Source organism: Nonomuraea thailandensis (assembly GCF_024172165.1).
Classification (GTDB): Bacteria; Actinomycetota; Actinomycetes; order Streptosporangiales; family Streptosporangiaceae; genus Nonomuraea; species Nonomuraea thailandensis.
Genome location: NZ_JAMZEB010000002.1, coordinates 12,586,594 through 12,641,192, shown reverse-complemented (window position 1 = coordinate 12,641,192; position 54,599 = coordinate 12,586,594). Strand labels below are relative to the sequence as shown.

Genomic DNA, 54,599 nt, shown 5'->3' with positions numbered 1-54,599 from the left:
GTAGACGGTCAGGTAGAGGGTGATGAAGGCGCTGATGCCGATGGTCCACCAGATCAGCATCCGCCGGCAGTCACGCAGGCTTCTGGCGATCATCGTGCTCCTCCTCGTCGCTGTAGTAGGTCAGGAAGATCTCCTCCAGGTCCGGCTCGGCGCTGACCAGGTGGACGACCGTGAACTGCGCCGCCGCCTTGATCAGCGCGTCGGGGCGGCCGTCGATCGTGCAGCGCACGCCGGCCCCTTCGACGCGCAGGTCGCGTACGCCGGGCAGGTTCTCGAAGGCGGCGGGCGGCACGGGCGACTCGAAGTGCAGCTCGACCCTGCGCACCGCCTTCTCGCGCAGCGCGGCGACGTTCTCGACGGCGACGAGCCGCCCGGAGCGCACGATGCCGACCCGGTCGGAGACGCTCTCCACCTCGGCCAGCACGTGCGAGGACATCAGCACGGTGCGGCCGGACGTGCGCACCTCGCGCACCAGCGCCAGGAACTCCTGCTGCACCAGCGGGTCCAGCCCCATGGTCGGCTCGTCGAGTATCACGAACTCCGGCTCGTGCATGAACGCCTGGATGAGCCCGATCTTCTGCTTGTTGCCCTTGGAGAGCTTGCGCATGGGCACCGTCAGGTCGGCGTCGAACCGCTCGGCCAGCGCCTCGATCCGGGAGGCCGGCACACCGCCGCGCACCCGGCCCAGGAAGCGCAGGTAGTCGACGGCCCGGTCGCGGCCTTCCAGCACCAGCTCGCCCGGCAGGTAGCCGATCCTGGCGCGGGTGGCGGGCTCGCGCGGGGCCCCGCCGAGCACCCGTACGGTGCCGCTGGTGGGCCTGATCACGTCGAGCAGGAGCCGCAGGGTCGTGGTCTTGCCCGCGCCGTTGGGCCCCAGGTAACCGAAGATCTCCCCCGGCTGGATCTCCAGGGTGAGGTCCTCCAGGCCGCGCCGCCTGCCGTAGTACTTGGTCAGCCCTTCGGCCTGCACTACTGCTGTCATGCCCGCATCGTCCCGCTTGCCGGGCCTGGCGTCATTGAGTGAGTACGGCAGGTTGTGCCCGGGTTCGCTTCCGGAGCCCGGCAAACATCATTCGAGGCCCCGGGGGTAGGGGCAAGGATCGGAGTCCGAAGGAACGGGGAATTGGTCATGAGCCGCATCGGAGACTGGCTGAAGAAGGCGGAGAACCTTGCCAGAGGGCACTCCAAGCAGGCCGACCAGGTGCTTGACCGCGCCGAGCGGTATGTGAAGGAGCGCACCGGCCACAAGTACGACGACCAGATCAGCAAGGGCGCCGACGCCGTGCAACGCCGTTACGGCGGTGGTGGAACCGCCACCGGCGAGCAGCGTCCGCCGTACCCGCCCCAGCAGCCGCCGCAGTCGTACTCCCAGGAGGAGCGCGAACGGCGTACGCCGCCGCAGGGCTGAAAAGGAGGGGGCGTGGCCGCGCGCCACGCCCCCGGACACATCCGCGGATCAGCGGCCCGCGGCCTCCATCACCTTGCGCGCGTCCCGCTCGAACGAGGCCCGGGCGCCCAGCGTGAGCAGGCCGCCGACGGCCATGGGGATCACCAGCACGTACATGCCGGTCAGCAGGGAGCCGGACTCGTCCGACACGATGCCGACGACCAGCGAGCCGAACGCGCTGCCGGCCGTGAGCAGCAGTTGCAGGACGGCGAAGCCGAGGCCGCGCGAGGCGGCGGACACGACGTCGGCCAGGCAGGCCGTCATGTTGGGGATCGCGATCGACATCAGCGAGCACGCGACGAGCACCAGGATGGTCAGCCCGCCGAGTGAGTCCATGGACAGGGCCGCGGCCAGCACCAGCGAGCCGGCCGCGATGCCGCTGCCGCCGGCCAGAAGCCGGCCGCCCTTGCGGGTGCCGTGCCACTTCCTGCCCAGCCACGAGCCGACCAGGGTGCCGATGAGGGTGCCCGCGATGGTGATCAGGCCGCTGATCGAGCCCGCCGTGCCGACGCTCGCACCGAAGCCGCGCACCATGAGCGTGGGCAGCCAGAAGAAGATGCCGGCCAGGCCTAGGCTGAGCAGCGCCAGGCCGGCGCAGACGAAGAGCAGGGTCGGGATGGCCAGCACCTGGCGGAGCTGCGTCCAGAACGGCGGCTTCTCCTGCGCCTGCGGGGTCTCCGACGGCGCTGCCTCGCCGGTGGCGACGAGCCGGTCGAGCTCGCCGCGGCGCGGCTCGCGCAGGAACCACACGAGCAGCGCCGTGAGCACGCCGGGCACGACCATGATGAGGAACGCGGTGCGCCAGGAGAACGCGTCGGCCAGCACGCCGCCGAGCAGGGTGCCGACGCCGCCGAGGTAGGTGGTCACCCGGGTCAGCCCGTACGCCTTGGCCCGGCTGACCGGCGGGTAGTAGTCGGCGAGCAGGCTGCCGGCGGCCGGGTTGTCGATGTTCTCGGCGGCGGCCAGGAACACGCGCATGAGGTAGAACATCGCGAAGCCGGTCGCCATGCCGGAGCCCAGCGTGGCGATGGCCCAGCAGAAGACGACGATCGCGATGATGCGGGTGCGGCTGAAGCGGTCCGCCAGGTAGCCGGCGGGCAGCGACACCACGACCGCCGCCAGGGCGGCCGCCGTGGGGATGGAGCCGGCGGCGGTGTCGCTGAAGCCCCATTCCTTCTGAATGAGGGGGAGCACGCCTGACAGGAGGTTGTGCTCGATCCGGTCCACTAGTCCGACGATGAACAGCACCACGAGGGGTGCCCAGCCGAATGGCGCGCGGGACTGCGCGTCGATGGTGCCTGTACGCGGCGAACCGAACGTCCCGACCATGCCCACCCTTTCCGTAGGGAAATCTAGAATTGCGTTCTAGGGCAATGTTCTAGCCAGAGTGGCAGAAGTCACAGCGTTCGTAAATGGGGAATTACCGGGAATTTGCCTCCGTGTACCGTGATCCCATGGTCAAGGGGGCGGTGCTGGTCGCGGGCACCACATCGGACGCGGGCAAGAGCGTGGTGACGGCGGGCATCTGCCGCTGGCTGGCCCGGCAGGGCGTGCGCGTGGCGCCCTACAAGGCGCAGAACATGTCGCTGAACTCGTACGTCACCGCCGACGGCGCCGAGATCGGCCGGGCGCAGGCCATGCAGGCGCAGGCGTGCGGCCTGGAGCCCGTCGCCGACATGAACCCGATCCTCCTCAAGCCCGGCAGCGACCGCCGCAGCCAGGTCGTGCTGATGGGCAGCCCGGTGGCGGACGTGGACGCCATGGAGTACGGCGCGCTGAAGGACCTGCTGCGCACCACGGCCCTGGAGGCGCTCGACCGGCTGCGCGAGCAGTACGACGTGGTGGTCTGCGAGGGCGCGGGCAGCCCGGCCGAGATCAACCTGCGCCGCGGCGACATCGCCAACATGGGCCTGGCCAGGGCCGCGAACCTGCCGGTGCTCGTGGTCGGCGACATCGACAGGGGCGGGGTGTTCGCCGCCTTCTACGGCACGGTGGGCCTGCTGGACGCCGCCGACCAGTCACATGTCGCCGGCTTCGTGGTGAACAAGTTCAGGGGCGCGAAGGAGCTGCTGGAGCCGGGGCTCGACATGATCAGGGAGCTGACCGGGCGCCCGGTGTACGGGGTGCTGCCCTGGCTCGACGGGCTCTGGCTGGACGTGGAGGACTCGCTGGCCCTGGACAACCGCCATGTCGCCGTCCGCGCCCCGTACGGCAGGCAGACCCTCAGGGTGGCGGTCGTGCGGCTGCCCAGGATCTCCAACTTCACCGACGTGGACGCGCTGGCCGCCGAGCCGGGCGTGGTGGTGCGCTTCGCCACCGATCCGGCCGAGCTGGACGACGCCGACCTGGTCGTGCTGCCCGGCTCCCGGGCCACGGTCTCCGACCTGGCCTGGCTGCGCAGGACCGGCCTGGCGGCGGCCATCGGCGCCAGGAAGGGGCCGGTGCTGGGGATCTGCGGCGGGTTCCAGATGCTCGCCGAAGAGATCGTGGACGAGGTCGAGTCGGGGGCGGGGCGCGTCGCGGGGCTGGGGATCCTGCCGGTACGGGTGACGTTCGGGCGGGAGAAGCGGCTGGCCAGGCCCGAGGGGACGGCCTACGGGCAGCCGGTGCGGGCCTACGAGATCCACCACGGGGTGGCCACGGTCGAAGGGGGCGAGCCGTTCCTCGACGGCTGCCGGGTCGGCGACGTCTGGGGCACCACGTGGCACGGCGCCCTGGAGAACGACGGCTTCCGGCGCGCCTTCCTCGCCGACGTGGCGGCGCGGGCCGGGCGCGACTTCGTCCCCGACCCCGCCACCGACTTCGCCGGGCTGCGCGAGCAGCGGCTCGACGCGCTCGGCGACCTGGTCGAGCAGCACCTGGACACGGACGCGCTGCTCCGCCTCATCGAGCAGGGCCCGCCCGCGGGCCTGCCCACGCTGCCGCCCGGCACGGTGCGGTGAGAGAGCTACGGCTTGCGGCCGACGATCCCGTACTGGAACACCTCGCGATCGGTGAAGCTGGTGCCGGGCTCGGGCCGCCACTTCGGCAGCGACACCAGGCCGGGCTCCACGAGGTCCATGCCGTCGAAGAAGGCGAGCAGCTCCTCCTCCGTACGCAGGGTGAGCGGGGTCGCGCCGGAGGCGTTCCAGCGGGCGGCGGCCTCGTCCATCGGCGGGCACTTCAGGCTGTGGGCGATGGCCATGTAGCTGCCCGGCGGCAGCGCCTTGAGCAGCGTGCCCACCGAGGCGTGCGCCTGCTCGGCATCGGGGACGAACTCCAGCACGCCCATCAGCATCAACGCGACCGGGCGGGAGAAGTCGATCGTCCGCGCGGCCTGGCGCAGGATGGTGTCCGGCTCGCGCAGGTCGGCGTCGATGTAGTCGGTCTCCCCCTCCTCGGTGCCGACCAGCAGGGCCCGGGCGTGGACGAGCACGATGGGATCGTTGTCGACGTACACGATGCGGGCCGCGGGGTTGACCGCCTGCGCCACCCCGTGGGTGTTGCTCTCCGTCGGGATGCCCGTGCCGACGTCGAGGAACTGGTCGACGCCGAGCTCGCCGGCCAGGTGGCGGACGGCGCGGCCGATGAACTCCCGCTCGGCACGGGCGTTGACCGGCAGGTCCGGCATGATCTTGACGATCTCGTCGCCGACCTCGCGGTCGGGCGCGTAGTTGTCCTTGCCGCCCAGCCAGTAGTCCCACACGCGCGCAGGGTGCGGGACGGAGGTGTCGATGCGGGCCAGCTCCGCGGCCCTGTCGATCTTCTGGGGCTCCTCGCCCATCGGTGCCTCCCCGTAGGCATCCAGGTTCCTGGTGTCAGAGATCAACATAGACGCCCAAGGCCGGGCATGCGGGACGAATCGGCTCAGCCGTGCCTGGAGGCCATGCGCTGGGCCGTGATCCACTCGTCGATCCGCTCCCAGTGGTCGTACAGCCAGCGGATGCGCTCCTCGCGGTCGCGCGGGATGTCGGCGGCGGGCACCCGCCACCACTTCGCGGTGATGTGCGCGCGGATGGGCAGGTAGCGCCAGATGTCGTGCAGCGTGACCAGGTCGTCGAGGCCGGTGTGCGCGACGAAGACGACGTCCGCCGACGGGCACGCCTCGATGGCCGCGATGGCGCCGTTCGGGCGGGGCGGGAGCAGGTGGTCCATGCCGCGCGCCCGCTCCGCCTCGGCGAGCAGCCCCTTCTCCTCCAGGCGCGTGATCGCCTTCTGGCGGCGGCGCGGGGTGAAGTTGCCGCCCTCGGGGAAGATCACCAGGGCGTCCTGGCCGCTCATCGTGGCGGCCAGGCGGCGGATCTCCTCGATCACCAGGGTCTGACCGGACTTGCGGGGGACGAACGCGTTCGGCAGCCGGTTGATGACCACGTCGAGCGAGGGGTCGTACTGGAGCGCGGCCTTCATGACGATGCGCGGCCTGCGCTCGTAACGGTCCAGCAGGTGATGGATCAGCAGGAAGGAGTCGCCGGGGCCCGCGTGCCGGGACAGCACGATGATCGGCTTGGCCGACCGGCCCTCCCGCTCCCCGGGATCCGGTTCCTCGACGTCCACGCGGAGCTGGAAGATGTGCACAGCGGTCGTGTACACCTTCTCCAGGAACCACTTGATCAGCGCGTAGTGGTGCTCCTGCCGCCGGGCCCCGCCCGCCACCCACAACCACGCGCAGGCGACCAGCACGGCCGACTCCAGCGTCAGCCACACCGTGGCGAACCAGACGAACCGCGCGCTCCTGCGCTGCGGCGGCGGCAGCCGGAGCGCGGCTGCGGCGGCGACGACCAGCCAGAACGGCAGCGTCACCACCATGAACACGGTCAGCACGATGACCAGGGGCGCCAGCACGAGCCTGCGCAGGATGCGAGGTGGAAGCACCCGGGCCTCCTTCAGGGGTCTCTCTTCATCCTGCCCTGTTCCGCAAATAGCTGGAAGACGCCTCGTAGGCCCGGTCGATGCAGGCGGAGATCTGCGACACGTCGCGGTAGCGCAGCGGCGAGAGCGGCTCGGTCACCCCGGCCGGCAGCACGTGCACCTCCACGCCCGGCGGCAGCGTGGCCAGGTCCTCGGCGAACCGGTGCCGGCGGGCGATCTCGAACGCCACCATGCCCACCTCCCAGAACCGCCGGGGCGGCGCGAGCGGGCGCTCGATGCGGCCCACGTGCAGGACGAAGACCCGGCTCGCCCCGAGCGAGACGGCCCGCCCGATCGGGATGCTGTGCACCAGCCCGCCGTCGTAGAAGTGCTCGCCGCCGATCACGACGGGCGGCAGCAGCCCCGGAACGGCGCACGACGCCAGCACCGAATCGACCAGCGGCCCGCCGGTGAACCAGTGCGCCGCCGCCCGCTCGACCGAGGCCGCCACGCACTGGAACGGGACGGCCAGCTCCTCGATCCGCGAGACCCGCACCGTCCTGCTCAGCACCGCGCGTAACGGGCCGATCGGGTGCAGGTGGGTGCCCGTCCTGGCCAGCGTGGACAACCGGGACACCCAGGACCCGGCGAACGCCGTGCGGACGACGTCGGACTGCCACAGGCCCGTCAGCCTGGCGACCGCCTCGGCGGGGTCGGCGGCGATGACGGCGCCGTTCAGGGCACCGACGGACGTGCCCACGACGAGGTCGGGACGGATGCCCGCCTCGTCGAGCGCCCGCAGCATGCCCACCTCGTGCGCGCCGAGCACCCCGCCGCCACCGAGCACGAACGCGGTCCCGGCCATGCTGGAATTCTGCACCCTACGCGCTCACCTGGGACAGGTCCGCCCTTCGTAGCGCGACGCCACGGAGATGATCGAGTCGAGCCTTTCGCGGGTCTTGACCAGGTCGTCGATCCGCCCCTCGATGCGCTCCCGCTCGGCCCGCAGCCGGTCCAGCAGCTCGGGCGTCACCTCGCCCGACATCACGCACGGCATCAGCGGCTCGATCGACCGGCTCGGCAGCCCGGCCGCGTACAGGTGCTGGATCATCCACACCAGGTCCACGGCACTGTCCGGATATACCCGCTGCCCGCTGGGGCTGCGCTCCGAGGTGAGCAGCCGCTGTTCCTCGTAGTAACGCAGCGCGCGCACGCTCACCCCCGTCCGGGAGGCGAGCTCGCCGATCCGCATGGTGATCCCCCTCACACCATTTGCCTCTGACGTCAACGTCAGGTCTTAGCGTATCCGCACATCACCCAACTCAGGAGACAACCATGAACATTTCCGGATCTGTTGCGCTCGTCACCGGCGCCAACCGCGGCATCGGCAGCCACTTCGCGCGGCAACTGCTGGAGCGGGGCGCCAAGAAGGTGTACGCGACCGCGCGCGACCCCCAGCGCATCGACCTGCCCGGCGTGGAGGCCCTGCCCCTGGACATCACCGACCCGGCGTCGGTGGCCGCGGCGGCGCGGGCGGCCGGGGACGTCACCCTGCTGATCAACAACGCCGGCATCGCCACCTACTCGAACCTCGTCACGGGCGACCTGGACAAGATCCGCCTGGAGATGGACACCCACTTCTACGGCACGCTCGGCATGATCCGCGCCTTCGCCCCCGTCCTGGCCGCGGGCGGCGGCGGCGCGATCGTCAACGTGCTGTCCGCGCTGTCCTGGTTCGCCTACGACGGCGCCAACGCCTACGCCGCGGCCAAGGCCGCCGCCTGGAACCTGACGAACGGCGTCCGCCTGGAGCTGCGCGGCCAGGGAACGCTGGTCACCGGCGTGCACCTGGGCGCCGCCGCCACCGACATGATGGCCGGCTACGAGGGCGACCTGCTCGACCCCGCGGACGTCGCGCGGGCGGCGCTCGACGGCGTGGAGGCGGGCTCGTACGAGGTCGTGGTGGACGCGTGGTCCGCGCACGTCAAGGCGTCGCTGTCCGGCGACCCGCGCGCGTTCTACGACGCCGCTTGAGTCTCCACCGGGGGGAGACGCCAGAGTGAGCACATGGACGGGGACACGCTCTACTCGATCGGCGACCTGGCCCGGCGCACCGGGCTGACGGTCAAGACCGTCAGGTTCTACTCCGACGCGGGGATCGTGCCGCCCACCTGCCGCAGCCACGCCGGCTACCGCCTGTACGACCGCGCCGCCGCGGCCCGCCTCGACCTCGTGCGCACGCTGCGCGACCTCGGGCTCGACCTGCCCACGATCCGCAAGGTCGTGGACCGGGAGGCGTCGCTGCCCGAGGTCGCGGCGGCGCACGCCGAGGCCCTGGCGGCGCAGATCCGCACGCTGCGGCTGCGGCGCGCGGTGCTGACGGTGGTGGCCGGGCGCGGCTCGACCCCGGAGGAGATGGAGCTGATGCACGAACTCGCCCGACTGTCGGAGACCGAGCGGCACCGCCTGATCGGCGACTTCCTCGCCGACGCGTTCGCTGACCTGAAGGAGGATCCCGCGTACAGGGGGATCATGACCTCGCTGACCCCCGAGCTGCCCGACGATCCCGAGCCGGAGCAGGTGGCGGCCTGGGTGGAGCTGGCGGAGCTGTCCCGCGACCCGGCCTTCCGCGCGAGCATGCGCCGCATGTCCGAACTCCTGGCCGCCGACAGAGCCGCCGACAGAGCCGCCGACAGAGCCAGCGACAGGGCCGGCGACAGAGCCGGCGACAAGGCCGGAGGCCGCACCGGCGACAGGGCCGGGGGCCGGGCGGGAGGGCAGCCCGTGCTGCGGCCCGATCCCGCCGCGACGGCGCGCGACCTCGCCGCCCCCGCCCTGGCGGCCGGCGTCGACCCCGCGTCCCCCGAGGCCGAGCCGTACGTCGCCGCGCTCCTCACCGCCCACGGCGAGGACCGCGCCCGGCTGGCCGCCCGGCTGGAGGCGGCGGCCGACCCGCGCAGGGACCGCTACGTCCGCCTGCTGGCCGTGATCAACGGCTGGCCGCCACCGGACCCCCTGGCCCCGGCGCTCGCCTGGTTCCTCCAGGCGTTGCGCGCCCGCCGCCCGTAGTCGTACGGGCCGCCTACCATACGCGCATGACCACGCACGGATTCACGCTCACCGCCGAGGGCCCGTTCGACTTCGCCGACTCGCTGCGTTTCGTCGAGGACTGGCCCGCCACGAGCGCGCTGCCCTCCGACGGCCGGGCGCTGCGCTTCGCGTACTGCGCGGAGGCCGACTGGCGGCCGATCGGCGTGACCGTGACAGGTGCGCCCGGCGGGGTGGCGGTCACCACCACGCGCCCGGCCGGGCCGGGCATCCGCGCCGAGGTGGCGCGCATCCTCTCCCTCGACGTGGACGGCGCCGGCTTCGCCAAGCTGGGCGAGACCGACCCGGTGCTCGGCGACCTGCAGCGCCTGCGCCCCGGCCTGCGGCCCGTGTGCTTCTGGAGCCCGTGGGAGGCGGCGTGCTGGGCGGTGATCGTGCAGCGCTCCTCCATGCTCATCGCCTCCCGGATCAAGCAGCGCATCGCCGAGCGCTACGGCGCGCTGGTCGAGGTGGACGGGCAGCCGTGCACCGCCTTCCCGCCGCCCGTCTCGCTGCTGGACGCGGGCGGGCTCGGGCTCCCCGCCCAGAAGGAGGTGTGGGTGCGCGGGCTGGCCAGGGCGGCGCACGACGGCCTGCTCACCACCGAGCACCTGCGCTCGCTCGCCCCCGAGGAGGCCCTGGCCGAGCTCCGGGCCCTGCCCGGCGTGGGGCCGTTCTCCGCCGGTCTGATCCTGATCCGCGGCGCGGGCGCGCCCGACGCGTTCCCCGGCGACGAGCCGCGGCTGTTCGCGATCCTGCGCGAGGCGTACGGGCTGGCGCAGGACGCGCCCCCGTCGGCGTACAGGAAGCTGGCCGACTCGTGGCGGCCCTACCGCTCGTGGGCCTCGTTCCTGTTCAGGGCGACCGCGTACGGCGTCATGGACGATCGCGACTGAGCTCGTCCGGCTTGGGGGTGTCCGGCAGGTCGTGCTGGGTGAACATGTCGATCAGCAGGCTGATCGGCAGGCCGGCCTCGGTCGGGTAGCGGAAGTGCTGGTCCAGGTTGAGGCTGTAGCGGTTGCGCCGCCCCACCCTGTCGCGGCTGAGGTAGCCGCCCTCGTGCAGGTCGCGCACGATGTTCTGCACGGCCCGCTCGGTGATGCCGATGCCGGTGGCGATGTCGCGCAGCCGGATGTCGGGGTCCCGGGCGATCTCCACGAGCACCCGGGCGTGGTGGGTGAGGAACGTCCAGCTGGACGCCCGGTCGTCGGCTGCGCTCACGTCCGTCGCCTCTTCGCCCCGATCCTGGCCCTCAACGGGCGAGTGAAACACCTTTCATGAAGATCCTATGACGAAAAGTCTTTCGGGTATCTATCTACGGGCATAGAGTTTGCGACAACGACAGGCATACCGCGGTAACCGTTCACCCCCACCATCGGTCCGCCCCACCGCCAGGAGTGCCCGTGAACCTCACCTGTCGCCACCTTCCCGGCGCCACGCTGATCGCCGTGGCCGGGCAGGTCGACACCAGGACGTCCGCCCAGCTCGAGGACTACATCGACCAGGAGCGCGAGCGGCTGGACGAGCATCTCATCATCGACATGAGCGAGCTGTCCTTCCTGGACAGCTCGGGCCTGGCCGTGCTGCTGGCCGCCGCCACGCTCGCCCGCGCCCACGGCGTGGGCGTGCACCTGGCCGGGCTGCAGCCGATGCCGGCCCGGCTGCTGGAGATCACCGGAGCGCGGCGCGCCGTGACGGTGTACGACCACGTGGAGCAGGCCATCGCCGCGATCGAGGATCTCGGCCTGGTCAACCCCTCGGAGCTGGCGTAGGAGGGCTACGCGGGCCGGCGGTGCACCCCCACCAGGTGACCGTTGTGCCGCACCTGTGCCTCGTCGTAGGGGCACAGGGGGCGCGTCACGTACGCCTCGGCGATGCTGTCGGCGTGGCCGCGGTCCACGCCCCAGCCGATCGTGTGCCAGCGCGCCTCGCCGTCGCCGCCCGTGGTGTCCAGGACGGCGATCTCGAACAGCTCGGCCGCGGCGGGAGGCGTGCAGCGGACCCGGACGGGGCCGTGCCCGTCAACGGTGCCAACGTCACTGCCGCCGATGCCCCGCTGGTCCATGTGGATCTCCCTTTCGGTCCTGCAACCCTGGTGCGGGATCCATGCCCCGATCATCGACGGGTCAGTCATGCCGCAGCACGCGGGGCACCCCTCAGGGCTTCTTGCCCATCGCCTGACGGACCACGTCGCGGATCCGGTCCATCATCGCGACCGGGGTGCCGACGAGCACGTTCTTGGTGGCCGACTCGGTGCCGGGGTGCGGGTGGGTGGGCGCCATGGCCTCGGCGGCCTTGACGCCGACGGCCATGCTGCGGCGCTCGGCCTCGGTGGTGTGACCGCGGAGCTGGGTGAACTCGTAGCGCTCCTCGCTGCGGGCGTGCGCCTCCACGGCGGCGCGCAGCATCAGGAGGTTCTCCGTGAAGCCGGGCGCCTCGGGACCGGCCTCGTCCATGCGCATCAGCAGCTCCTTGGCCTCGCGCTCCTCCTCCAGCCGGTCGTCGACCACGCCGTCGCCGCCGTCGATCTTGCGGCGGGCGTAGGGGTGGACGATCTCCTCCTCGGCGGTCTCGTGCACGGCGAGCATCCGCACGAGCCGGGTGAACGCCTCCCCTCGCTGGTCGGCGGGCGCCTGCTCGACCTCGTCGAACAGGTCCCTGATCATCGCGTGCTGGGCCAGCAGCAGGTCGATGACATCCGTCTCGGACATGGTCTCTGGCGCGGTTCTCGTCATGGGATGCGTGCCTACCCGGCGCGACCCGGGTCACGCCGGGTACGCCGAGATCCTTACCGAGTGCGGGGGTTTCGCCGAGAGCGCCCAGAGATTGGACCGGGAAGCCTCGGGTAGGGCGGGCGGGCAGGTCGCACGCCGACGACTAGCGTGAAGGATCCCACGGACATGACCTTCAATCCACTGCGTGAGCGGGGCATCCCGCTGGACAAGCAACTGCGCAACTGGCGGGAGCTGAACGTCACGCCGATCGACCCGGACCACGCCGACCCGTACACGCGGTGCCGGATCATCACCATGAACGGGATCGAGGTGGAGGCCGTCCTGTTCAGCCACCAGCTCGCCCGCCACTGCCCCGACCTGGAGATCAAGCAGCACCTGGCCCGGGTGCGCTACATCGAGGCGCAGCAGCAGAAGGTGGTCAACTGGCTGCTGCCCGGCCTGGCCTCCGTGCTGGAGACCACGATCGCCTACGAGCAGGTGGCGGTGGACCTGACCGCGTGGGTGGCCCGGATGGAGCCGGACCCGTACCTGCAGCAGGCCTACCAGTTCGGGGTCCTGGAGGACTTCGACCACCTCTACCGGTACGCCAACCTGTACGAGATGATCGAGCACCGCAAGGCCGAGAAGATCGTCGACAACCTGACCGAGGTCATGCCGGGCCGCCCCACGTACCTGCACCACCGCGACCCGATGGACAACGTGCGCGAGCCCTACGACCGTGAGAACACCGCGCCGATCAGCAAACTGCACGCGCTGACGATCATGTCGGCCGAGCAGCAGACGATGAACTTCTACATGAACGTCGGCCCCACCTACATGGAGCCGATCGCCCGGCAGCTCTACCAGGAGATCGGCCTCATCGAGGAGGAGCACGTCACCCACTACGAGTCGCTGGTGGACCCCGGCGAGAGCTGGTGGGAGATGCTGCTCAACCACGAGTACAACGAGTGCTACCTGTACCACTCGTTCATGGAGACCGAGTCCGACCCCAAGGTGAAGAACATCTGGGAGCTGCACCTCAACATGGAGCTGGAGCACCTGCGGCTGGCCGCCGAGCTGTTCAAGAAGCACGACGGCCGCGACCCCGAGCAGGTGTGCGCGCCGGAGCTGCCGCAGCCGGTGACGTTCGAGCCGAACAAGGCCTACCTGCGCGAGCTGATCGCCACCCAGATCGACTACACCACGCTGGGCACCGGCTACGTCCAGGACGCGCACGAACGCTTCGAGAAGATGCAGGAGGCGCTGATGGGCGGCGAGAAGGCGCCTTCCGAGCGGATCATCGACGACAACCGCGCGAAGTCCGGCGAGGAGTACCGGCTGCAGACCGAGGGCGAGCACCCCGTGCACAGCCTGCAGATGCAACGCTGACCCGCGTCAGGCCTCCTGCACCGGCAGCCTGAGCACGAACCGGGCGCCGGTGTCGGAGTCCTCGATGGTCAGCGTGCCGAGGTGCGCGGTCGCGATCTCGCGGGCGATCGGCAGGCCGAGCCCGGTGCCGCCGGCGTCGCGGCTGCGCGAGGCGTCCAGGCGGGTGAAGCGCTCGAAGACCTTCTCGCGGTGCTCGCGCGCGATGCCCGTGCCGTCGTCCACCACTTCCAGCACCGCCTCGTCGCCCTGCCGCCGCACGGTCACGATGATCTGCGACTCGGCGTGCCGCTCGGCGTTGTCGAGGAGGTTCGTCAGCAGGCGGGCCAGCTGCAGCCGGTCGCCGTCCACGATCACGCCGGTCTGCAGCGTGGTGACGACCCGCTTGACGCGCGGCCTGGTGGTCTCGGCGGTCACCAGCTCGGCGAGGTCGAGGGGCTCGCGCTCGTCGGGGGCGCCCGCGTCCAGCCTGCTCAGCGTGAGCAGGTCCGCCACGATCGCCTGCAGCCGCTCCAGGCTGGTCAGCACCTCGCCGCCGGTCTCCGCCCAGTCGGTGTCCTCGGGGTGGAGCATGGCGTCCTCGATCTGGGCGCGCATCGCCGTGATGGGGCTGCGCAGGTCGTGGGAGGCGTCCGCGGCGAACTGGCGCTGCCGCTCCATCGCCAGCTGAAGCCGCTCCAGCGCCGACTCCAGCCGCTCCAGGGTGCGGTTGCTGGTCTCGGCCAGGGCCTTGATCTCGTCATCCGTCTCGGGCACGGGCACGCGCATCCCGCCGCCGCCCTCGCTGATCTCCGCCAGCCGCTTGGTGATGCTGCCGACCGGCCGCAGCGTCCTGTCCACGACGCGGGAGACCCCGAACCAGGCCAGCGCGACCAGCGTGGCCGTCACGGCGACCTGGAACAGGATCACCTGCGGGGCGACGTACCAGGGCACCGCCGGGTCGAAGGCGTAGATCAGCCACTCCCCGTCCGGCTGGAACGCGACCAGCACCACGACGACCTTGCACTCGCCGGAGAAGCGCGGCAGGTCGCAGAGCCGGGTGACCTCGTTGGCCTGGTTGCGGTGCGGGATCTCGCTCGTCAGGCGCGGCGCGCCGGCCAGGTTCGGCGTCCACGCGACGGGCCGGCCGCGCGGGTCCACCACCTGGATGCCGTCGAGCCCGTGTTGTGGCAGCACCTGGGGCAGCTTGTTCCGCTTGACCATGAGGAGCACGCGCACGGCCTTGCCTGCCACGTCCCGCGCCTTGATGTCGGCCACCTCGCTGCGGATCCCGAACAGCACGAAGGCGCTGACGATGACGTTGAGCAGCAGCATCGTGATGCTCGCCCACAGCGCCAGCCGTGTCCGCAACGAACGGCCCAACCGTCTGCTCACGCCCCTCCCCCGAGGATCAGCAGAACACAACGGGTGTGTTCGCCGCCAACCTCGGGAGATTCCCCGACAAATCCGCCTACCGGCGTCGCCGTCTGAGCACGGGGAGGAGCGCGGCGACGGGCACGAGCAGCGCCCCGAGCAGGAAGAGCCCGGTGGTCCCGCCGCTCTCCGCGCGCTCGCCGACCTTGAGCGTCGGGCTCTCGGCGACCAGGACCACAGTGCCGCGCTCGCCGCCGAGGTCGTAGCGGACGAGCGTCTCGGTGCTGTGCACGAACGTCTCGGCGTCGGGGAACAGCGCGCTGGAGATCGCGTGCGTGCCCCCGGGCTCGCCCTGGCAGGCGAAGGCGAAGCCGAGCACGGCGAAGCTCTTCTTCTCGCGCGGGCGCACGTCGGCGTCGCGGGTCAGGGTGGGGGCGCAGGGCCGGTCGTCGTAGGCGACGGCGAAGCGGTCCGTGACGTACCGAGCCACGGCGTCGCGGTTGAGCCGGAGCTGGCGGAGCTGCTCGGCCCGCTCCTTGGCGTCGTAGGCGGTGGCGTAGAGCCAGGCCGACTTCATCAGCAGGTCGTACTCGAGCTCCAGCACGACCCGCACGTTCACCCCGGCGCCCGTCACCTCGGCGCGGGCGGTCGTGGTCGCGTCGTGGGCCGCGGCGGAGGCGGGGAGCAGCAGGACGGCCGGCAACACGAAGGCGGGCAGCCAGCGCAGCATGTCAGGTCTCCAGGAGGGGATGCCGCCCCGGGCCCTGCGGCCCGGGGCGGCGGGTCGGACTAGCGGTTGAACCAGCGGTGCATGGGCGAGTCGGCGTCCCACCTGCCGGGGCGGCCGTGCTCGTCCTTGGTGACGAAGACACTCGGCTCGGAGGCGGTCACGCCGCCGCCGGCGGAGCGGGCCGTGACGAACCAGGCGTAGGCCGTGTCGTCCTTGAGCCTGTCCCACTTCACCGAGGCCACCTGGCCCGAGGCGACCCTGTCCCGCCCGATGACCCGGGTGGGCTTGTAGAGCGCCAGCGAGTCGGTCTGCAGGGTGGTCGTCCGCGAGGTGAGGTCGACCGGCAGCACCATGTTGTCCTCCAGGCCGTTGTAGCGGCGCAGCGGGTCGTACTCGGTGGCGCCGAACTCGTTGAGCAGCGGCGAGAAGGTGTCGACGATCAGCTCGGAGCGCTTGACGTCGAACTGCAGCATCCGCAGGAAGCTCGCGCCGAACTGGAGCTGGTCGGCCGGGTCGTACCCGCCGATCTCGGTGAGCCCGAGCCGGTCGGCGGAGACCGTGTAGAACTGGTAGTCCGCCAGCAGCTCGACGACTCCCTTGCCGACCTGGCCCACCTTCGGCTTGACGTTGGTGCCCACGCCGTGCTCGTGGCCGGCCAGGATGAGGAAGACGTTCGCGTTCTTCTCGACGACCGTCTTGTACAACATCGAGCCGTCCGGGGCGGAGAATCCGGCGCCGCGGCCGTCAGGGTTCGTGCTCGGCACGATGTAGTCGTGCGAGAGCAGGATGCCGTTGCGGTTGGGGTACTTCTTGAAGATCGAGCCGGCCCATTCCGCCTCGTCCCTGGTGACCCCGTACGACAGGCCGACCACCACGAAGTCCAGCCCGCCCGCGGAGAACAGGTCGTAGTGGTTCTGGTTGTCGCCCTCCTTCCACGGGCCGCCGTACTCCGCGTGCTGCCAGCCCTGCGAGGCGGTCTGGTAGCGCGAGGGGCCGTAGTACTGGTTGTACAGGGCCCCCGGGCCCTCCTCGGTGCCCGACTGGTTGTCGTGGTTGCCGGCGATCACGCCGTTGGGGATGCCGGCGTCGTCCAGCACGCGCTGCTGCTTCGAGGAGACCTCGAACTCGCCGGCGATCTGCCGCTGCATGGACTCGTCGGCGGGCTTGCGGATGTTGTTCTCGATGATGTCGCCGGTGTGCGCGACGTACGAGATCTTCCGCTGGTCCTTGTTGTCCTTGATCCAGTTCACGATGCCGGCGTAGGCGGACTCCCACACCGCGCGCTCCTCGGCCGTCTCCTGCTCCACCGCGCCCTCGCTGATGTACTGCGTGTCGGTGAAGTGCACGATCGAGAAGTCGTACGTCGAGGGGTCGGCGAAGCCGTTGGGGTCGCCCGGCTCGATGTCGTCGGCGAACGGGTCCTCACCCGTCACCATGACGTGCACCTTCTGCCGGTCGATGTACTTCGGGTCCACCACGGCCGTGAGGGCGGTGCTGCCCTCGGGGGCGCCGCGGGAGCTGGTCAGCAGGTCCCACGCCTTGTCCCCGGTGTTCCAGACCCGCAGCGACGCCAGCCGCTCGGGGTCGATCGAGCCCTCCCAGCGCAGGACGGGCGCGTCCGCGTGACCCTTCACCTGGACGTCGAAGCGCTGGTAGACGAGGTCCTGCCCGGCGGGCGCGTCGAGCGTCTGACCGTCGGCGGGGTCCAGCCCGCGGGTCCTGACCTTCTTCTCGCCGGGCACCTGGAGGGTGGTCGGCAGGGACGTGGCCGTGCCCTGGTACACCTCGTCCGGCGCCAGGATCTCGGCCTGCGAGAACGTCGCCGTGACCGGGCCACCGTCCGGCTCGGCCACCTTGGCCGAGAGGGTGGCGGGGTCCGACACGTCCACGGCGCCCAGCGCCGGGCTCAGCTCGGCGGGCACGTCGGGGATGCCCGCCGACTCGAAGACGATCTCCCTCGTCGCGGTGTTGCCGAGCCCGTCGGCGCCGGTCACGGAGAGGGTGTGCCGGCCGGCCTTCAGCCCCGGGCCCACCTGGGCGCCGGGCTGGATCGGCCGGCCGTCGAGCTTGACGTCGGGGCCGGAGACCACGCCGGAGGCGTCCTCCAGCCTGACGTCCAGCACGACCGTGGCCCTGATCTTCTCGCCCGCGGCCGGGACGCTCCTGGACACCTCGGGCGCGGAGTTGTCGGTGAGGAGCAGGCGGGTGGCCCTCTCGCCGGTGCTCGACTCGGCGGCCAGCGTGTGCTTGCCGTCCTTGACGGCCGTGGTGTCGAGGTCGGCGCGCAGGCCGCCGGCGGGGGCGTCCACCAGGAACTGCAGGTCGATCTCGGTCAGCGGGTTGACCGTGTCGCCGCAGTTGCCGTCGCCCATGCTGTACGAGCTCTTCAGCATCTGGCCGGTGGCCGTGCCCCGCGCCGGGGTCAGGACGAGGTTGGAGATCGCGTAGTCGTCGCGGTTGTCGCCGCAGGACGTCGGGAACGTGCCGGCCACGAAGTCGATCGTGTTCCAGCCGGGCACCAGGTACTCGTTCGGGATCGTCAGGTCGACGCGCCTGCTGACGAAGTCGCCGTCCACGATGATCTTCTGACCGTTGACGAGCAGGTAGCTCTGGTAGCGGGCCTCGATCGAGTTGCTGCCGACGTTGAAGCTGAGCTTCGCCTCGCCGGAGCCGAGCGTCTCGACGAGGTGCACGGCGGGGGCGTCGATCGCGTAGCGCAGCTCGGCCTCCCGCTTGGCCGCCTGGTCGCTGCCGCAGGTGCCGTCGCCCATCGTGTACGACGGCTCGACGCCCTGGCCGCCCACCGTGGCGCCGTCGAGCGTCAGGGCCAGGTTGGAGATCGTGAAGTCGTCGCGGTCGTTGCCGCAGGACTCCTTGTAGTCGCCGGTGACGACCTTGATGATGTTGTCGCCGGGCGTCAGGAAGCGGGCCGGGACGGCGACGGACGCGCGGCCGTTGACGTACGAGCCGCCGAGGTCGATGCGCTTGCCGTTGACGAGCAGGAAGTTGTTGTACTTGTCGTCCAGCGCGTCGGCGCCCACGTCGAAGGCGAGCGTCGCGGCCCCGTTGCCGAGGGTCGCCTTCGTGACGGGCTCCCCGCCGTCCACGGTGAGCTTCTCTACGCCGCCCGGGCTGCCCGCCGGTACGGTCGCGAAGACGGCCTTGGTGCCCGCGACCAGGGTGCCGTCGGTGGGCATCAGCCGCGGCGCGCCCGCCGGGGCGTTGTTGACGGTCACGGTGTTCCTGACCGTGACGCCCGCCGCGGTGGTGGCGCTGAGCACGTGCGTGCCGTTGGACAGCTTGGTGGTGTCCACGTCCGCGGTGAGGCCGGTGGTGCCCTGCGGGTCCGACTGGGTGAAGAACTTCAGGGTGGCGCGCTTGAGCAGCGAGGTGTTCGTGCCGCAGCTCCCGTCGCCGAACGAGAGAGTGTACGGGTTGTCCTCGCCGTCCGCGACCTCGCCGAGCAGCTGGAGGCCCACGTCCGACAGCACGAAGTCGTCGTAGTTGGTGCCGCAGGACGACGGGATGGCGCCGACGACGATCTCGACGGTGTTCTCGCCCTTGACGAGGTGCTCGTTCGGGATGTCCAGCGTCGCCCGCTGGCTGACGTAGTTGCCGATCTCGACCTTGTACGCCCCGTTGACCAGCACGTAGCTGTGGTACTGCGCCTCGGTGGAGTTCGAGCCGACGTCGAAGGCGAGCTTGGAGACGCCCACCGTACGGGTGGCGCCCTCGATCGCGGCGTCGTCCACGGCGAGCTTCGTGACGCTGTCGCCTGCCGTGGCCGGGACCGCCGCGGCCTTGACCGTGCCTTCCAGGTAGGAGCCGTCGGCGGGCGTGAGCGCCGGCGGCGTCTGGGAGGCGGTGGGGGTGGGCGTCGGGCCGGGGCGGCCGCGCTCCTGCTGCTCCGGGTCGGCGTGCGCCGCCGTCACCAGGGTGTTGACCAGCAGCGCGGTGAGCGCGGCGGCAATGGCCAGCCGCCCTCGCTTGCGTAATCTTCGTGATGCCGTTGGCTGCATCGGGTGCAGTCCCTCCTCAGACGTTCAGGGGCGCCGGTCAGGCGGCCCCCGGGCACCTTGGGGCGCTTGCGTGAACGCTGAGCGTGGAGTGACTGAAGAGAACAGGAAATGTCTACTCATTCTGGTCATTTGTCACGAAACAGTGACGGGACCCACCGATTCTCCCGGCACCAGCGTGCAGGGGATGAGCGTGTGCGGCGGCGCGTCGGGGACGCCTTCGAGCTGGTCGATGAGGGCCTCCACGGCCAGCCGGGCCAGCTCGGCGGCCGGCGCGGCCATGACGGTCAGCTCAGGCTCGATCATCTCGCCCAGCTCCCGCGTGGTCGAGGCCGAGATGATGGACAGGTCACCGGGGATGGCGCGGCCGGCGGCCCGGATGCCCTTGGCCAGCCCCGCCGAGGCCCCCTCGTTGACCAGGATGGCGGCGGTGCAGCCGGGGTGCTCCTCGCACAGCGTGCGCGCGGCCTCCCGCCCGCCCGCCGACGTGCCGGCGACCGCGATGATCACGGGCGGCCCGCCGAGCGGGGCGATCGCGTCGCGGTAGGCCGACTCCACCCGCATGATCCGGCCGGGGCCCGGCCCGCCCTTCGCGCGGTCGGTGATCAGCGCGATGCGCTCGTGGCCGTAGGAGCGCAGGTGGGCGACCGCCTCGCCGATCGTGGCGGCGAAGTCGATGTCGACGTACGGCAGGTCGTCGTTCTCGGTGCGGCCGATCAGCGCGAACGGGATCCCCGAGGCCACCAGCCGCTCGACCCGCGAGTCGCGGATCTGCACCTCCATGAGGAGCGCGCCGTCGACCAGCCCGCCCGCCAGCAGGTGCGACATCTGCTCGTCGTCGTTGACCGGCCACAGCACCAGGTCGTAGCCGCGCTCGCGGGCGCCGTGCGCGGCGCCCATGACGAACTGGATCACCGTGGCGTTGGCCCGCGACTCCAGGTCGGGGTGGAGCAGGGCGAGGATGCGGGTGCGCGAGCTGGCCAGGGCACGGGCCACGACGTTGCGCCGGTAGTTGAGCTCCTCGATGGCCGCCTCGATCCGGGCCCGGGTCTCCGGCGCGACCCTCTTGGTGCCGTTGAGCACGAAGGAGACCGTGGCGATGGAGACGTTCGCCCGCGCGGCGACGTCGCGCATCGTGACCATGGCTGCCGGCTCTTTCCGTGAGGAAGCACTGCGACTATATCTCCCGGCGACCTTCGGCAAAACGCTTAACTTGTTGTTGACATCGCAGACAGATCAGCGCAACATACACAACAAGCAAGCGTCGGTTAAGCGCTTTGATCGATCAGCGCCCCGCTGGCCTCTCACCCCTATCTCCCCTGCTCGCAAGCCCTCCACGGCCGATTTCCGCGACCCGCGTCAACGGGACAGGAGTCTTCACATGGAGACAGCACAGAAGCGTCCGGGAATGGCGCCCAAAGTAGCTGTCGCGGCGGCGGTGCTCGCCCCTCTCACGCTCACCGCGTGCGGCGGGGCGTGCGGCGGGGCGTCCGCCTCCGGCACGGAATCCCCCGACTTGCTGACCATTCAGGACTACTACGACGAGACCCAGGACCCGATCTACCACTCCTGCGCGCGCAACATCGGCGTCTCCATCGAGATCAGCCATGTCGCGGGCCCCGGCCTGATCCCCAAGGTGCTCCAGCAGAGCTCCTCCCGGACCCTGCCCGACGTGCTCATGCTCGACAACCCCGACGTGCAGCAGATCGCCGAGTCCGGCGCGCTCTCCCCGCTGTCCGACTACGGCGTGAACGGCGAGGGCATCCTGCCCGCCGTGGTGAAGGCGGGCACGTACGCGGGCACGCTGTACGGGCTCGCCCCCGCCGTGAACACGCTGAGCATCTTCTACGACAAGGACCTGTTCCGGCAGGCCGGCATCACGACTCCGCCGGCGACCTGGGACGAGTTGCGCGCGACCGCGAAGAGGCTGACCGGCCAGGGCCGCTACGGCTTCGCGATGAGCACCGTCAACACCTACGAGGGCACCTGGCAGTTCCTGCCGTTCATGTGGGGCAACGGCGGCACCGAGCAGGACATCACCACGCCGCCGACCGTGGAGGCGGTGCGGTTCCTCGTCGACCTGCAGAACGACGGGTCGATGTCGAAGAGCTCGATCATCTGGAGCCAGGACGACGTGATCGACCAGTTCATCGCCGGCAAGGCGGCGATGGTGGTCAACGGCCCGTGGCAGATCCCCGCCCTCCAGGAGCAGCAGGGCGTGAACTGGGGCGTGTTCACGATCCCCGAGCGGGACCCGTCGCAGACCACGGTCGCCCCGCTCGGCGGCGAGGTCTTCACGGTGCCGCGCACCGGGAACCAGGCCAGGATGGCCAAGGCGGGGCAGTTCGTGAAATGCCTGGTCTCCTCGGAGAAACAGCTCCAGACGGCGAAGATCAAGCAGATGGTGCCGTCGGACCCCGAGGTCGCCGAGCAGGCAGGCGAGGAGAACCCGGCGCTCGCCCCGTTCGTCACGACCGTGCGCACCGCGCGCTCGCGCACCGCGCTGCTCGGCCCCGACTGGCCGAAGGCGGCGACCAAGATCTACAACGCCGTGCAGATCGCGCTGACGGGCAAGGCCGCTCCCGCCGAGGCCCTGCGCCGGGCGCAGGGCGAGCAGTAAGGAGCCTCGCTGATGACCTCAGCCCATCTGAGCCTGCCGGTCGCGGCGGGCGAGCGGCGCGCGATCCTGCGGACCCGGCTGCTCCGGCGGGCCACGCCGTGGCTGTTCTGCCTGCCCGCGGTCGTGTTCGTGGCGATGTTCTTCGGCTATCCCGTCGTCCAGAACGTCGTCATGAGCTTCCAGGAGTACACGACCTCGACGTTCTACAGCGGGCAGGCGCCCTGGGTCGGCCTGGCCAACTACGTGACGATCCTGTCCAGCTACCTGTTCACGACGACGCTGGTGAACACCGCGCTGTTCACGATCGGGTCGATCACCTTCCAGTTCGTCATCGGGCTCGCGCTGGCGCTGTTCTTCCGGCGCAACTTCCCGCTCAGCGGGCTCCTGCGCGCGATGCTGCTGCTGCCGTGGCTGATCCCGCTGATCGCCTCCAGCGCGGTCTGGAAGTGGCTGCTCGACCAGGAGAGCGGCGCGCTCAACCAGTTCCTCGGCCTGTTCGGCGTCCCGGCCGTGCCGTGGCTGGTCGATCCCACGCTCGCGCTCGCCGGCGTGATCGCCGTGAACATCTGGCTGGGCATCCCGTTCAACGTCGCCATCCTCTACAGCGGCCTGCAGGCCGTGCCCAGGGAGCTGTACGAGGCGGGCTCGCTGGACGGCGCGACCGGCTGGAAGGCGTTCCGGCACATCACCTGGCCGAACCTGCGGCCCGTGGTGAGCGTCGTCATCGTGCTCGGCGTGGTCTACACGCTCAAGGTCGTCGACATCATCCTCGGCCTGACCGGCGGCGGGCCGGCCAACTCCACGCAGACGCTGGCCACGAACGCCTACAACAAGTCGTTCGTGGAGTTCAACTTCGGCGAGGGCGCCGCGATCAGCAACGTCCTCATCGTCGTCTCGCTCGTCTTCGCCGTGGTCCACCTGTACCTCTCGCGCCGGGAGCCGTCCGAATGAACCCGAACGTCCGCCGACTCCCGATGACCGCGCTGGGCGTGCTCTTCCTGGCCGTGATGCTCTTCCCGGTCTACTGGATGGTCAACAGCAGCCTGCAGTCCAGCTCCGGCGCCACCACCCGGGACTGGTTCCCCCTCGACGCGACGCTCTCCGGCTACGCCAGGGCCATCACCGAGCAGGGGCAGAACTTCGTCACCAGCCTGCTCATCGCGCTCGGCACCGTGGTGCTCACCCTGATCATCGCCACACCCGCCGCCTACGGCCTGTCGCGCATCCGGTCGCGGGGCGCGAACACGTTCGTGCTGGTGCTGCTGATCACGCAGATGATCCCCGCCATGGTCATCGCCAACGCGCTCTACCCGCTGTTCAACTCCCTCTTCCTGATCAACAACGTCTTCGGCCTGATCCTCGCCAACACCGCCGCGGGCATCCCGTTCGCGGTGCTGCTCATCCGGGCGTTCATGGGGTCCATCCCGCGGGCGCTCGTGGAGGCGGCGATGGTGGACGGGGCCGGTCAGCTCCGGGCGTTCGTCTCGGTCGTCGTTCCGATCAGCAAGAACGCGATCGTGACCGCCGCCCTGTTCACGTTCCTGTCGGCGTGGAGCGACTTCCTGTTCGCCCTCACCCTGACCAGCACGCCCGAGGTACGGCCCATCACCCTCGGCATCTACGACTACATCAGCGCGAACACGCAGGACTGGGACACGGTGATGGCCACGGCGGTGCTCGCGTCCGTCCCCGCCGCCCTGCTCCTGATCTTCGCGCAGCGTTACATCGCGGCAGGCGCCGTCGCCGGCGCCGTCAAGTAAGGAGATTCGCGAACATGACGATCCGTGTCCTGGTGTGGGGCGAGAACCGCCACGAGCAGGCCGAGCCCGAAGTCGCCGAGATCTATCCGGACGGCATGCACAACGCCATCCGGCGCGGCGTCGAGGCCCGGCTCGGCGAGCGGGCCACCGTACGGACCGCCACCCTCGACGACCCCGAGCACGGCCTGACGGAAGAGGCGCTGGCCGCCACCGACGTGCTCACCTGGTGGGGGCACGCCGCCCACGCGGAGGTCGCGAACGAGGTGGTGGAGCGGGTGCACCGGCACGTCCTGTCGGGCATGGGCCTGCTGGTGCTGCACTCCGGCCACTGGTCGAAGATCTTCACCAAGCTGATGGGCACCACGTGCACGCTGCGCTGGCGCAGCCAGAACGACCGCGAGCTGGTCTGGACGGTCAACCCGACGCATCCCATCGCCCGAGGCGTCCCGCATCCGATCGTGATCCCCGCCCAGGAGATGTACGGCGAGCAGTTCGACATCCCGACGCCCGACGAGCTGATCTTCATCAGCTCCTTCACCGGGGGCGAGGTGTTCCGCAGCGGGTGCACGTTCCGGCGCGGCAACGGGAAGATCTTCTATTTCAGCCCCGGCGATCAGGACTATCCCGTCTACCACCATCCGGACGTGCTGCAGGTCATCGCCAACGGCGTGGAGTGGGCGGCGGGGGATCCGGCGCGACGGGAGCTGCCCACGTTGCTGCGGTACGAGACGGGCGACTTCTTCAACGGGCACGGGTATCGGGGGGCGATGCACAACAAGGAGGGCTCGCAGTGAGCGGGCGTCCGCTTCGGGTGGTGCAGGTGGGGGCGGGGGCCATGGGGGTGGCCTGGCTGCGTACGCTGGCCGCGGCCGAGGACGTCGAGCTGGTGGGGGTGGCCGATCTCGACGTGGCGCGGGCGGAGGCGGCCGTGCGCACAGCCTGTGGCTCGGGCGGTGGCTCGGGCGGTGGCTCGGGCGGTGGCTCCGTTGTGATCGCCGGCTCACTCGGGGAGTTGCTCGCGGCGACCGAGCCCGACGCCGTCGTGAACGTCACCGTCCCCGCGGCGCACAGCACGGTGAACATCGAGGCGCTCTTCGCCGGGCTGCCCGTCCTGTGCGAGAAGCCGGCCGCACCGACCCTGGCGGAGGCGCTCGTCCAGGCGGCGGCGGCCGAGGCCACCGGGCGGCTGCTGATGATCAGCCAGTCGCGCCGCTACTTCGCCGCCCTGACCGCCTTCCGGGAGCGGATCGCCGAGCTCGGCACGCCCGGCCTGCTCACCACGGGCTTCTTCCGCGCCCCGCACTTCGGCGGGTTCCGCGACGAGATGCCGCAGCCGCTGCTGGTGGACATGGCCATCCACGCGTTCGACGCCGCCCGCCACCTGCTCGGGCAGGAGCCGGTCTCGGTCGTGTGCGAGAGCTGGAACCCCTCCTGGAGCTGGTACCAGGGCGACGCCTCCGCCACCGCCACCTTCCTGTTCTCCGGCGGCACCCGGTACGTGTTCACCGGGAGCTGGTGCGCGGAGGGGCGGGACACGTCCTGGAACGGCGAATGGCGGGCCGTCGGCGGGGGCGGCACCGCCACGTGGGACGGGGAGCGGTGCGTCACCTCCAGCGCCGGCGGGCGGGCCGAGGACGTGGCGCCGGCGGCGCACGAGCAGATCGCCGGGGCGCTCGCCGAGTTCGTGAGCGCCGTACGGACCGGCGCGGAGCCGGACGGGGCGATCAAGGGCAACCTGCGGAGCCTGGCGATGGTCGAGGCTGCCGTGCGGTCGGCCGGGACGGGGGAACGGGTGGGGATCGGGGCGTTGCTGGAGCGGGCGTACGAGGAGGCGCTGGCGTTGCCGGTGCGGGATGAGGTGCGGGAACGGCTGAAGTCCTGGGGGGCCGCGGCGACCGTCCTCTGAACGGCCGGCCGCGGTCGGCCGCAGTCGGCGGGCCGCGGCGACGACCGTCCGCCGAACGGACGGCGGCGCGGGTCACGGCTTCTGCCCGAATCCGTGATCCGCGCGCTCAGCCGGGCGGGCGAGCGCCTGACCGACATGCCGGCCTGGCGCTCGACTGACCGACGTGCCGGCCTGGCGCTCGACTGACCGACGTGCCGGTCAGCGGGTGTGACGATCCGGAAGCATCGGATCGTCAGGAAGGGACGGCGCCGCCTCCGGGGCTCGCCGGGCCGGCGACACGTCCGCCCAGCGCAGCAACGTGGCCGTCGCCGCCGCCCGTTCCTCCTCCGGCAACAACGCGATGGAGGCTCCGTGGTTGGCGCCCGGAGCCACGTACAGGTAGGAGTCATGCCTGCTCGGCGTGAACCGCTCGGCACTCCACGGATCGTTCTCGCCGTAGACGAACAGCATGCGCTCCGAGCGCGTACGCACCCAGTGGTCCACGTCCAGCATCGGCCACGGATCGTGCCGGGAGCGCAGCTCGGCGGGCAGCACCGAGTTCGGCTGGTAGAGCCCGCGGTGGCGGATCAGCCCGCGCAGGTGCCGGAAGGCCAGGTCGGGCCAGCCGAGCTGGGTGGCCGCCTGGTAGTAGTACGGCGCGTAGTACTCGATGCCCTGGTCGGTGTAGAAGGCGAAGGATGCGACGTTGTCGATCCAGGCGTACAGCTCCTCGTCCGTCGCGCTCGCGGACGGCACGGACGGGCAGTCGGCCACCGACAGGTACTGCCAGAACGCCCACGCCGTGTCGAGCACCGTCATCTCGAACGACCGGTCCGCGCTGCCGAGCGTCCTGGCGAAGGTGTAGCCGTTGCGCGCGGCGTCCGCCTCCAGCATCGCCACCATCCGCTCGCGCCGCTTGAGCGCCTCACGCTGCACGTTCTCCAGCGCGGTACGGCACTCCTCGGTGCCGACCCGGGCGAAGAACCGGTCGTAGGCGTGGTCCAGCGGGTTGATCGGATCGTTGGGCGCGACGTAGGCCACCACCCCGTCCACGTCGCCCGGGTAGAAGCGGCGGTGATAGACGGAGGTCATCCCGCCCTTGCTCCCCCCGGTCTGGATCCACTTCCCGGAGTAGATCGTCTTGAGCGCCCGCACGATCCGGTGCTCGTCGGTCGCCTCCTGCCAGATGGTCAGGTCGTCCCAGTCGGCCGGGGACGGGCGCGAGGAGCGGAAGAAGCGGTGCTCGACGGAGACCTGGTTGCCGTCGATCAGGCGGGTGGGCTCGGTACGCGAGGCGCCCGGGTTGACGGGCAGCCCGTACCCGCTGGTGGCGAGCACGACGGGCGCCTGTTCCGAGCGGTGGAGCAGGGTGAGGCGCTGCTGGAAGGTGCCCTTGCCGGGGTTCCGGTGGTCGGCGGGCTGCGTGTAGGACAGGACGAAGAACCGATAGCCGGACGGCTGGGTCTCCGACACGACGGTCAGTCCCGGGATGGCCTTGAGCCGTTCGAGCAGGTCGTCCTGGGCCGCGGCGGTGGCCGGCGGAGCGGGCAGGACGAGAGCCAGCAGGGCCGTCAGCGCGGCCAGAAACCGTGATCGCACGGTACGCGCCCCTTCGGAGGAGGAGGACCGGTATCGCCCGAACGTATACCGATCATGCCCCTCCGACCACCCCACCCTTCATGCCCCTCCGGCCGCCCCGCCCCTCACCCCATCACCCGGCCCGCAGCCGCCGGAGCCCCGCGAACTCGAGCCCTGCGTAGACAGCGACGACCAGCGCCCCGACCAGCAGGAACGCCACCCCCAACCCGGTCAGCGGCATCACCTCCGCGAACGCCAGGACCAGCAGCGCCACGCAAGACAGCGCGTTGCCCGCCACGACGAACGCCACATATCGCGCAGGAATCCGCGGATGGCCGGCGATGAGGCCGAGCGCCGCCGCCCCGCCCAGCATGGCCACGCCGAACGGGATGGACCAGGCGGTCGGCAGGCCGAGCGGGCCGCTGAGGGGCTGGGCGGCGGCGAGCATGATCACCCCGAACACGGCCGTGCTCCATCCGTCGATCCGCAAGATCGTGCGCAGCGGGCCCGCGGTGTCCGTCTCCGGGTGCCCGGTCGGCGTGCTCATCCGAGATCTCCTTCTCCTGAGTCGGTCGTCACCGGAGAAGACCATGTCACCGCGGTGGTTACGCGCTCAATAACCTCCGAGGTCATGGCGGCGCCCACCTGGGGGTGGCTTATCCTCCTCGGATGGACGTTGAACAGCCGTCTCGCGTGGGCGCCCTGCTGCGGGAGTGGCGGCAGCGCCGCAGGCTCAGCCAGCTCGATCTCGCCAACCTGGCCGAGACCTCGGCGCGGCACCTGTCGTACATGGAGACCGGCCGTGCCCGTCCGAGCCGCGCGATGCTGCTGCGCCTGTCCGCCGCGCTCGACGTGCCCCTGCGCGAGCGCAACACGCTGCTCCTGGCCGCCGACTACGCCCCCGCCTACCGGGAGAGCAGCCTGGACGACGCGTACATGGCCTCGATCCGGGCCGCGCTGGAGACCATGCTGACGGCGCACGAGCCGTACCCCGCCGTCGTGGTGGACCGGGTCTGGAACGTGTTGCAGGGCAACCACGCCATGGGCGTCCTGATGGACGGCATCCCGCCCCACCTGCTGGAGCCGCGGCCGAACGTGTTCCGGCTGGCTCTGCATCCCGACGGGCTGGCCGGGCGGCTGGCCAACCTGGAGGAGGTGAGAGAGCTCTTCCTCGAACGGCTGTCGCGCCAGGTCAACGCCACCGGCGACATCGAGCTCCGCCGTCTGCACGAGGAGGTGTCCCGCTACCCGATCCCGTCGAGCGGCGAGGAGGCTCCTCATCACGCAGCCTCGCGCCACCGGCCGAGCCCGATCCAGGTGCCCCTGAGGATCCGCACTCCGTTCGGTGAGCTGGCGATGTTCAGCACCATGGCCACGTTCGGCGCTCCGGCCGATGTGACGTTGTCCGAGCTGGCGATCGAGCTCTTCTACCCTCTCGACGACTTCACCGCCAACGCCCTGCGCGCCCTCTCAGCCAGCGGCCCCGCGCCGTCCGAACCCGTCCCCTTCCCACCGGCGACGCCCTGACGATCACCTCCCTGCCCCCCACCACGCCCTGACGATCACCCGTCCGCCCCGGCCCCGCCCCGAACAGCCGCCGTTGGACCCGGACCGCGCCCGGACGATCGCCTTTCCCACGACCCACGCCTGCCCATCGCCCTCCATCACGAGCGCACACTCTCAGCGCAGCGCCGCTGCAGGCGGCGAAGCGGAACAAACCGCAGGCCGCGAAGCGGGACAGACCTCAGGTCGGCGATCCGTGGCAGGCCTCGGGCGGTGCAGCACGACAGACCTCAGGCGGTGAACTGCGGACAGGCCCCCCGGGGGCGAACCGTGGACAGACCTCAGGCGGCGTCGCGGGGACAGACCTCAGGGCGTGAGCCGTGGACAGACCTCAGGCGGTGAAGCGGGACAGCAGGATGGCGAGCCTTCTGTCATGCCCCTGACTGGGCAGCCTCCCGGAGCGCATGAGCGTCGTCAGACCGTGCAACGCGGCCCAGAACGTCTCCACCACCAGCCCCAACTCCCCCTCCTCGTCCGCGAACGGCCGCACGGCCTCCTCCAACTCGCCGTACGCCGCCCACAGGGCCGCCGGCGCTTCCGGATCGGCGAACGGCAGGTCCACCTTCTGGTGGAACATCGCGTCGTAGAGCGCCGGCCGCCAGCCCGCGAAGGACGTGTACGCCTGCGCGACACCCGCCAGAGCCCCCGCCGCGTCCACCCCCTCCGTACGAGCAGCCCGCAACTCCTCGGCCATGACGGCGAACCCCTCCACCGCCACGGCCGCCACGATCGCGTCCTTGCCCTTGAAATGGCCATAGAGCACCGGCTGGCTGTACCCGACCCGCTCAGCCAGCCGCCGGGTCGTAACCGCCTCCCACCCCTCGGCCTCGGCCAGTTCCCTGGCCGCCGTGATGATCAGCTTCTCCCGCTCGGCACGCAGGCGTTCCATACGCGTCTGTTTTGACATGCTCTCAAATCTAGCACCGCTAGAACTTCTGCCACCGCTAGTGCTAGCGTTGCTCGCATTCCTAGCACCGCTAGATCCAAGGAGTCCGACATGCTCGCTTACCTTGCCTATGGCCTGGCGATCGCCCTGAACCTGATGGTGCTGTTCATCGGCGCCCGCTTCCTCCTCGTGCCGCGCCCCGCTGCCGCCGGCTACGGTGTCCCCGCCAAGGTGGACGGCGATCCGGCCTATCTCACGATCAAGGGACTGCGTGACGGCAGCTTCGGCCTGCTCGGCCTGGCGCTACTGGCCTTCGTCGGCCCTTCCGCCGGAGCGTGGTTCATGCTGGTCGTCGCCCTGGTGCCGCTGGGCGACACGGTGATCGTGCTGCGGCACGGCGGCACGAAGGCGGTGGCCTTCGGCATCCACTTCGCGACCGCGGTCGCCGTCCTGATCAGCGCCGCCTTGCTCTTCGCCGTGAGCTGACAGCGCCCGTCCAACCCCGCACGCAGCCCTCGTGCCACCACCCGGCCCCGACAGTTCGGAGCCGCACCTCACCCGCCACCACCCGCCCGACCACGACAGCGCGGAGCCGCCACCACCCGCCCGACCACGACAGCCGGGCGCCGCACCTCGCTCCCCACGATCCCTCCCGACCACGACGACACCGACCGCGACGACCGGGCAACGCGCCTCACTCCCCGTCGCCCCTCCGACCGCGGTGGCAGGCACCGGCCCCTCACTGCCCACCATCCCGCCAACCGCGACCACCCCGGTGCCGCGCTTCGCCCCTGCCTCCGCCCGACCACGACGGCCGGCGCCGCAATTCGCTCCCTCTCACCGCCGACCCGCGGCGGCCCGCCCCCGCACCGCCCCCGCACCGCCGCCCGGCAGCGTTCCCGTGGGCAGCGCGGCGTGCAGGTTCGGCGGAGGCGCGTTCAGTGGGCAGCGGCGGCGGCGCGGACGAGGCCGTCGAGCCAGTGCTGGTGCCCGTTGAGCATCGGGGTTGGGCCGCTGCCCGGCCAAGGCCGCAGCGGGCTCACCGAGCTGGGACTCCTGAGTCAGGACCCCGTACGCGCCCACCAGCCAGATCCTCCACCAGCCACGCATGCAACACATCGAGCCGCTCCGCGGGCGGCCCGTCCTGGCGCGCGGTCCAGGACAGGCGAGCGGCCTGACCCTCGACGGGCGGCACGTACTGGACGACCCGCGCCACCAGGGGCGGGAAGCCGAAGGTGGCGAAGCTGAAGTGCGGGCCGGGAGCCGGCACGAGGCCCTCGCCGTCCGGGAACGAGATGTGGGAGACGTTGCCGTAGTACGACTCCCACCGCGAGGTGTCGACCAGGTGCGGCCACACGTCCGCCGCCCGCGGCCCCTTGACCACGGCCTCGTTGGAGACGAAGTCGTCGGTGGTGCCCGGCAGGTAGCGCTCGGGCCAGCCGATCGCGCTCCGCACGCCCATCGCGCACGTCCCCTCGAACCTGCGCACCAGGTTACGGACGCGGCTCCGCAGGCTCGTGCCGACGCGCCGCCGGCACGTCCGCCCCCATGTCGACCGTCACCATGCGGCCCCAGGGAAGGCGCAGAACAACCACGTCAGCAGGCTCGATCTGCACGGCGGGAGCAGGCGGGTCCTGCTCCGTTCCGGCCAGCCAGACGAGGCTGACGTAGAGGGCGGTGCCGCCGGGGTGGGACGTCGCGAAGGCGTACGGGGTGGCGGAGTGGTGGCCGAAGGCGTTGGCGCCCGCGGCCGTGACCAGGCCCGTGCCGGTGAAACCGCTCAGCGCGCGCACGGCGCTGGTCAGCCCGTCCGGGCGGGCGGCGAGCGCCAGGCCGTCCTTCTGGCGGAGGGCAGGCGGGGCCGGGGCGGCGAGGGCGTGGCCGCCGTCCCGCACCTGGTGCCCGGCCGGCGCCGTGACGCGGTGGATCCTGATCTCGGCGGCGCCGTCCACGACGGAGGCGGTCACCACCCGTACGGGACCGTCCTGGTAGGCCGAGGCGGCGAAGCCGTCGCAGACGGCGAGCGGCTCGATGAAGCGGCGCAGCGAGGCGGTGCCGTCGGGCGCGATGACGGCCACGTGGTTGTCCACGCCCCGGGCCTGCTCCCCCACCTCGGGGCCCGTGTGGCTGGTGTAGGCGAGCTTGACGTAGTACGGGTCGGGGGCGCCGTCCGGGGGCTGGACGCGGTCGCGGTCGCTGCCGTGGTTGATCAGGCGTACGACGCCGTCGGCGCTGGTGGTGTGCAGCAGCCAGCCGGGGGCGGGCATGGCCAGCGAGCGGTCGGCCAGCTCGACGGGCGCGGGCTCCTCGGGCGCGGTCCAGACGGGGTGCTCGGGCGGGAGCAGCAGGCCGAGGAACGCCTTGCTCGCCCAGTACGGCGACGCCGGCCCCGAGTAGGACTGCGCGATGGGCGGGAACGGGTCGTACCAGCCGAGGGACAGCAGCCCGCGCTCGTCCGGCGCACCTCGCTCGGCGAAGTGGCGCAGCACCCGCCCGGCGATGCGCCGGGTCCGGCCGGGCGGCAGCGGCGAGGCGCCGGTGAGCGCGCCCAGCCACAGCGGCGCCGCCGTCGCGAACCGGTACGTCAGCGAGCGTCCCTGGTGCACGGGCCCGCCGTCGGCGGCGAAGAAGTGCTGGTACTGCTCCAGGAAGCGGCGCAACCGGCCGGCGTACAACTCCTGCCTGGCCGTGTCGCCGCTCATCCTGGCCCACAACGACGGGTACAGGTGCAGCGCCCAGCCGCAGTAGTAGTCGAAGTTCTTGCCCTTGCCGTCGGAGTACCAGCCGTCGCCCGCGTACCACTCCTCGACGCGCTCCAGCCCGCCGCTGATCTCGTCCGGTTCGTACGGCCCGCCCACCCCGGCCAGGAACTGCTCGACGATCACCCGGAACATCACCCAGTTGTTCTCCGGCGTGCGCCGCCCCACGAACCCGGCCAGCCAGCCCACCACCCGCTCCTGCTGCGCGGGCGAGAGCCGGTCGAACAGCCAGGGCCGCGTCTCGTGCAGCGCCAGCGCGATCGAGGCCGCCTCGACGAGCTGCTGCGACATGTCGGTCAGCGCGGGCCACGCGTACGGGTGCGCCGGGTCGGTGCCGGCGGTCAGGCCGCTCGCGTACCGCTCCAGCAGCCCCGGCGGCACGTCGCCGCCCGCCCCCGCGATCCTGAACGCGGCCAGCATGAACGTGCGCGCGTACCCTTCGAGACCGTCGCTCACCGGCCCCGACCTGCTGGCCCTGCCGGGCAGGCGGTACTGGGCGAGACCGTCGGTCGCGTACGGCAGCACGGCGGCCAGCAGGTGGTCCGCCATGGCCTCCCAGTGTTCACGAGGGTTCTCATCGGGGATCGGCATAAAGCGGATACTAGGCCAATATGCCGCGAAAATGGAGCCTAAGAACGGCTTCCAGCGGTAAGCGTTTCACTCTCCGTCTCGAATGTGACAGTGCACGGCGTGATTTGACAGCGTGACGGCCGGGCGGAAACATGCCATGTAAGCGGTTTACCCATATGTTTCACTGGGAGGTGGCATGGTCCGGCGTGCGGCGTCCGAGAGCGGCGAGCGGCGGCCGACGACGATCCGCGACGTGGCCGCGCACGCGGGCGTGTCCGTGGCCACGGTCTCCCGCATCCTGTCCGGCTCCTATCCCAGCGCCCCGGCCACCCGCAGCAAGGTCATGAAGGCGGTCCGCGAGCTCGACTACGTCGCCAACGCCAACGCCCGCAACCTCGCCGGGGCCAGCAGCCGCAGCGTCGCCATCATCGTCAACTCCGTCGTCTCCCCGCACTACGCCCACGTCGCCCAGGGGGTGCAGACGCAGGCCGCACTTGAGGGCAAGCTCTGCATCGTCGGCACCACGGGCGGCGATCCGGAGCGCGAGCTGGCCACCGTCCAGCTCATGCGGCAGGAGCACGCCGAGTGCGTGATCCTCGTCGGCAACGTCGTCAACAACGACGCCTACCGCGAGCGCATGGCCGACTACGCCCGCGCGCTGGCCGCGGCCGGCTCGCAGCTCGTCCTGTGCGGACGTCCCACGCTGGGCCCCGACGTGCCCGCCCTCGTCGTCGAGTACGACAACACCGGCGGCGCCTACGCCATCACCAGCCACCTGCTCTCGGCGGGGCATCGGCGCATCCTGTTCCTCGGCCGGCACGAGGGTTACACCACCTCCGACAGCCGCATCACCGGCTACCGCAACGCGCTCGCCGATCACCGCGTCCCCCACGACCCGGGCCTGGAGATCGACGGCACGATGGAGCGCAGCGAGGGCTACCGCATGATCCGGGAACGGCTCGCGGCCGGGCCTCCCGACTTCACCGCCGTCTTCGCCGGCAACGACCTCATCGCCGCCGGCGCCCGCCAGGCCCTGCGCGAGCACGGGCTGCGGGTGCCCGACGACATCTCCATGGTCGGGTTCGACGACCTGCCGCCGTCCGCCGACATCGACCTCACCACCGTGCACGTTCCGCACGAGGAGCTGGGCCGCACCGCCGTCCGCCTGGCGCTCGAACGCGGCCAGGACAAGGCGGCGCCGGCCCGGCACGTGCTGCTCGGCACGCACATCATCGTCCGCGACTCCGTGCGGCCGATCCGGCCCGACCTGGGGTGAGGAGCGGCGACGCCCCTGAGGCCGCCGCCGCTCACCCAACCCCGCCCGGGGCTCAGTCAGGCTCCACGTCGCCCAGCCAGACGTAGCCGTTGTCCACGTTCAGCCAGGCACTCTCCGAGGTGCTCGGGCCGAGCGCGTTCGCGACCTGCTGGACGACGTAGGCGGCCGGGTAGGTGGTGGTCGGTTGTGCGGGGACGGCGATGGAGGGGGCCAGGTCGTCGGCGGTCATCTCGCTGTACACGTCGTGCGCCGCGGAGTCGCCGGAGAGGCCGTTGTCGGTCGCCATCTCACCGGACGGCATGTCGCCGGTCGTCATCTGGCCGGTCGTCATCTGGCCGGCCGCCATCTCGGCAGCCGCGGCCTCGGAGGCCGTCAGCTGGGCCGCGTCTTGGGTCGCCGGCATGGCCGCGCCGGGTATGGCGTCGCCGACCAGCAGCTCGGCGATCTGGGCCGCCTCCTGCTCGGTCATCTCGACGTAGCCGGTCGTCTCGTCGTACTGGACTGGATCGCCGTAGTTCATGCGGTCCACGACCTCGTACGCGGGGCCGGGCCCCGCACGCACGGGTGCGCCCTCGGGGTCGGCCACGCGCAGGCCGTCGTCATCGTCGTCGTCCGGTATCGGCTGGGCGACCTGAGCCCGCACCTGCCCCGCAGCCGTGTCGGCCTGGGCCCGTACCTGCCCCACAGCCAGGCCGGCCGGAGCCTGCACCTGACCTGCGACCACGTCGGCCTGGGTCCGTACTTGCCCCGTGCCCACGTCGGCCTGCGCGGTCGCCGCCGCGCCGAGCAGGCCCGTCACACCTGTGGCGCCGGCGATGGCGAGCTTGGTGATGGTGGTCCGCATCGCGGGTACCCCCGATTCCTGCTTCTTCGCGACCGCTGCTCCCCACGGAGAGCCGTCGCCTTGCAGTCACCTGTCGGGCTGCCCCACGACCGGGAGGTCCCATCCCGCTCCGGCGTCAAAACCGGCCCAACTACCCCCGCGGCTCATCCGCAACTCCAGTCCCAGAGACCACCCTCCTCGCGCAGGGAGGCCAAGAGCTGACCGAGGAGGGCGTCGGGGCTCCCCTCAGGTGCGGGAAGTGGTTGTCACCCACGATCGCCAGGCGGACTGTCGGCGGCCAGAGGTGCGCAGGTAGCGGCGGACTTCCAGGGCCTCGCCGTCGGCGAAGGCGTACAGGCGCTCGACGCGGGCCTTCGTGGCGGCGTAGTCCGGATCGCGGGAGGTCGTCCAGGTCTTCATGCCGTGAGACGAGACTTCCTCCTCGCGGAGCAGTCCCCGCAGGCCCTCGTGGCTGATGTCGTCGACCACGCGACGCTAGCCGAGATTCAGGACCTCATCGTCCGCGTGCGTGCCGAACTCGGCGACGCGCACCTCCGCGATGTGCTCGTACCGGCTGATCCGGTCGGTCCACTCCGCTTCGACGCCGAACGCCACCTGCGCGAAGCCCACCCGCCTGATGGCCTCGGCCAGGCCCGGATCGCCAGGTCCCACCAGTCGCACCGGCGCGTCGAGCGCCACGGTGTGCGGCGGCACGAAGTACTCGTCCGGCAGGACGGTGCGCGCATGGACGAGCGCGCCGACAGCGACAACCGAGCCGGCCCCCAACCGTGCGCACTGCAGGACCGTCGCCGCGGTCGCCACATAGACGCACCTGCCGACCTCGCAGCCCAGCAGCGTGGCATGCGGCCCCACGAAGACGTGGTCGCCGACAAGCACCGGCTGATCGCCGGCGACCGCGGACCCGCGCAACACCGCGTTCTCGCAGATCACCGCCGCCTCCCCGACCTCGATCCGAGACCCCTCGGCATCGAGCACCGCACCGTACATCACCCGCGCCCTCGGCCCCACGCGGACATCGCCGACGAGCGTGGCCGTCGGGGCGACGTACGCGGTGGGATGGACCTGCGGTTCATGCCCGCTGTGCCGGATGCGGATTCCCTGCGCTTCAGCGATCACGAGCGGATTCTCGCCCGACCGACCGCGAGCATGCTGGCGGGTTTCAGACGTCGCGTTCGCCGAGACCTGTGCCACCCGCGATCTGAGGCACTACACACAGGGCGAACGCTGGCTGATACGGCACTAGCAGGGCGTCGAGGCGTTCGCCCTGACCAGGGGCGCCGAGATGCCACGGACCAGCAGCTCGTCGACGGAGCACCTCCGGTTGAACGAGAAGTGCCGCAACATGTCGTTCTGCGCCTCAGGGGCGAGGATCGGGATGTCGGGCGCGAGGCCGGGGATGGTGGCGTCGATCAGGACGAGGCGATCGACGGCGGGCCTGCGCGGCGGGGCTCCCGGACGCCGACCCGGCCCGAGCCGCGCTCGCCGTCGTCGCGCTCGCCCTCGTCGCGCTCGACGCCCGCTCGACGCTCGGAGGGCAGGTGGATGGTGCGATCAGCGGTGCGAGCAGGCCACGTGCGGAGGTCTCTTCGTGGACGCCGGCCGTGGCGGGCGGGCGGTGGTGTGGGCTGGTGGTGCTCGATGGCGACATGCGGCAACAGGATGAAGAAGGCCAACCTCAAGTCAAGCCCGGGCCCGAAGCTCGGAAGCTGCCTCGGTCGGAAGCTGCCCTGGTCGGAGGCAATGATGATCGAGCACGCATGGCCAGGCCCCACCACCACACCATCGTCGTAGCCTGCTGATCAGCGTGGGCGGCTGAGGGCGGCTTCGGCCAGGTCCGTCCACTTCCCGGCCGAGGAGTGGGGCACGACCACCCAGTCCTTCATCAGCCTGCCCTGCCCCGAGGGGTCGAACAGGGACGCCTCGGGCAGTTGGAGCGCGGCCGCGTGCTCGGGTGTATCCCTGACCAGCCGGAACACCATCGCGCCGTCACGCTGCAGGCTCGCGAACACCTTCCCGGCCTGATCTTTGAGCGCGGGACTCCCCATCATCCTGGAGATCCGTACACCCAGATCGGCCAGCTCGGCGCCGACCTGCTTGAAATCCTCTTCCGCGCTCATCTCCGGTCACCCCCGAACTCCATGGCGGCGTGATCGGGCAACTGGGCACGACCGGGGCTCATCCCGCGTGACACGATCGCCCGGCCCCGCCGTTCCGTCAGAACGGCGATCACGCTAGTCGTCCTGCCGGCACCGATCAAGGCCGGGTGCGGAGGGCGCCCTACCCAGCGACGAGAGCCCGCCATGGCGTTGTCACCTTCTCCCCGTGGACGATCTCGCGGGCACCGGCGAACGCGGCCATGCCGGTGATCGCCTCCGTGACGGCCTGGACGGTGCTCGGGTCGATGGTGGTGTTCGCTTCCGGGAACACGCCCTCGATCTCCAGCACCCCGCGCCGCCGGTCCATGCGCGGGACGAGCCGCCCGATCAGCCGTTCCTCGTGCAGGATCGGCATGATGTAGTGGCCGTACTGACGCTTGTGCTTGGGGACGTACATCTCCGTGCGGAACGCGAAGTCCCAGAGGCGCAGGGTGCGTTCGCGGTCGCAGATGAGGTTGTCGAACGGTGACAGCAGCGTGGTGTGCGGCTGCCAGGCGTCGCGTTCCAGGAGAGCGAGCGCGTCGACGTGCGCGTACCAGACCTCGTCGCCTCCCTCCACCGTCACCTGCACCACGCGACCCGCGCGGTGCAGGCCGGCGAGCGCGTCGGCCAGGCCCGGGTAGCGGGCGCGGGTGAAGTGGCGCTCGATGTCGGGGACGCGGGCCACGCCGAGGGCGCGCAGGGCGTGCTCGGTCGCTCGGCTCACCGCCTCCTCCTGGGAGAGCCGCTCGGACTGCGCCCAGTCGGGGAGCCAGCGCTCCGTCAGGTCCCAGTGCCGGGTGCGGCCCCTCCGGGCCGCCACCATGATGTGGCCCTGCGACCACAGGAAGTCCAGCATGCGCTCGACGTTGCGGCCGTTGGTCCAGCCCGTGGACTTCCACGGCACGGCCGCGAGGTCCTCGAACGCACCCGGCGGGAGCGGGCCCTCGTCGCGCAGGCGGTCGAGCACGTGGCGGCGTAAGGCGTCGTTGGCCTCGATCCAGCCGCGCACCATGCGGGCGTAGTCGGACTCGCCCGTGGCGTAGCGGCGCATCATGAGGTGATGGATCGGGTAGTCCTCGGCCAGCACGATCGAGGCGGCGTGGGCCCAGTATTCGAACAGCCAGCGCTCCCGCCACAGCAGCGCGTCGAGGTCGGCGGGGTCGTAGTGGCCTGCCCGGCTCCAGAGCACGAGCAGGTGACTGCGGGCCACCGCGTTGATCGGATCGAGCTGGAGGCAGCGCAGGCTGCGCAGGACGGCACGCAGGCCCTCCAGGTCGGCGGCGGGGCGTGGGCCTGCGAGGTGCTGGCACATCACGGCCAGCCGCCGGGCCGACTCCAGGGTGAGGGTTAGGGCCACGAGGCAGGAGCGTAATCGAAAAGACGTTCGACGGCAAAGCGGGGTTACGTCGTCGGCGCTGGGCGTCGGTGGCGGGACTTGGCGCCGGGGGTCGGTGGCAGGGTTTGGTGCTTGCGTCCGTGGCGGGCTTGGTGCTGGGCATGGCAGCACGGCGGGGCGCTGAGGCAGCGGGCTTGGATACTCGGTGACGCGGTGACGCGGTGACGCCGCGATGGGGTGGCGCGGTGACGCCGCGATGGGGTGGCGCGGTGACGGGGCGGGGTAACGGGGTGGCGGGTGACGAGTGGCGGGTGACGGAGTTGGATGACGGGGCGTGGTGCGGCGACGGCGTTCGCCCTGGTCGTGGCCCCGGCCCGGTCCAGAGCCGGGGGCCGGCGTCATCGGGCCTCGACGCCTTCGCCTGTCGCCCGGAGCGACGCCCTCACCTGCCACCCGGAGTGACGATCATGGCTTGGTGTCGGTGAGGTTCTCGCGGGCGTCGCCGGGGAGCAGGTAGCCGGCCTTGACGTTGCGGGCGTCCGCGCGGACGACCGCCGCCACATAGTGGCCGTGCGTCGGGTAGAGCCGGTCGAGCTGCGCCTGGTCGAAGGGGATGTGCGTGCCGAACAGCACGCAGAACGTCTCCCCCGAGTTGTCGCCGGTGTTCAGCGCGGTGGGCGCCGCCACCTGTGACAGGCGGATGCCGCCGCGTGCCAGCCCCAGCTCGTCGCGGGCCTTGGTGCCGTCCGCGGCGAACTCCAGCGGCGGCGCCGTGGGCGGTGCGGTGCCGCGCCGGGCCCAGCGGGTCAGGTGGTCGTAGGCGGCGGCCAGGACGTGGTGCAGCGGGACGCGGCTGAACGGCGGCCTGGCGCACGTGTACGTCGGCGGGGCGCCGAGGTCGCGGGCGAGCAGCGGCACGCGGGCGCTGTAGCCGTGCCAGCCGGAGTGCGCGCTGCCGGCCACCTCCCAGCGGCGGAACCGCTCGGTGTCCGGCGGACGCACGGGCGAGCGCACGTCCGTCTCCGACAGCACCTGGAAGACCGGCTCCGTGCCGGCGCGGGTGGGGGCGGGGCCGACGATCTGGCCGTACCCGTCGAAGACGCTCTCGATGTGCGGCAGGACGGCGTCGTAGTAGACGGTCAGCCGGCCGGCCGATTGCGAGGCGCCGATGGCCAGCACCGTGTCGGCCCGCAGGCGGCCGAGGAGGGCGGGGCGGGCCGATGCCCTGATGGCCTTGGCCGCCTGGGAGAACACGTCGTAGGAGAGCTGGTCGGTCATGTACAGGCCGGCGCCGGTGACGTCGAGGGTGCCGTAGCGGGCGGGGCTCCACTGGCGGAGCTGGTTCACGCCCACGCGCTGGGCGGAGACGCCGACCCACGCGTATCCGGCGCGGGTGAGCTGCTCGGTGCTCCAGAGGGCGTCCAGGTCGTATCCGGCGGTGACGTTCTGCCACTCCATCAGCACGGTGCCGTTGAACGCGGCCTGGCTCGCCGGGCGGCGGACGATCACCCTGGTCCGGTACGGGACGTCGGCGGCGAGCAGCTCACCCGTGGCGCTGTAGGCGTCGGCGTTGCCTGACAGGTGGAACTCCTGCTCGACGTAGCCGAGTGCGCGCAGGTCGGCGTCGGTGGCCAGCCACGGGTAGGTCTCCGGCAGCTCCGGCGAGGCGGGATCACCGGGCGGCGCTCCCGGCAACGGGCCCTCGACTTGAGGGACGTCGACCGCCGCGGCCGAAGCGCGTGAAGAGGCCCAGGGGGCTGAGGCTGAGGTGGTCGAAGCGGCCGAAGCATGCAAAAAGGCCCAGGGGGTCGAAGCCGAGGTTGCCGACGCGACCGAAGCGGGTGAAGCGGGTGAAGCGGGTGAAGCGGGCAGCAGGGTCGCGGTGAGCAGTGCCGCGCCCGCGACGCGTGCCGTCCTGACGAATGGCGCCATCGCGCGATCTCCTTCCGGATCCGGGGAGCCAGGCGCCAGGCCGTGCCAGGCATGGAGGAACCCCGGCCCCGCCCGATGCTCCCCCGCCCACCGGCTTCGCGCATCGGCACAATCACCGGCGCCCGGCTCAGGAAGGCGGCAGCGCGTCGATGCGGTAGAGCGAGTGGAACAGCGGCCAGGTCAGCGCGGCCATCTCGGCCGGGGACCGGGGGCAGCCGCCGCGCAGCCACTCGGCGGCCACGCCGATGAGCGCCCCCGCCGTGAACGCCGCCGGCACGTCCAGCGGCAGGTCCAGCACGGCCCTGGCCCGCTCGGGCACGCCGGCGCCGTCGATGGCCTCCCGCAACCGTTCCTGGATGGCCACCGTGCTGCGGTGGCGGATGTGGTCGGCCACGCGCGCGCTGCCCTGCGGCCCCAGCAGCGCGCGGTAGAGCCCGGCGTGCTCGGCGAGGCTGGCGAAGAACGCCTCCAGCGACTGGGTGGCCTCCTCGGCGGGGTCGGCCACGTTGAAGTCGCCGGGCAGCGCCTCGATCAGGTTGTCGATCATCGCCGTGCAGGCGGCCTCGGCCAGCTCGTGCACGTCGCGGTAGTGGTCGTAGAAGGTCGAGCGGCTCACCCCGGCGTGCTCGGCCACGTCGGCGACGGTGATCCGGGACAGGTCCTGCTCCTCGACGAGCTGGAGCAGCGCCCGAGCCAGGGCCGCCTGGGTGCGGCGCACGCGCCGGTCGCCCGAGGTGGGGGTGCTGCTTGCTCTGCTCGTTGCCACGTCTTCACCCTACCTTCTACCTACATGTGCAGGTTTTCCTACAGATGTAGGGTAATCTGTGGGCGACACGAGGGAAAGGACTACGTCACATGCGGATTCCTGCAGGTAGGGCCACCTCTCGCCGGAGCGGAGCGGCGTGACCCCGCCCGGCAGCGTCCTGATCGTCGGCGTCTCGGCCGCCGGCCTGAGCACGGCCGAGGCGCTGCGGCGCCAGGGTCACCAGGGGCGGCTCACGCTCCTCGACGCCGAGCCGCACCTGCCCTACGACCGGCCGCCGCTGTCGAAGCAGGTCCTGGCCGGCGACTGGGAGCCCGCCCGGGCCCAGCTCCGTACGCAGGCACAGCTCGAGGCGCTGGACGCGGAGTTCGTCAGGGGCGAGCGGGCCGTCTCGATCGACGCCGCAGCCCGCGAGGTGCGCACGGCCACCGGCCGGGCGCTGCGCGGCGACGCCGTGGTCATCGCGACGGGCCTGACCCCGTGCCGCCTCCCGGGGCAGCAGGGCCTGGCGGGGGTGCACGAGCTGCGGGGCCTGGACGACGCGCTCACCCTGCGCGCCCACCTGACCGCGGCCAGGCGGCTGGTGGTCGTGGGCGAGGGCGTGCTGGGCGGCGAGGTCGCCGCGACGGCCCGCAAGCTGGGCCTCGACGTCACGCTCGTCGGCCTCGGCCCGGCGATCCTCGCCGACCAGCTCGGCGGCCCGGCGTCCGAGCTGCTCACCCGCACGCACGCCGAACGCGGGGTCGTGCTGCGGCTCGGCGTCGCGGTCGAGGAGCTGACCTCGGCCGACGGCCGGGTCACCGGCGTACGGCTGGCCACCGGCGAGCTGCTGCCCGCCGACGCGGTCGTGGTGGCCATCGGCTGCCGCCCGGCGACCGGCTGGCTGGCGGGCAGCGGGCTGTCGCTCGGCGACGGCGTGGAGTGCGACTCGCGCTGCCGCGCCGCCGAAGGCGTCTACGCCGTCGGCGACGTGGCGTCCTGGCGGCACGAGGGGTTCGGCAGGCGGCTGCGCCTGGAGAACCGCACCAACGCCACCGAGCAGGCCCAGGTGGTGGCCGCCAACGTGCTCGGCGCCGACCGCCCGTACGAGCCGATCCCGTACTTCTGGACCGACCAGTACGAGATCAAGATCCAGGCCCACGGCCTGCCGTCGGCGGCGGCCGAGGTGAGCATCGCGGAAGGCGACCCGGAGCAGGGCCGCTTCGCCGCGCTCTACCGGGAGAACGGCCAGGTCACGGGCGTGCTCGGCTGGAACATGCCGAAGCAGGCCCGCGTACTGAGACAGCAGCACCTCGCCACCCGGCCCGTCACGACCGCGTGACAGGCCCTCATCAGCGATCCAGGCATGACACGAGGCCGCCCGGGGGCGGCCGAACGATCCGCGCACGAGGAGAATGCCGAATGAGTGTGAACGAGCAGGTCCTGAGCTACCCGATCCCCAACGACGCGGCGCTGGACCCGCCCGCGGAGTGGGCCGAGCTGCGCAGCGGTTGCCCGGTGGCCCACGTGAGGCTGCCCAGCGGCGACCCGGCCAAGCTGATCACCCGCTACGAGGACGTCAAGCAGGTGCTGGCCGACCCCCGATTCACCCGCCAGCTCACCGCCCCCGACGCGGCCCGGCTGACGGCCGACGGCACGGGGGTGTTCAACAGCGCCCTGGCCGAGATCATCCCGGACAGCGGCGACGGGCACCTGCACTGGCGGCGCCTGGTCGGCAAGTGGTTCACGGCCAAGCGCATGGCCGCCATGCGGCCGCAGATGGCGCAGATCGCCGAGGACCTCATCGACGACATGGTCAAGCGGGGCGCCCCCGATGACCTGCGGGCGGCGCTGGGCTTCCCGCTTCCGGTGTACGTGATCTGCGACATGCTCGGCGTGCCGGCCGAGGACCGGGACAGGTTCTCGTACTGGTCGGACACGCTGCTCAACCTGACCCGCTACGGCAAGGACGAGATCGACGCCGCCCAGGCCGAGTTCTTCCAGTACATGTCCGACCTCATCGCCGCCAAGCGCGCCGAGCCGGGCGAGGACCTGCTGAGCGAGCTGCTCGCGGCCGGTGGCCCGGACGACGGCGGGCTGGCCGACCTCCAGATCATCGTCACCGGCATGGCGCTGCTGGTCGCCGGGCACGAGACCACCGCGAACATGATCGGCAAGATGGTCTCCATGCTCCTGGCCGACCGCGCCCGCTGGGAGGCGCTGCTGGCCGACCCGTCGCTGATCCGCGGCGCCGTCGAGGAGACGCTGCGCATGGACGCCAACTCCGGCTTCGGCCTGCCCCGCTACCTGCCCGTGGAGGCGGAGATCGGCGGCGAGACCCTGCCCAAGGGCACGACGGTGATCTGCAGCATGGCCGCGGCCAACCGTGACGAGCGCGCCTTCGAGGGCGCGGCCGAGCTGGACCTGACCCGCAGCCCGAACGCGCACCTGGCCTTCGGCTCCGGCGCCCACTCCTGCCTGGGCCAGTCGCTGGCCCGCACCGAGCTGCAGGTCGTGCTGGAGGTGCTGCTGCGCAAGCTGCCGTCGCTGGAGCTGGCGGTGCCGGTGACGGAGCTGGAGCGGGTGGAGGGGCTGGCGGTCGGCGGCCTGCGTACCGTGCCGGTCCGCTGGTGACAACGATCAACGAGGAGGGAGTCAGGAGATGAAGGTCACCGTCGACGAGGACAAGTGCTGCGGCGCCGGATCGTGCGTGCTGCTCGCGCCCGAGGTGTTCGACCAGCGGGAGGATGACGGCATCGTGGTCCTGCTGAACGCCGAGCCGGGCGAGGACCAGCACGCGGTGGTCCGCGAGTCCGCCGCGGTCTGCCCCGGCGCCGCCATCGAGGTGAGCGAGTAACGCAAGGTTCGAGGGCGCGCGTGCGGACGGCCGCACGCGCGCCCTTTGTCATGTCCGGCCGGTGAGGCGGGACCTGGTGCGCTCCGGCGCGTACGCGGGCAGCTCGGCGAGGATGTCGGCGAGCGAGACCCCGGCGAGGCTGCCCCGCCACGCCCGGTGCGCGTCGGCCATCTTCTCCGCCAGGACGCAGGCGCGCCGGCACTCCTCGGGCGGCAGCGCGCCCCGCCCCTGCTGACGGATCTCGCGGCACTCGTACGGCATCGCCGCGCCGTCCACCGCCTCGACGATCTGCAGCAGCGTGATCTCGGACGCCGCCCGCGCCAGCCGGAAGCCGCCCCGCGGCCCGGTCGTCGCCGACAGCACCCCGGCCCTGACGAGCGACTGGAGCTGCTTGGCCAGGTAGGGGGCCGGCAGGTCGTAGTAGTCGGCGAGCTGCGCCGCCGAGGCGGTGGCGCCCGGGTCGAGCTGGGCGAGGGACGTCGCGCAGTGCAAGAGCCATTCGGTGCTCACGGGCAGCTTCACGATCGACAGCATATCGCGGATATTGCGGATCGATTTAGTCCGAGATACGGTCGGGACGATACGAGATCGAGAAGGAGATCATCATGCGGATCGCCGTTGCCGGCGCGACCGGGAACATCGGCGCCCTGACCGCCACCGCCCTCGAACGGGACGGCCATGACGTGGTGCGCATCAGCCGCTCCCTCGGCGTGGACCTCGTCACCGGCGAGGGGCTGGACGCCGCGCTGACCGGCGTGGACGCGGTGGTGGACGCGGTCAACGGCCAGGGAGCCACGCGCGAGGAGACGGTGGCCTACTTCGCCGACACCACGCGCAACCTGCTGGCCGCCGAGGAGCGAGCAGGGGTGCGCCACCACGTGCTGCTGTCGATCGTGGGGGTGCACCGCGTGGAGGGCAACGCCCACTACGCCGGCAAGCGTGAGCAGGAGCGCCTGGTGGAGGCGGGCCCGGTGCCGTGGACGATCGTGCCGGCCACGCAGTTCCACGACTTCGCCGCGATGGTGTCGAGCTGGACCGAGCAGGACGGCGTGGCCACGATCGCGCCGCTGCTCGTGCAGCCGATCGCGCCCGCCGACGTGGCCGGGGTGCTGGCCGAGATCGCGGTGGGCGACCCGAAGGGACGCTACGCCGACGTCGCCGGGCCCGAGCCGCAGGACCTGGTGGACATGGCCCGCCGGACGCACCAGGCGCGCGGGCGCGAGGTGAGGCTGGTGCCGACGTGGTCGGCGTTGTTCGGCACGGAGATGGCCGGCGACGCGCTGCTGCCCGGCGAGGGCGCCCGCCTCGCGCCGACCACCTTCGAGGAGTGGCTAGCGCAGCAGAGGTAGGGTCGAGGGGTCGAGCAGGGAGGGCTGGGATGAACGAGCTGGTGGATCTGTCGCATGTCGTCGAGCACGGCATGATCACCTACCCGGGGCTGCCGGGGCCCGAGATCGCCGACCACGTCACGCGGGAGTCGTCGCGCGGCACGTACGCCCCCGGCACGGAGTTCCAGATCGGCCGCATCGGCATGGTGGCGAACACCGGCACCTACCTCGACACTCCTTTCCACCGCTACCCGGACGGCCAGGACCTGAGCGAGCTGCCCCTGTCGAAGCTGGTGAACCTGGAGGGGGTGCTGGTCTCCGCCGGCGACCCGAGGGCGATCGGGCCGGAGGCGTTCGACAAGCACGAGGTGCGCGGCAGGGCGGTGCTGGTGCACACGGGCTGGGACCGGCACTGGCGCACGGAGCGCTACGGCCACCCGTCGCACCCGTTCCTGACCTCCGGCGCCGTCGAATGGCTGGCGGAGCAGGGGGCCGCCCTCATGGGCATCGACTCGGTGAACATCGACGACGTCGGCGACCTGTCCCGCCCGGCCCACACGAAGCTGCTGGCCGCCGGCATCCCGGTGGTGGAGCACCTGACCGGGCTGGAGCGGCTGGCGGGGCGCTCGTTCACCTTCCACGCCGCTCCGCCCGCCGTCCGCGGCATGGGCACCTTCACCGTACGCGCGTACGCGCTGCTGCACGGCTGACCGGGGCGCCGGAGCCTACTGGCGCAGCTCGCGGCGCTGCTCGGCGTACTCGGTTGCCGAACAGCACGTGCCCGCCCAGGTGGAGCGCCGCCCCGCCGAACAGCGCCGGCGCGTAGAACCCGCCGAGCGGCGCGCTCTCGCCGACGTGCGCCTGGTTGCCCAGCCAGGTGCAGGCCTCCACGTCGACCACAGCAGGGCCGGCAGCAACAGGCCCTGGAGCACGCCGTGGGCGCTGTGCTCGTGCGCCATGAACCCGTGCGGCGCGATTTCGCCGACCCGAGGGTATGGGGATCGCCTGCGCCGGGCTCAGCCGGGTCAGAAGTACTGCCGGACGCGGAACTCCCGGACGAAGAGCGGCTCCGAAGCGCGGCTGAGCACCTTGACCTTCCTGAGGTGGGTGGCCTTGTCGATGGTCACCTTGACGCACTTCATGCGCACCTCGTGGTGCCCGGGCGGCGCGTACCGGGAGATGATGATGCCCCGCCTGCCGAAGTTCCGCCCTGTGAGGCCGACGCCCACCTCGCGGTAGGCGCGCCAGGAGCCCTTCAGGGGGAAGGCGGTGGAGCCGACGATCGCGTGGTTCGCCTCGTCGGGGCAGTGCAGGAGCACCCGGATGACGTCGTTCTGGTGGGGCGCGTACGGCGTGACGAAGAAGGACGTGAGCTTGCGCCACGGCGGCGTCCCGGCGTGGGCGGCCCCGGGGGCGGCGAGGACGAGGACGACCGCCGCCGCCGTGCCGACGATGGCCCGCATTCGCCCTCCCGGTACGCTGTGACCTGGCCTTTCCTCATTGTGGCCAGGCCGCCGCCCCCTGCGGGTGACGCCACGCCGCGCCGGCCGTTCCTTCATGCTCCGAGCAGGAACGCGCCCACCACCGGAGCCAGGTACAGCAGGGGGAAGGGCAGGTGGGCGTACGAGCGGGCCCTGGCCACGGTGACGAGGGCCCCCGTGAAGTAGATCACCAGGCCGATCGTGGCCAGGACGCCGATCACCGGCACGAACAGGCCGGCCAGCAGCCCCAGGGCTCCGGCGGCCTTGGCGGTGCCGAGCCACGGCCACCAGCGGCGGGCGACGCCGTACTCGGCGAGGGGCTCCACGACCCACTTGGCGCTGATGAAGACCGACAGGGCCGAGAAGCCCACCCAGAGGGCGGCCAGGACGGTGACGACGGTGTAGGCGATGTTCATCGGGTGCTCCTTCATGGTGCGTTCGAGGTCTTCATCGCCTTGACCCCCGGCGCCGCGAAAGTGTGACTCAGTCGCGCGGGACGATTTCCAGGCCGAGATCCGGCTGTCCCAGCCAGTCGAGCCGGACGTTCGCGGCCGCCGCCCGCTCGTCCAGCTTCAGCCGCACCTTGTACACGCTCAGCAGGAGGGCCTGCAGCGAGTCCACGCCGAACGCCACGCCGACGCTCTCCTCCCCCAGACCCGTGATCCGGTGCGGGCAGCACCAGTCGCCGTTCGCGCTCAGCTCGTCGGGACGCGGCCTGCCGAGCCTGATCGTCACCTGGGAGCGGGCGCCTTCGGTGGTCACGGCGTCGAGCTGCCGTTCTGCCATGATCTCGCCGAGTTCGTACGTCATCGCCATGGTCATCAGTCTGACCGAGGAGCGCGCGGCCGGCGGCGACGTACGTCGTGCACGACGCCGCCCCGCTGGCCGGCGTGGCCGTGGCGTGGACCGCCTGCTTCGACGGCACCGGCGTGGCCGGCGCTCTCGAGGTGGCCATCGAGGCGGCGCGGGGCGAGCTGCGGGCCGGCCGGCCCGCCGCCGGCGCGGCACTCACCTGACCGGCCGGGGGGCAAGGCCGCACCACCGGTCCGCCGACGGCGCCGACCGGACCGGCCGGTCAGCTCACCCGCTCCAGCGTCTCGGCGAGGCGGCCGAGGCCGATCGGGCCGAGGCCGACGGCGGCGGTGTGCCAGCCCTTGAGGTCGAACCCCGGCCGCCGCATGGCCGTCTCGCGGGCCGCCAGCCAGGCCCGCTCCCCGAGCTTGTAGGAGATCGCCTGGGCGGGCCAGCCGAAGTAGCGCACCACCTCGGGATGGACCCGGTGGGAGTTGGCGCGGCCACGCTCGCTCAGCACCTCGCACGCCTTGCCGAACGTCCACCGCGACCCGTCGGGCAGCGGCAGCTCCAGATGCACGCCGATGTCGATGACCACGCGCGCCGTGCGCAGCGCCGACCCGGCCAGCATGCCCAGCCGGGTGCCGGGGTCGGCGAACCAGCCCAGCTCGTCCGCGAGCCGTTCGGCGTACAGCGCCCAGCCCTCGCTGTGCCCGCTCACCCCCTCGATCCGGGCGAAGCGCGACAGCGTGTCCCCCGCGGCCATCACGGCGCCCATCTGCAGGTGATGGCCGGGCACGCCCTCGTGGAAGACGGTCGTCAGCTCCCGCCAGGTCGCGAACCGCTCCCGGCCGCCGAGCGGCCACCAGGTGCGGCCGGGCCGGGCCAGGTCCTCGGTCGGCGGCGTGTAGTAGGGGGATCCGGCGGCCGACGCGGCGGCGATGGTCACCTCGACCGTCCGCAGCGGCGGGGCGATGTCGAAGTGCGTGCCGTCCAGCTCGCTGATGGCCCGGTCGTGCCGCTCCTGCAGCCAGCCCCGGTAGGCGTCCACCCCGGCCACGCAGTGGGTCTCGTCGAGGAACGCGCTCACCTCCGGCCAGCTCGCGCCCGGCCGGACGCGCTCGATCTCGGTGGCCATCTCGGCCTCGATCCGTTCCAGCTCGGCCCAGCCCCAGGCGTAGGCCTCCACCGGGTCCAGGTCGGCGCCGAGGCTCTGCCGGGCCGCCACGGCGTAACGTTCCGCGCCGACCCCGTCCCGTTCCGCCGCCCGGGGCGCGTAGTCCGCGCGCAGGTAGCGGGCCGTCTCGGTGTAGGCGGCGTGGGCCGAGGCCGCCGCCGCGGCGAGCTCGCCCGCCAGCGGCCCGTCGCCGTAGGAGGTCACCAGGGCGTCGTGCACGCCGGCGAAGCGTTCGGCCTGGGCGGCGGCCTCCAGCGCCTGCCGCCGGGCCGCCGGCAGCCCCCTGTCCAGGCCCAGGTCGAGGCCGGCGCGCCAGCTCGCCAGCATCACCGGCACGGCCTCCAGGCGGGCGGCGACGTCGCGCCATCGGTCGTCGTCACCGCGCGGGAGCAGGTCGACGCTGTCGCGGATGAGGTTGACCAGCCCGAACTGGCCGCGCAGCTCGCGCAGCGGCTCCCCGCTTTCGTGCCAGGCCGACTCCGCCTCCAGGCGTTCGCGCAGGTGGTCGGCCGCGTGCCGGTCCGCCTCCGAGGTCACGGCCAGCCCGGACAGCTCGGCCAGGGTGCGGCGGATCAGCTCGGCGCGGGCGGCGTGGCCGTCCGGGCCGAAGTCGGTCGCCGGGGCGAAACCGGCGGAGACTCCGGAGATCTCCGCGCTGATCGGATCGAGTTCGGCCGACTTCCCGACATACTGCTCACAAAGCCTGAAGATCGGTGTCATCGGGTCACAGTATCCGGACGGCCGGGCGTGCCGGTAGATCGTCTCGCCTGGTCCGGGGCCGCCTCGCGCACGGGTCCATCGGACCTGTTCTGAGGGACTTTGGTCCCTGCCTCGGGCCTGGTGGATCACGACATCTTGGGTTCATGTCTGCTGATGTCCCCGTGACCGATCCCGGCGCGCCGCCGTTCGCGACGCGTGCCGGGGTGCGCAGGGCGGTGGGCGCCGCCGTGGCCGCGCCGTCCGTGCACAACACCCAGCCCTGGCGCTTCCGCCGGGTCGACGACGCCACCATGGAGCTGTACGCGGACCTCGACCGGTTGCTGATCGCCACGGACCCGATGGGGCGCGGGCTCGGCATCAGTTGCGGGGCCGCGCTGTTCAACCTCAGGCTGGCGCTCCGGATGACCGGCCACGACGCGCGCGTGACGGCCCTGCCCGATCCGGGCGAGCGCCCCGACCTGCTGGCCACCGTGCGGGCCGTGCCGGGAGAGCCGCCGCGGGCGGACGAGTGCCTGCTGTACGGGATGATCCCGCACCGGCGCACGAACCGGTTCCCCTTCGACGGGCAGCCGCCGCCCAGGGACGTCTTCGTCGAGCTGGTCCACGCCGCCCACGCCGAGCGCGCGACGCTGGTGCCGGTGACGGGCAGGACGGCACGGCGGGTGCTCGACATGGTGGGCGCGGCCGAGGACACGCTGGCCGCCGACGCGTCGTACCGGGCCGAGCTGGCCCGATGGACCGGCTCGGACGTCCGCTCCGACGGCGTGCCCGAGCACGCCTTCGGCCCGCGCCCCGTGCGCGGCGCGCTGCCCCTGCGGGACTTCGCCCCCGGCGCCGCGCGGCCGAGCGCGGTCTTCGAGCCGGAGCCGCGGCTGGCGGCCCTGTTCACCAGGCAGGACGGGCCGCGGGACTGGCTGCGCGCCGGGCAGGCGCTGCAGCGCGTGCTGCTCACCGCCACCGCGCACGGCCTGGCGGCGTCGCTGTTCAGCCAGCCGCTGGACCTGCGCGCTCCGCAGCACCGCGGCGACCGGGCGGGGCCGTTCGGGCACGTGCAGATGCTGGCCAGGTTCGGCTACGGGCCGCCGGTCGCGCGGGTGCCGCGACGGCCGGTGTACGAGGTCGTCGACCTGCGGGAGGCCCGGCGTGGCTGACCCGACGCACGTGACGGAGCCCGCGCCGATCCGTCCGGTGCTGATCCAGGGCGGGATGGGCGTGGGGGTGTCCGGGTGGCGGCTGGCGCGGGCCGTGGCGATGACCGGCCAGCTCGGCGTCGTGTCGGGCACGGCGCTGGACGTCACCCTGGCCAGGCGGCTGCAGCTCGGCGACCCCGGCGGAGACCTGCGCCGCGCGCTGGCGAGCTTCCCCGTGCCCGAGATCGCCGAGCGGGTGCTCGGCCGCTACTTCGTGCCCGGCGGCACCGCCGAAGGCGTTCCCTACCGGCCGGTGCCCAGGCTCGGCCTGCGCGGCAGCCGCGCCCGTGACGAGCTGACCGTGGTCGCCAACTTCGCCGAGGTGTTCCTCGCCAAGGAGGGGCACGGCGGCCCGGTCGGCGTCAACTACCTGGAGAAGATCCAGCTCGCCACCCCCGCCGCCGCCTACGGCGCGGTGCTGGCCGGAGCCGACTACGTGCTGATGGGCGCGGGCATCCCGGCCGAGATCCCGCGCCTGCTCGACGACCTGGCAGGGCAGCGCCCCGGCCGGATCTCGGTCGCCGTGGCGGACGGCGAGGGGCACACGGCCGGGATCGACCCGGCGGCCCTGCTCGGCCGGCGGCTCGCGCCGGTGCCCAGGCCCCGGTTCCTGGCGATCGTCTCGTCGCACGTGCTGGCCGCCTACCTGGCCCGCGCTCCCCTGACGAGGCCGGACGGGTTCGTGATCGAGACGCCGGTCGCGGGCGGCCACAGCGCGCCGCCGCGCGGGCGGATGGTCGTCGACGCGGCGGGCGAGCCGGTGTACGGGCCGCGCGACGAGGCCGACCTGGCCAAGGTGGCCGCGCTCGGGCTGCCGTTCTGGCTGGCCGGCGGCTACGGCACGCCCGGCGGGCTGGAGCGCGCCCTGGCGGCGGGCGCCGAGGGGATCCAGGTGGGGTCGGCGTTCGCGCTGTGCCGGGAGTCCGGGCTCGATCCCGCGCTGCGCCGCCGGCTGCGCAGGAAGGCCGGGCTCGTGCGCAACGACCCGCGGGCCTCGCCCACGGGGTTCCCGTTCAAGGTCGCCGCCGTGCCGGGGACGTTGTCGGAGCAGGACGTGTACGAGGCCCGGCCCCGCCTGTGCGACCTGGGCTACCTGCGGACACCGTACGAGAAGGCGGACGGCTCGCTCGGCTACCGCTGCGCCGCCGAGCCGGTGGAGGTCTACGTGCGCAAGGGCCGTCCCGCCGAGGAGGCGGAGGGCCGGCGCTGCCTGTGCAACGGCCTGCTGGCCGCCATCGGGCTCGGCCAGCACCGCGCCGACGGGTACGCCGAGCCGCCCCTGCTGACCCTGGGCCAGGACACCGGCTTCCTCGACGGCCTGCCCGACGACTACTCGGCCGCCAACGTCGTGGCCCACATCCTGCTCGAAGCCCACCTCTGACAGCCGAGGGCGCCGTCGCGCGGATCGCGCGGCGGCGCCCTTTCGCATGCCCCTGGCTCAGCCGGGCGCGACCCCGGCGGTGCGGCGGGTGGCCGCCGTGCGGATCACGGTGACCGTCAGGGCGAGGGTGATCACGGCCGTGACCGCCAGGAGCGCCAGGCCCAGCCCGTACGAGCCGAGCTCGCCGTAGATGAAGCCCATGAGCAGCGGCGGCACGAACCCGCCGAGCCCGCCGGCGGCCCCCACCAGCCCCGTGACCGAGCCCACCTTGTCGGCCGGCGCGACCTGCGCGACCAGGGCGAACGTGGCGCCGCTGCCCGCTCCGAGCGCGGCGGCCATGGTCAGGAACGCGATCGTGCCCATCGGCATCAGCCCCGGGGTGAGCGCCTGCACGGCGGCCATCACGGCGATCACCGTGAACCCGCCCGCCAGCACGGGCACCGGGCCGACGCGGTCCGACAGCCAGCCGCCGATCGGCCGCAGCAGCACCGCCAGCACCACGAACCCGGCCATCCGGTTGGCGGCGTCGGCCTGTTCGAGGCCGTAGCCGGTCTGGAGGTAGGCGGGCAGGTAGACGGAGAAGGCCACGTACCCGCCGAACGCCACCGCGTACAGCACGCACGCCTGCCAGGTGATCGGCAGCCGCAGCGTGGCGGCCATGCGCGCGGCGAGCGGCTCGGTCGCCACCGTACGGCCCGGCGCGTCGCGCAGGACCAGCCAGGCGGCGGCGGCGTAGCAGGCCAGCACGGCGGCGGTGATCAGGAACGGGGTGGCCGCGCCGCCCGTCCTGACCAGGCTCACCGTGGTCAGGGCGCTGATCGCGGTGCCGCCCATGCCGGCGCCGAAGACGCCGACCGCGAGCCCGCGCCGGTGCGGCGGGAACCAGGCGTTGACGAACGGCACGCCGACGGCGAAGACCGTCCCGCCGACGCCCAGGAAGAAGCCGCCGGCCAGCAGCGCGGCGAACGACGTCTGCCCCGCCACCCCGATGAACAGCACGGGCACGATGGTCGCGACGGAGATCAGCGGGAACATCACGCGCCCGCCGAACCGGTCGGTGAGCGCGCCCACGGGGATGCGGCCCAGGGAGCCGACGATCACGGGGACGGCCACCAGCAGCGCCTGCTGGGCGGCCGACAGGCCGAGCGACTCCTTGAATCGGGGGCCGAGCGGGCTGAGCAGCGCCCACGCCCAGAAGTTCACCGCGAAGCCCAGCGTCGCCAGGGCGAGCATCACCGCCGGTCGGCGGCCCGCGGGTGAGGTGCCGGCGGGTGAGGTGCCGTGGGGTGAGGTGCCGGTGGGTGAGGTGCCGGTGGGTGAGGTATTCGTCATGTCTTCCTCACAGGGATTGCGTTGCGAGAGGTTGTGGGGCGGGCCCGCGGGGGATGCCCGTGCCGCCCGGCCCGAGCCGGGTGTGGAAGTCCTCGACGGCGGCGCGCACGCCGTCGGCGGTGCGGGGGGTGCAGCGGCCGGTCAGCGCCCGGTGGTAGGCGCGGGCGGCCCGGACGGCCGCGGTCATGTCGGCCAGCGGCTCCTCCGCCAGCCGCCCGCCGGCCACGGCCGCCGCGATCCAGGTCAGGTAGCCGCGAGCGCGCCGCAGGTAGACGGCCCTGCTGGAGGGGGCGAGGCGGGAGCCGGCCAGCGCGGCGGCGTACGCGCCCAGCAGGATCGCGGCCGCGCTCCGCACGGCGCTCACTTCCCGGCCGCCGCGTGCACGGCGCGCCGCCGGTAGACGACGTACGGCCGCCACAGGTAGGCGATCGGCGCCGACCAGACGTGCACGAGCCGGGTGAACGGCCAGATGGCGGCCAGCAGCCAGGCCGACAGGGCGTGCAGCTGGAAGATCGGCGGCACGCCGGTCATGAGGTCGGGGTCGGGCCGGAAGGAGAGCACGCCGCGGAACCAGACGGCGATGGTGGCGCGGTAGTCGTAGCCGCCGCCGAGCAGGTTCTTGCCCACGGTGGCGCTCATGCCGAGCAGGATCACCACCGCCAGCACCGCGAACAGCACCTTGTCGGCGCGGGTCGTGGTGCGGCGCACCCGTGGGCTGGTGAAGCGGCGGGCCAGCAGCAGCGCGAGCCCGGCCACCACCATGAGCCCGGCCACGGTGCCGGCGCTGACGGACACCAGGTGGTACAGGTGCTCGTCCACGCCGACGGCCGCGGTCCAGCTCTTGGGGACGAGCAGCCCCAGGACGTGCCCGCCGATCGCGGCGAACGCGCCG

59 protein-coding genes (2 of these 59 only partly in view) are annotated in these 54,599 nt (G+C 72.0%); 23 read left to right on the top strand and 36 right to left on the bottom strand.

Going from position 1 to position 54,599, the window contains the following annotated elements; genetic code table 11:
• Both HD597_RS62760 and HD597_RS62755 read right to left on the bottom strand, forming a co-directional pair.
• On the bottom strand, positions 1-93 hold the start of the coding sequence (locus HD597_RS62760; RefSeq protein ID WP_253758999.1) for an ABC transporter permease subunit. 699 nt of this gene lie to the left of the window's left edge; 93 of the gene's 792 nt are visible here — the first part of the coding sequence; its start codon is at positions 91-93; the stop codon falls past the left edge of the window.
• The gene (locus tag HD597_RS62755) at positions 71-982 is read right to left on the bottom strand and encodes an ABC transporter ATP-binding protein (protein ID WP_253758997.1); all 912 of its coding nucleotides are present in this window, start codon (positions 980-982) and stop codon (positions 71-73) included. The genes HD597_RS62760 and HD597_RS62755 overlap by 23 nt, the downstream gene beginning before the upstream one ends.
• 147 nt (positions 983-1,129) lie before the next feature.
• On the opposite strand from HD597_RS62755, the gene HD597_RS62750 reads away from it, so the two are divergent.
• Positions 1,130-1,408, top strand: a complete 279-nt coding sequence (locus HD597_RS62750; protein ID WP_253758995.1) for an antitoxin — start codon at positions 1,130-1,132, stop codon at positions 1,406-1,408.
• A gap of 48 nt (positions 1,409-1,456) precedes the next feature.
• On the opposite strand, the gene HD597_RS62745 is transcribed toward HD597_RS62750, so the two are convergent.
• Positions 1,457-2,776, bottom strand: coding sequence for an MFS transporter (locus HD597_RS62745; RefSeq protein ID WP_253758993.1), 1,320 nt, complete (start codon positions 2,774-2,776; stop codon positions 1,457-1,459).
• A 125-nt stretch (positions 2,777-2,901) separates the two neighbouring features.
• Here HD597_RS62745 and HD597_RS62740 point away from each other — a divergent pair, with 125 nt between their 5' ends.
• Complete coding sequence (locus HD597_RS62740; protein ID WP_253758991.1) at positions 2,902-4,389, top strand: cobyric acid synthase; 1,488 nt, start codon at positions 2,902-2,904, stop codon at positions 4,387-4,389.
• Between the two features lie 5 nt (positions 4,390-4,394).
• On the opposite strand, the gene HD597_RS62735 is transcribed toward HD597_RS62740, so the two are convergent.
• The 4 genes from HD597_RS62735 to HD597_RS62720 all read right to left on the bottom strand — a co-directional run bounded on the left by HD597_RS62735 (position 4,395) and on the right by HD597_RS62720 (position 7,526).
• The gene (locus HD597_RS62735; protein ID WP_253758989.1) at positions 4,395-5,210 is read right to left on the bottom strand and encodes an SAM-dependent methyltransferase; all 816 of its coding nucleotides are present in this window, start codon (positions 5,208-5,210) and stop codon (positions 4,395-4,397) included.
• Positions 5,211-5,293: 83 nt separating this feature from the next.
• Positions 5,294-6,298: a 1-acyl-sn-glycerol-3-phosphate acyltransferase gene (locus HD597_RS62730; RefSeq protein ID WP_253758987.1), complete on the bottom strand. Its 1,005-nt coding sequence runs from the start codon at positions 6,296-6,298 to the stop codon at positions 5,294-5,296.
• Positions 6,299-6,323: 25 nt separating this feature from the next.
• The gene (locus tag HD597_RS62725) at positions 6,324-7,139 is read right to left on the bottom strand and encodes a patatin-like phospholipase family protein (protein WP_253758985.1); all 816 of its coding nucleotides are present in this window, start codon (positions 7,137-7,139) and stop codon (positions 6,324-6,326) included.
• Positions 7,140-7,163: 24 nt separating this feature from the next.
• Positions 7,164-7,526 (bottom strand): MerR family transcriptional regulator, encoded by a 363-nt coding sequence (locus HD597_RS62720; protein WP_253758983.1) that lies wholly within the window; start codon positions 7,524-7,526, stop codon positions 7,164-7,166.
• A gap of 83 nt (positions 7,527-7,609) precedes the next feature.
• Between HD597_RS62720 and HD597_RS62715 the strand changes: the two genes are divergently transcribed.
• The 3 genes from HD597_RS62715 to HD597_RS62705 are packed head-to-tail and all read left to right on the top strand — an operon-like array spanning position 7,610 to position 10,257.
• Positions 7,610-8,308 (top strand): SDR family oxidoreductase, encoded by a 699-nt coding sequence (locus HD597_RS62715; protein ID WP_253758981.1) that lies wholly within the window; start codon positions 7,610-7,612, stop codon positions 8,306-8,308.
• 33 nt (positions 8,309-8,341) lie between these two features.
• On the top strand, positions 8,342-9,343 hold the full coding sequence (locus HD597_RS62710; protein ID WP_253758979.1) for a MerR family transcriptional regulator: 1,002 nt from the start codon (positions 8,342-8,344) through the stop codon (positions 9,341-9,343).
• Between the two features lie 26 nt (positions 9,344-9,369).
• The gene (locus HD597_RS62705) at positions 9,370-10,257 is read left to right on the top strand and encodes a DNA-3-methyladenine glycosylase family protein (RefSeq protein ID WP_253758977.1); all 888 of its coding nucleotides are present in this window, start codon (positions 9,370-9,372) and stop codon (positions 10,255-10,257) included.
• Here HD597_RS62705 and HD597_RS62700 read toward each other — a convergent pair.
• Positions 10,238-10,582 carry a helix-turn-helix transcriptional regulator gene (locus tag HD597_RS62700; RefSeq protein WP_253758975.1) on the bottom strand — a complete coding sequence of 115 codons (345 nt, stop codon included), beginning with the start codon at positions 10,580-10,582 and terminating at the stop codon, positions 10,238-10,240. The two genes, HD597_RS62705 and HD597_RS62700, sit on opposite strands and share 20 nt — an antisense overlap.
• A gap of 182 nt (positions 10,583-10,764) precedes the next feature.
• Here HD597_RS62700 and HD597_RS62695 point away from each other — a divergent pair, with 182 nt between their 5' ends.
• The gene (locus HD597_RS62695; RefSeq protein WP_253758974.1) at positions 10,765-11,133 is read left to right on the top strand and encodes an STAS domain-containing protein; all 369 of its coding nucleotides are present in this window, start codon (positions 10,765-10,767) and stop codon (positions 11,131-11,133) included.
• Positions 11,134-11,138: 5 nt separating this feature from the next.
• Here the strand turns inward: HD597_RS62695 and HD597_RS62690 are convergent, their stop codons facing one another.
• Positions 11,139-11,426, bottom strand: a complete 288-nt coding sequence (locus HD597_RS62690; RefSeq protein ID WP_253758972.1) for a hypothetical protein — start codon at positions 11,424-11,426, stop codon at positions 11,139-11,141.
• A 91-nt stretch (positions 11,427-11,517) separates the two neighbouring features.
• On the bottom strand, positions 11,518-12,072 hold the full coding sequence (locus tag HD597_RS62685) for a hemerythrin domain-containing protein (protein ID WP_253758970.1): 555 nt from the start codon (positions 12,070-12,072) through the stop codon (positions 11,518-11,520).
• Positions 12,073-12,261: 189 nt separating this feature from the next.
• On the opposite strand from HD597_RS62685, the gene HD597_RS62680 reads away from it, so the two are divergent.
• Complete coding sequence (locus tag HD597_RS62680) at positions 12,262-13,464, top strand: hypothetical protein (RefSeq protein WP_253758968.1); 1,203 nt, start codon at positions 12,262-12,264, stop codon at positions 13,462-13,464.
• A 6-nt stretch (positions 13,465-13,470) separates the two neighbouring features.
• On the opposite strand, the gene HD597_RS66415 is transcribed toward HD597_RS62680, so the two are convergent.
• The 4 genes from HD597_RS66415 to HD597_RS62660 all read right to left on the bottom strand — a co-directional run bounded on the left by HD597_RS66415 (position 13,471) and on the right by HD597_RS62660 (position 20,703).
• A complete protein-coding gene (locus HD597_RS66415) occupies positions 13,471-14,835 on the bottom strand; it encodes a sensor histidine kinase (protein ID WP_253758966.1) in 1,365 nt (454 codons plus the stop codon).
• 76 nt (positions 14,836-14,911) lie between these two features.
• Positions 14,912-15,544: a hypothetical protein gene (locus HD597_RS62670; protein WP_253758964.1), complete on the bottom strand. Its 633-nt coding sequence runs from the start codon at positions 15,542-15,544 to the stop codon at positions 14,912-14,914.
• 59 nt (positions 15,545-15,603) lie between these two features.
• A complete protein-coding gene (locus HD597_RS62665) occupies positions 15,604-19,563 on the bottom strand; it encodes a metallophosphoesterase (RefSeq protein ID WP_253758962.1) in 3,960 nt (1,319 codons plus the stop codon).
• A gap of 132 nt (positions 19,564-19,695) precedes the next feature.
• The gene (locus tag HD597_RS62660; RefSeq protein ID WP_253758960.1) at positions 19,696-20,703 is read right to left on the bottom strand and encodes a LacI family DNA-binding transcriptional regulator; all 1,008 of its coding nucleotides are present in this window, start codon (positions 20,701-20,703) and stop codon (positions 19,696-19,698) included.
• A gap of 238 nt (positions 20,704-20,941) precedes the next feature.
• Between HD597_RS62660 and HD597_RS62655 the strand changes: the two genes are divergently transcribed.
• From HD597_RS62655 to HD597_RS66410, 5 genes are read left to right on the top strand one after another with little or no spacing between them, the layout of a single operon-like run.
• The gene (locus HD597_RS62655; RefSeq protein ID WP_253758958.1) at positions 20,942-22,180 is read left to right on the top strand and encodes a sugar ABC transporter substrate-binding protein; all 1,239 of its coding nucleotides are present in this window, start codon (positions 20,942-20,944) and stop codon (positions 22,178-22,180) included.
• 12 nt (positions 22,181-22,192) lie between these two features.
• Positions 22,193-23,131: a carbohydrate ABC transporter permease gene (locus HD597_RS62650; protein ID WP_253758956.1), complete on the top strand. Its 939-nt coding sequence runs from the start codon at positions 22,193-22,195 to the stop codon at positions 23,129-23,131.
• Positions 23,128-23,940 (top strand): carbohydrate ABC transporter permease, encoded by an 813-nt coding sequence (locus HD597_RS62645; protein WP_253758955.1) that lies wholly within the window; start codon positions 23,128-23,130, stop codon positions 23,938-23,940. Before HD597_RS62650 ends, HD597_RS62645 begins: the two co-directional genes overlap by 4 nt.
• A gap of 14 nt (positions 23,941-23,954) precedes the next feature.
• Complete coding sequence (locus HD597_RS62640; RefSeq protein WP_253758952.1) at positions 23,955-24,734, top strand: ThuA domain-containing protein; 780 nt, start codon at positions 23,955-23,957, stop codon at positions 24,732-24,734.
• Positions 24,731-25,846 carry a Gfo/Idh/MocA family protein gene (locus HD597_RS66410; RefSeq protein ID WP_253758950.1) on the top strand — a complete coding sequence of 372 codons (1,116 nt, stop codon included), beginning with the start codon at positions 24,731-24,733 and terminating at the stop codon, positions 25,844-25,846. Before HD597_RS62640 ends, HD597_RS66410 begins: the two co-directional genes overlap by 4 nt.
• Positions 25,847-26,044: 198 nt before the next feature.
• On the opposite strand, the gene HD597_RS62630 is transcribed toward HD597_RS66410, so the two are convergent.
• Together HD597_RS62630 and HD597_RS62625 are read right to left on the bottom strand one after the other, a co-directional pair.
• Positions 26,045-27,424: a S28 family serine protease gene (locus HD597_RS62630; protein WP_253758948.1), complete on the bottom strand. Its 1,380-nt coding sequence runs from the start codon at positions 27,422-27,424 to the stop codon at positions 26,045-26,047.
• A 112-nt stretch (positions 27,425-27,536) separates the two neighbouring features.
• Positions 27,537-27,950: a hypothetical protein gene (locus tag HD597_RS62625; RefSeq protein WP_253758946.1), complete on the bottom strand. Its 414-nt coding sequence runs from the start codon at positions 27,948-27,950 to the stop codon at positions 27,537-27,539.
• 122 nt (positions 27,951-28,072) lie between these two features.
• On the opposite strand from HD597_RS62625, the gene HD597_RS62620 reads away from it, so the two are divergent.
• A complete protein-coding gene (locus tag HD597_RS62620; RefSeq protein WP_253758944.1) occupies positions 28,073-28,930 on the top strand; it encodes a helix-turn-helix domain-containing protein in 858 nt (285 codons plus the stop codon).
• A gap of 367 nt (positions 28,931-29,297) precedes the next feature.
• Here HD597_RS62620 and HD597_RS62615 read toward each other — a convergent pair whose 3' ends face one another.
• Positions 29,298-29,873 carry a TetR/AcrR family transcriptional regulator gene (locus HD597_RS62615; protein ID WP_253758942.1) on the bottom strand — a complete coding sequence of 192 codons (576 nt, stop codon included), beginning with the start codon at positions 29,871-29,873 and terminating at the stop codon, positions 29,298-29,300.
• A 90-nt stretch (positions 29,874-29,963) separates the two neighbouring features.
• Between HD597_RS62615 and HD597_RS62610 the strand changes: the two genes are divergently transcribed.
• Complete coding sequence (locus HD597_RS62610; RefSeq protein WP_253758940.1) at positions 29,964-30,338, top strand: DUF4267 domain-containing protein; 375 nt, start codon at positions 29,964-29,966, stop codon at positions 30,336-30,338.
• A gap of 553 nt (positions 30,339-30,891) precedes the next feature.
• On the opposite strand, the gene HD597_RS62605 is transcribed toward HD597_RS62610, so the two are convergent.
• Together HD597_RS62605 and HD597_RS62600 are read right to left on the bottom strand one after the other, a co-directional pair.
• Positions 30,892-31,341, bottom strand: coding sequence for an SRPBCC family protein (locus HD597_RS62605; protein WP_253758939.1), 450 nt, complete (start codon positions 31,339-31,341; stop codon positions 30,892-30,894).
• Between the two features lie 4 nt (positions 31,342-31,345).
• Positions 31,346-33,202: a DUF2264 domain-containing protein gene (locus HD597_RS62600; RefSeq protein WP_253758937.1), complete on the bottom strand. Its 1,857-nt coding sequence runs from the start codon at positions 33,200-33,202 to the stop codon at positions 31,346-31,348.
• A gap of 175 nt (positions 33,203-33,377) precedes the next feature.
• Here HD597_RS62600 and HD597_RS62595 point away from each other — a divergent pair, with 175 nt between their 5' ends.
• Positions 33,378-34,457: a LacI family DNA-binding transcriptional regulator gene (locus HD597_RS62595; protein WP_253758935.1), complete on the top strand. Its 1,080-nt coding sequence runs from the start codon at positions 33,378-33,380 to the stop codon at positions 34,455-34,457.
• Between the two features lie 52 nt (positions 34,458-34,509).
• On the opposite strand, the gene HD597_RS62590 is transcribed toward HD597_RS62595, so the two are convergent.
• From HD597_RS62590 to HD597_RS62555, 8 genes are all read right to left on the bottom strand, one after another.
• Positions 34,510-35,301, bottom strand: a complete 792-nt coding sequence (locus HD597_RS62590) for an SH3 domain-containing protein (RefSeq protein WP_253760025.1) — start codon at positions 35,299-35,301, stop codon at positions 34,510-34,512.
• Between the two features lie 225 nt (positions 35,302-35,526).
• Positions 35,527-35,769, bottom strand: a complete 243-nt coding sequence (locus tag HD597_RS62585; protein WP_253758933.1) for a hypothetical protein — start codon at positions 35,767-35,769, stop codon at positions 35,527-35,529.
• A 6-nt stretch (positions 35,770-35,775) separates the two neighbouring features.
• Positions 35,776-36,417 carry a gamma carbonic anhydrase family protein gene (locus HD597_RS62580; RefSeq protein ID WP_253758930.1) on the bottom strand — a complete coding sequence of 214 codons (642 nt, stop codon included), beginning with the start codon at positions 36,415-36,417 and terminating at the stop codon, positions 35,776-35,778.
• Between the two features lie 293 nt (positions 36,418-36,710).
• Positions 36,711-36,956, bottom strand: a complete 246-nt coding sequence (locus HD597_RS62575) for a hypothetical protein (protein ID WP_253758928.1) — start codon at positions 36,954-36,956, stop codon at positions 36,711-36,713.
• 144 nt (positions 36,957-37,100) lie between these two features.
• On the bottom strand, positions 37,101-37,418 hold the full coding sequence (locus HD597_RS62570) for a hypothetical protein (RefSeq protein ID WP_253758926.1): 318 nt from the start codon (positions 37,416-37,418) through the stop codon (positions 37,101-37,103).
• 160 nt (positions 37,419-37,578) lie between these two features.
• On the bottom strand, positions 37,579-38,796 hold the full coding sequence (locus HD597_RS62565) for a winged helix-turn-helix domain-containing protein (protein WP_253758924.1): 1,218 nt from the start codon (positions 38,794-38,796) through the stop codon (positions 37,579-37,581).
• A gap of 444 nt (positions 38,797-39,240) precedes the next feature.
• Positions 39,241-40,470, bottom strand: a complete 1,230-nt coding sequence (locus tag HD597_RS62560; protein ID WP_253758922.1) for an alpha/beta hydrolase domain-containing protein — start codon at positions 40,468-40,470, stop codon at positions 39,241-39,243.
• Between the two features lie 364 nt (positions 40,471-40,834).
• Entirely contained in the window at positions 40,835-41,473 is a 639-nt protein-coding gene (locus HD597_RS62555) for a TetR/AcrR family transcriptional regulator (RefSeq protein ID WP_253758921.1), read from the bottom strand.
• Positions 41,474-41,609: 136 nt separating this feature from the next.
• Between HD597_RS62555 and HD597_RS62550 the strand changes: the two genes are divergently transcribed.
• The 3 genes from HD597_RS62550 to HD597_RS62540 all read left to right on the top strand — a co-directional run bounded on the left by HD597_RS62550 (position 41,610) and on the right by HD597_RS62540 (position 44,306).
• Positions 41,610-42,791 carry an NAD(P)/FAD-dependent oxidoreductase gene (locus HD597_RS62550; protein WP_253758919.1) on the top strand — a complete coding sequence of 394 codons (1,182 nt, stop codon included), beginning with the start codon at positions 41,610-41,612 and terminating at the stop codon, positions 42,789-42,791.
• Positions 42,792-42,871: 80 nt separating this feature from the next.
• Positions 42,872-44,083: a cytochrome P450 gene (locus HD597_RS62545; protein ID WP_253758918.1), complete on the top strand. Its 1,212-nt coding sequence runs from the start codon at positions 42,872-42,874 to the stop codon at positions 44,081-44,083.
• A gap of 28 nt (positions 44,084-44,111) precedes the next feature.
• Positions 44,112-44,306: a ferredoxin gene (locus tag HD597_RS62540; protein ID WP_253758917.1), complete on the top strand. Its 195-nt coding sequence runs from the start codon at positions 44,112-44,114 to the stop codon at positions 44,304-44,306.
• Positions 44,307-44,354: 48 nt separating this feature from the next.
• Here the strand turns inward: HD597_RS62540 and HD597_RS62535 are convergent, their stop codons facing one another.
• Positions 44,355-44,828, bottom strand: a complete 474-nt coding sequence (locus HD597_RS62535; protein WP_253758916.1) for an RrF2 family transcriptional regulator — start codon at positions 44,826-44,828, stop codon at positions 44,355-44,357.
• An 83-nt stretch (positions 44,829-44,911) separates the two neighbouring features.
• On the opposite strand from HD597_RS62535, the gene HD597_RS62530 reads away from it, so the two are divergent.
• Positions 44,912-45,655 carry an SDR family oxidoreductase gene (locus HD597_RS62530; protein WP_253758915.1) on the top strand — a complete coding sequence of 248 codons (744 nt, stop codon included), beginning with the start codon at positions 44,912-44,914 and terminating at the stop codon, positions 45,653-45,655.
• A gap of 29 nt (positions 45,656-45,684) precedes the next feature.
• Entirely contained in the window at positions 45,685-46,344 is a 660-nt protein-coding gene (locus HD597_RS62525) for a cyclase family protein (RefSeq protein WP_253758914.1), read from the top strand.
• Here HD597_RS62525 and HD597_RS62520 read toward each other — a convergent pair.
• From HD597_RS62520 to HD597_RS62505, 4 genes are all read right to left on the bottom strand, one after another.
• Positions 46,310-46,534, bottom strand: coding sequence for a hypothetical protein (locus tag HD597_RS62520; protein WP_253758913.1), 225 nt, complete (start codon positions 46,532-46,534; stop codon positions 46,310-46,312). The genes HD597_RS62525 and HD597_RS62520 overlap by 35 nt on opposite strands.
• Before the next feature lie 125 nt (positions 46,535-46,659).
• A complete protein-coding gene (locus tag HD597_RS62515) occupies positions 46,660-47,097 on the bottom strand; it encodes a hypothetical protein (RefSeq protein WP_253758912.1) in 438 nt (145 codons plus the stop codon).
• A gap of 92 nt (positions 47,098-47,189) precedes the next feature.
• On the bottom strand, positions 47,190-47,531 hold the full coding sequence (locus HD597_RS62510) for a DoxX family protein (protein ID WP_253758910.1): 342 nt from the start codon (positions 47,529-47,531) through the stop codon (positions 47,190-47,192).
• Positions 47,532-47,598: 67 nt separating this feature from the next.
• Entirely contained in the window at positions 47,599-47,931 is a 333-nt protein-coding gene (locus tag HD597_RS62505) for a DUF6968 family protein (RefSeq protein ID WP_253758908.1), read from the bottom strand.
• Between the two features lie 47 nt (positions 47,932-47,978).
• On the opposite strand from HD597_RS62505, the gene HD597_RS62500 reads away from it, so the two are divergent.
• Positions 47,979-48,131 carry a hypothetical protein gene (locus tag HD597_RS62500; protein WP_253758906.1) on the top strand — a complete coding sequence of 51 codons (153 nt, stop codon included), beginning with the start codon at positions 47,979-47,981 and terminating at the stop codon, positions 48,129-48,131.
• Positions 48,132-48,190: 59 nt separating this feature from the next.
• On the opposite strand, the gene HD597_RS62495 is transcribed toward HD597_RS62500, so the two are convergent.
• Positions 48,191-49,804 carry a DUF885 domain-containing protein gene (locus tag HD597_RS62495; protein WP_253758904.1) on the bottom strand — a complete coding sequence of 538 codons (1,614 nt, stop codon included), beginning with the start codon at positions 49,802-49,804 and terminating at the stop codon, positions 48,191-48,193.
• A gap of 143 nt (positions 49,805-49,947) precedes the next feature.
• On the opposite strand from HD597_RS62495, the gene HD597_RS62490 reads away from it, so the two are divergent.
• The gene (locus tag HD597_RS62490; RefSeq protein ID WP_253758902.1) at positions 49,948-50,955 is read left to right on the top strand and encodes an Acg family FMN-binding oxidoreductase; all 1,008 of its coding nucleotides are present in this window, start codon (positions 49,948-49,950) and stop codon (positions 50,953-50,955) included.
• Positions 50,948-52,375, top strand: coding sequence for a nitronate monooxygenase (locus HD597_RS62485; protein ID WP_253758900.1), 1,428 nt, complete (start codon positions 50,948-50,950; stop codon positions 52,373-52,375). Before HD597_RS62490 ends, HD597_RS62485 begins: the two co-directional genes overlap by 8 nt.
• A gap of 57 nt (positions 52,376-52,432) precedes the next feature.
• On the opposite strand, the gene HD597_RS62480 is transcribed toward HD597_RS62485, so the two are convergent.
• The 3 genes from HD597_RS62480 to narI form a co-directional block, all read right to left on the bottom strand.
• Positions 52,433-53,608 (bottom strand): MFS transporter, encoded by a 1,176-nt coding sequence (locus tag HD597_RS62480; RefSeq protein ID WP_253759986.1) that lies wholly within the window; start codon positions 53,606-53,608, stop codon positions 52,433-52,435.
• A gap of 106 nt (positions 53,609-53,714) precedes the next feature.
• A complete protein-coding gene (locus HD597_RS62475; protein WP_253758898.1) occupies positions 53,715-54,062 on the bottom strand; it encodes a hypothetical protein in 348 nt (115 codons plus the stop codon).
• Between the two features lie 5 nt (positions 54,063-54,067).
• A protein-coding gene (gene narI / locus HD597_RS62470) for a respiratory nitrate reductase subunit gamma (protein WP_253758896.1) crosses the window boundary here: on the bottom strand, positions 54,068-54,599 show its 3' portion. The gene runs 161 nt beyond the window's last position; 532 of the gene's 693 nt are visible here — the last part of the coding sequence; its start codon lies off the right edge, out of view; it ends in the stop codon at positions 54,068-54,070.

Excerpts from the sequence above, each read along its gene's own strand:
- HD597_RS62515 (WP_253758912.1), bottom strand. The coding sequence starts at position 47,097 with ATGCGGGCCATCGTCGGCACGGCGGCGGCGGTCGTCCTCGTCCTCGCC.
- HD597_RS62510 (WP_253758910.1), bottom strand. The coding sequence starts at position 47,531 with ATGAACATCGCCTACACCGTCGTCACCGTCCTGGCCGCCCTCTGGGTG.
- HD597_RS62670 (WP_253758964.1), bottom strand. The coding sequence starts at position 15,544 with ATGCTGCGCTGGCTGCCCGCCTTCGTGTTGCCGGCCGTCCTGCTGCTC.
- HD597_RS62620 (WP_253758944.1), top strand. The coding sequence starts at position 28,073 with ATGGACGTTGAACAGCCGTCTCGCGTGGGCGCCCTGCTGCGGGAGTGG.
- HD597_RS62610 (WP_253758940.1), top strand. The coding sequence starts at position 29,964 with ATGCTCGCTTACCTTGCCTATGGCCTGGCGATCGCCCTGAACCTGATG.
- HD597_RS62660 (WP_253758960.1), bottom strand. The coding sequence starts at position 20,703 with ATGGTCACGATGCGCGACGTCGCCGCGCGGGCGAACGTCTCCATCGCC.
- HD597_RS62720 (WP_253758983.1), bottom strand. The coding sequence starts at position 7,526 with ATGCGGATCGGCGAGCTCGCCTCCCGGACGGGGGTGAGCGTGCGCGCG.
- HD597_RS62490 (WP_253758902.1), top strand. The coding sequence starts at position 49,948 with ATGTCTGCTGATGTCCCCGTGACCGATCCCGGCGCGCCGCCGTTCGCG.
- HD597_RS62750 (WP_253758995.1), top strand. The coding sequence starts at position 1,130 with ATGAGCCGCATCGGAGACTGGCTGAAGAAGGCGGAGAACCTTGCCAGA.
- HD597_RS62690 (WP_253758972.1), bottom strand. The coding sequence starts at position 11,426 with ATGGACCAGCGGGGCATCGGCGGCAGTGACGTTGGCACCGTTGACGGG.
- HD597_RS62710 (WP_253758979.1), top strand. The coding sequence starts at position 8,342 with ATGGACGGGGACACGCTCTACTCGATCGGCGACCTGGCCCGGCGCACC.
- HD597_RS62540 (WP_253758917.1), top strand. The coding sequence starts at position 44,112 with ATGAAGGTCACCGTCGACGAGGACAAGTGCTGCGGCGCCGGATCGTGC.
- HD597_RS62755 (WP_253758997.1), bottom strand. The coding sequence starts at position 982 with ATGACAGCAGTAGTGCAGGCCGAAGGGCTGACCAAGTACTACGGCAGG.
- HD597_RS62595 (WP_253758935.1), top strand. The coding sequence starts at position 33,378 with ATGGTCCGGCGTGCGGCGTCCGAGAGCGGCGAGCGGCGGCCGACGACG.
- HD597_RS62685 (WP_253758970.1), bottom strand. The coding sequence starts at position 12,072 with ATGTCCGAGACGGATGTCATCGACCTGCTGCTGGCCCAGCACGCGATG.
- HD597_RS62625 (WP_253758946.1), bottom strand. The coding sequence starts at position 27,950 with ATGAGCACGCCGACCGGGCACCCGGAGACGGACACCGCGGGCCCGCTG.
- HD597_RS62645 (WP_253758955.1), top strand. The coding sequence starts at position 23,128 with ATGAACCCGAACGTCCGCCGACTCCCGATGACCGCGCTGGGCGTGCTC.
- HD597_RS62545 (WP_253758918.1), top strand. The coding sequence starts at position 42,872 with ATGAGTGTGAACGAGCAGGTCCTGAGCTACCCGATCCCCAACGACGCG.
- HD597_RS62735 (WP_253758989.1), bottom strand. The coding sequence starts at position 5,210 with ATGGGCGAGGAGCCCCAGAAGATCGACAGGGCCGCGGAGCTGGCCCGC.
- HD597_RS62715 (WP_253758981.1), top strand. The coding sequence starts at position 7,610 with ATGAACATTTCCGGATCTGTTGCGCTCGTCACCGGCGCCAACCGCGGC.
- HD597_RS62740 (WP_253758991.1), top strand. The coding sequence starts at position 2,902 with ATGGTCAAGGGGGCGGTGCTGGTCGCGGGCACCACATCGGACGCGGGC.
- HD597_RS62655 (WP_253758958.1), top strand. The coding sequence starts at position 20,942 with ATGGAGACAGCACAGAAGCGTCCGGGAATGGCGCCCAAAGTAGCTGTC.
- HD597_RS62665 (WP_253758962.1), bottom strand. The coding sequence starts at position 19,563 with ATGCAGCCAACGGCATCACGAAGATTACGCAAGCGAGGGCGGCTGGCC.
- HD597_RS62615 (WP_253758942.1), bottom strand. The coding sequence starts at position 29,873 with ATGTCAAAACAGACGCGTATGGAACGCCTGCGTGCCGAGCGGGAGAAG.
- HD597_RS62600 (WP_253758937.1), bottom strand. The coding sequence starts at position 33,202 with ATGCCGATCCCCGATGAGAACCCTCGTGAACACTGGGAGGCCATGGCG.
- HD597_RS62525 (WP_253758914.1), top strand. The coding sequence starts at position 45,685 with ATGAACGAGCTGGTGGATCTGTCGCATGTCGTCGAGCACGGCATGATC.
- HD597_RS62530 (WP_253758915.1), top strand. The coding sequence starts at position 44,912 with ATGCGGATCGCCGTTGCCGGCGCGACCGGGAACATCGGCGCCCTGACC.
- HD597_RS62680 (WP_253758968.1), top strand. The coding sequence starts at position 12,262 with ATGACCTTCAATCCACTGCGTGAGCGGGGCATCCCGCTGGACAAGCAA.
- HD597_RS62570 (WP_253758926.1), bottom strand. The coding sequence starts at position 37,418 with ATGAGCGCGGAAGAGGATTTCAAGCAGGTCGGCGCCGAGCTGGCCGAT.
- HD597_RS62745 (WP_253758993.1), bottom strand. The coding sequence starts at position 2,776 with ATGGTCGGGACGTTCGGTTCGCCGCGTACAGGCACCATCGACGCGCAG.
- HD597_RS62480 (WP_253759986.1), bottom strand. The coding sequence starts at position 53,608 with ATGCTCGCCCTGGCGACGCTGGGCTTCGCGGTGAACTTCTGGGCGTGG.
- HD597_RS62650 (WP_253758956.1), top strand. The coding sequence starts at position 22,193 with ATGACCTCAGCCCATCTGAGCCTGCCGGTCGCGGCGGGCGAGCGGCGC.
- HD597_RS62495 (WP_253758904.1), bottom strand. The coding sequence starts at position 49,804 with ATGACACCGATCTTCAGGCTTTGTGAGCAGTATGTCGGGAAGTCGGCC.
- HD597_RS62640 (WP_253758952.1), top strand. The coding sequence starts at position 23,955 with ATGACGATCCGTGTCCTGGTGTGGGGCGAGAACCGCCACGAGCAGGCC.
- HD597_RS62590 (WP_253760025.1), bottom strand. The coding sequence starts at position 35,301 with ATGCGGACCACCATCACCAAGCTCGCCATCGCCGGCGCCACAGGTGTG.
- HD597_RS62705 (WP_253758977.1), top strand. The coding sequence starts at position 9,370 with ATGACCACGCACGGATTCACGCTCACCGCCGAGGGCCCGTTCGACTTC.
- HD597_RS62725 (WP_253758985.1), bottom strand. The coding sequence starts at position 7,139 with ATGGCCGGGACCGCGTTCGTGCTCGGTGGCGGCGGGGTGCTCGGCGCG.
- HD597_RS62505 (WP_253758908.1), bottom strand. The coding sequence starts at position 47,931 with ATGGCGATGACGTACGAACTCGGCGAGATCATGGCAGAACGGCAGCTC.